36 protein-coding genes and 1 tRNA gene (2 of these 37 only partly in view) are annotated in these 57671 nt (G+C 64.6%); 18 read left to right on the forward strand and 19 right to left on the reverse strand.

The genetic code is table 11. The features are described 5' to 3' along the window. Together IPK69_01235 and IPK69_01240 are read right to left on the reverse strand one after the other, a co-directional pair. Positions 1–722: the 5' portion of an ABC transporter ATP-binding protein gene (locus IPK69_01235; protein ID QQS10383.1), read on the reverse strand. 262 nt of this gene lie to the left of the window's left edge; 722 of the gene's 984 nt are visible here — the first part of the coding sequence; its start codon is at positions 720–722; its stop codon lies off the left edge, out of view. Between the two features lie 49 nt (positions 723–771). Beyond that, complete coding sequence (locus IPK69_01240) at positions 772–3234, reverse strand: hypothetical protein (GenBank protein ID QQS09282.1); 2463 nt, start codon at positions 3232–3234, stop codon at positions 772–774. Between the two features lie 116 nt (positions 3235–3350). Between IPK69_01240 and IPK69_01245 the strand changes: the two genes are divergently transcribed. Next, the gene (locus IPK69_01245) at positions 3351–3575 is read left to right on the forward strand and encodes a hypothetical protein (protein ID QQS09283.1); all 225 of its coding nucleotides are present in this window, start codon (positions 3351–3353) and stop codon (positions 3573–3575) included. Positions 3576–3581: 6 nt separating this feature from the next. Here the strand turns inward: IPK69_01245 and IPK69_01250 are convergent, their stop codons facing one another. The 3 genes from IPK69_01250 to IPK69_01260 form a co-directional block, all read right to left on the reverse strand. Continuing rightward, on the reverse strand, positions 3582–5006 hold the full coding sequence (locus IPK69_01250) for a M20/M25/M40 family metallo-hydrolase (protein ID QQS10384.1): 1425 nt from the start codon (positions 5004–5006) through the stop codon (positions 3582–3584). 72 nt (positions 5007–5078) lie between these two features. Further along, complete coding sequence (dacB, locus tag IPK69_01255) at positions 5079–6551, reverse strand: D-alanyl-D-alanine carboxypeptidase/D-alanyl-D-alanine-endopeptidase (protein ID QQS09284.1); 1473 nt, start codon at positions 6549–6551, stop codon at positions 5079–5081. 203 nt (positions 6552–6754) lie between these two features. Beyond that, positions 6755–7201: a hypothetical protein gene (locus IPK69_01260; protein ID QQS09285.1), complete on the reverse strand. Its 447-nt coding sequence runs from the start codon at positions 7199–7201 to the stop codon at positions 6755–6757. A gap of 267 nt (positions 7202–7468) precedes the next feature. On the opposite strand from IPK69_01260, the gene IPK69_01265 reads away from it, so the two are divergent. Then, a complete protein-coding gene (locus IPK69_01265; protein ID QQS10385.1) occupies positions 7469–7939 on the forward strand; it encodes a response regulator in 471 nt (156 codons plus the stop codon). 81 nt (positions 7940–8020) lie between these two features. Here the strand turns inward: IPK69_01265 and IPK69_01270 are convergent, their stop codons facing one another. Then, complete coding sequence (locus IPK69_01270) at positions 8021–10249, reverse strand: hypothetical protein (protein QQS09286.1); 2229 nt, start codon at positions 10247–10249, stop codon at positions 8021–8023. 134 nt (positions 10250–10383) lie between these two features. Next, complete coding sequence (locus tag IPK69_01275; protein QQS09287.1) at positions 10384–11274, reverse strand: pseudouridine-5'-phosphate glycosidase; 891 nt, start codon at positions 11272–11274, stop codon at positions 10384–10386. Positions 11275–11354: 80 nt separating this feature from the next. On the opposite strand from IPK69_01275, the gene IPK69_01280 reads away from it, so the two are divergent. Beyond that, on the forward strand, positions 11355–12662 hold the full coding sequence (locus IPK69_01280) for a serine hydroxymethyltransferase (protein QQS09288.1): 1308 nt from the start codon (positions 11355–11357) through the stop codon (positions 12660–12662). 33 nt (positions 12663–12695) lie between these two features. On the opposite strand, the gene IPK69_01285 is transcribed toward IPK69_01280, so the two are convergent. From IPK69_01285 to IPK69_01295, 3 genes are read right to left on the reverse strand one after another with little or no spacing between them, the layout of a single operon-like run. Further along, positions 12696–13658: a hypothetical protein gene (locus tag IPK69_01285; GenBank protein ID QQS09289.1), complete on the reverse strand. Its 963-nt coding sequence runs from the start codon at positions 13656–13658 to the stop codon at positions 12696–12698. A 2-nt stretch (positions 13659–13660) separates the two neighbouring features. Next, on the reverse strand, positions 13661–14389 hold the full coding sequence (locus IPK69_01290; protein ID QQS09290.1) for a type 1 glutamine amidotransferase: 729 nt from the start codon (positions 14387–14389) through the stop codon (positions 13661–13663). Between the two features lie 33 nt (positions 14390–14422). Next, on the reverse strand, positions 14423–15136 hold the full coding sequence (locus IPK69_01295) for a nitroreductase family protein (GenBank protein ID QQS10386.1): 714 nt from the start codon (positions 15134–15136) through the stop codon (positions 14423–14425). Between the two features lie 52 nt (positions 15137–15188). Here IPK69_01295 and IPK69_01300 point away from each other — a divergent pair, with 52 nt between their 5' ends. Continuing rightward, a complete protein-coding gene (locus IPK69_01300; protein QQS09291.1) occupies positions 15189–15719 on the forward strand; it encodes a PilZ domain-containing protein in 531 nt (176 codons plus the stop codon). Positions 15720–15797: 78 nt separating this feature from the next. Here the strand turns inward: IPK69_01300 and IPK69_01305 are convergent, their stop codons facing one another. Continuing rightward, on the reverse strand, positions 15798–25277 hold the full coding sequence (locus IPK69_01305; GenBank protein QQS09292.1) for a hypothetical protein: 9480 nt from the start codon (positions 25275–25277) through the stop codon (positions 15798–15800). Between the two features lie 672 nt (positions 25278–25949). On the opposite strand from IPK69_01305, the gene IPK69_01310 reads away from it, so the two are divergent. Further along, positions 25950–26858 carry a hypothetical protein gene (locus IPK69_01310; protein ID QQS09293.1) on the forward strand — a complete coding sequence of 303 codons (909 nt, stop codon included), beginning with the start codon at positions 25950–25952 and terminating at the stop codon, positions 26856–26858. Between the two features lie 47 nt (positions 26859–26905). On the opposite strand, the gene IPK69_01315 is transcribed toward IPK69_01310, so the two are convergent. Continuing rightward, complete coding sequence (locus tag IPK69_01315) at positions 26906–27598, reverse strand: hypothetical protein (protein ID QQS09294.1); 693 nt, start codon at positions 27596–27598, stop codon at positions 26906–26908. Positions 27599–27857: 259 nt separating this feature from the next. Between IPK69_01315 and IPK69_01320 the strand changes: the two genes are divergently transcribed. From IPK69_01320 to IPK69_01330, 3 genes are all read left to right on the forward strand, one after another. Further along, entirely contained in the window at positions 27858–28586 is a 729-nt protein-coding gene (locus tag IPK69_01320) for a hypothetical protein (protein ID QQS09295.1), read from the forward strand. Between the two features lie 134 nt (positions 28587–28720). Further along, positions 28721–28794 (forward strand) — tRNA-Pro (locus tag IPK69_01325). A gap of 92 nt (positions 28795–28886) precedes the next feature. Beyond that, positions 28887–30503: a hypothetical protein gene (locus tag IPK69_01330; GenBank protein QQS09296.1), complete on the forward strand. Its 1617-nt coding sequence runs from the start codon at positions 28887–28889 to the stop codon at positions 30501–30503. A 226-nt stretch (positions 30504–30729) separates the two neighbouring features. Here IPK69_01330 and IPK69_01335 read toward each other — a convergent pair whose 3' ends face one another. Continuing rightward, positions 30730–31656, reverse strand: a complete 927-nt coding sequence (locus IPK69_01335) for a hypothetical protein (protein QQS09297.1) — start codon at positions 31654–31656, stop codon at positions 30730–30732. Positions 31657–32113: 457 nt separating this feature from the next. Here IPK69_01335 and IPK69_01340 point away from each other — a divergent pair, with 457 nt between their 5' ends. From IPK69_01340 to IPK69_01360, 5 genes are all read left to right on the forward strand, one after another. Next, positions 32114–33208: a PTS fructose transporter subunit IIC gene (locus tag IPK69_01340; GenBank protein QQS09298.1), complete on the forward strand. Its 1095-nt coding sequence runs from the start codon at positions 32114–32116 to the stop codon at positions 33206–33208. A 39-nt stretch (positions 33209–33247) separates the two neighbouring features. Continuing rightward, positions 33248–33553, forward strand: a complete 306-nt coding sequence (locus tag IPK69_01345) for a PTS fructose transporter subunit IIB (GenBank protein ID QQS09299.1) — start codon at positions 33248–33250, stop codon at positions 33551–33553. Beyond that, entirely contained in the window at positions 33550–36090 is a 2541-nt protein-coding gene (gene ptsP / locus IPK69_01350) for a phosphoenolpyruvate--protein phosphotransferase (GenBank protein ID QQS09300.1), read from the forward strand. The genes IPK69_01345 and ptsP overlap by 4 nt, the downstream gene beginning before the upstream one ends. A gap of 153 nt (positions 36091–36243) precedes the next feature. Continuing rightward, positions 36244–40554, forward strand: a complete 4311-nt coding sequence (locus IPK69_01355) for a chitobiase/beta-hexosaminidase C-terminal domain-containing protein (protein ID QQS09301.1) — start codon at positions 36244–36246, stop codon at positions 40552–40554. Beyond that, positions 40551–41759 carry a HupE/UreJ family protein gene (locus IPK69_01360; GenBank protein QQS09302.1) on the forward strand — a complete coding sequence of 403 codons (1209 nt, stop codon included), beginning with the start codon at positions 40551–40553 and terminating at the stop codon, positions 41757–41759. Before IPK69_01355 ends, IPK69_01360 begins: the two co-directional genes overlap by 4 nt. 25 nt (positions 41760–41784) lie before the next feature. Here IPK69_01360 and lptD read toward each other — a convergent pair whose 3' ends face one another. Further along, on the reverse strand, positions 41785–45129 hold the full coding sequence (gene lptD, locus IPK69_01365) for an LPS assembly protein LptD (GenBank protein QQS09303.1): 3345 nt from the start codon (positions 45127–45129) through the stop codon (positions 41785–41787). A 69-nt stretch (positions 45130–45198) separates the two neighbouring features. Between lptD and IPK69_01370 the strand changes: the two genes are divergently transcribed. After that, positions 45199–46059, forward strand: coding sequence for an SDR family oxidoreductase (locus IPK69_01370; protein ID QQS09304.1), 861 nt, complete (start codon positions 45199–45201; stop codon positions 46057–46059). 194 nt (positions 46060–46253) lie between these two features. Here the strand turns inward: IPK69_01370 and IPK69_01375 are convergent, their stop codons facing one another. Next, a complete protein-coding gene (locus IPK69_01375) occupies positions 46254–46583 on the reverse strand; it encodes a hypothetical protein (GenBank protein QQS09305.1) in 330 nt (109 codons plus the stop codon). 197 nt (positions 46584–46780) lie between these two features. Then, a complete protein-coding gene (locus tag IPK69_01380; GenBank protein ID QQS09306.1) occupies positions 46781–47449 on the reverse strand; it encodes a DUF2959 domain-containing protein in 669 nt (222 codons plus the stop codon). Between the two features lie 207 nt (positions 47450–47656). Here IPK69_01380 and mutL point away from each other — a divergent pair, with 207 nt between their 5' ends. Next, positions 47657–49687 (forward strand): DNA mismatch repair endonuclease MutL, encoded by a 2031-nt coding sequence (mutL, locus tag IPK69_01385; protein QQS09307.1) that lies wholly within the window; start codon positions 47657–47659, stop codon positions 49685–49687. Between the two features lie 76 nt (positions 49688–49763). Here the strand turns inward: mutL and IPK69_01390 are convergent, their stop codons facing one another. Further along, complete coding sequence (locus IPK69_01390; protein QQS09308.1) at positions 49764–50105, reverse strand: multidrug efflux SMR transporter; 342 nt, start codon at positions 50103–50105, stop codon at positions 49764–49766. Then, positions 50105–51457 carry a hypothetical protein gene (locus tag IPK69_01395; protein QQS09309.1) on the reverse strand — a complete coding sequence of 451 codons (1353 nt, stop codon included), beginning with the start codon at positions 51455–51457 and terminating at the stop codon, positions 50105–50107. Before IPK69_01395 ends, IPK69_01390 begins: the two co-directional genes overlap by 1 nt. 135 nt (positions 51458–51592) lie before the next feature. Between IPK69_01395 and IPK69_01400 the strand changes: the two genes are divergently transcribed. After that, complete coding sequence (locus IPK69_01400) at positions 51593–54052, forward strand: DNA topoisomerase VI subunit B (GenBank protein ID QQS09310.1); 2460 nt, start codon at positions 51593–51595, stop codon at positions 54050–54052. 27 nt (positions 54053–54079) lie between these two features. Here IPK69_01400 and IPK69_01405 read toward each other — a convergent pair whose 3' ends face one another. Beyond that, complete coding sequence (locus tag IPK69_01405) at positions 54080–54685, reverse strand: hypothetical protein (protein QQS09311.1); 606 nt, start codon at positions 54683–54685, stop codon at positions 54080–54082. A 175-nt stretch (positions 54686–54860) separates the two neighbouring features. Between IPK69_01405 and IPK69_01410 the strand changes: the two genes are divergently transcribed. Both IPK69_01410 and fliD read left to right on the forward strand, forming a co-directional pair. After that, a complete protein-coding gene (locus tag IPK69_01410) occupies positions 54861–55199 on the forward strand; it encodes a hypothetical protein (protein ID QQS09312.1) in 339 nt (112 codons plus the stop codon). Between the two features lie 24 nt (positions 55200–55223). Next, a protein-coding gene (gene fliD, locus IPK69_01415) for a flagellar filament capping protein FliD (GenBank protein QQS09313.1) crosses the window boundary here: on the forward strand, positions 55224–57671 show its 5' portion. It continues 438 nt past the right edge of the window; the window shows 2448 of its 2886 coding nt (coding positions 1–2448); its start codon is at positions 55224–55226; its stop codon lies off the right edge, out of view.

The following is a 57671-nucleotide window of genomic DNA, read 5'->3' on the forward strand; positions in this document are numbered from 1 at the left end:
GCCGCCTGCTCGACACGATCGGACACGCCGATGTGGAGCACGTGCCCCATCCGCGCACGCTTCACGATCTCCTCCACCGTCCCCGAGAAGAGCAACGTGCCTCGCTCGATGATCCCGACCACGTTGCACAACTCCGCGAGTTCCGGAAGGATGTGGCTGGAGATCAGGATCGTCTTCCCCATCCGCCGCAGTTCCTTCAGGAGTTCACGCATCTCGATGCGTGCACGCGGGTCCAGCCCGCTCGCCGGCTCGTCCATCAGCAGCACCTTCGGGTCGTGCAGGAGCACCCGCGCCACACTCAATCGCTGCTGCATCCCGCGCGAAAGGCTGTTGACCTCCGCCGTCGCCTTGTACGTCAGGTCCGTCAACTCCAGCACGTCACGCACGACCTTGCGACGCTGCTGCCCGTGGATGTTGTACGCCGCGGCAAAGAACTCCAGATACTCCGTCACCACCATGTCCTCGTACGCCCCCATGAAGTCGGGGACATAGCCGATGAGCGGGCGAATGAGCCGGTTCTGGTACCCGATCGTGTACCCCGCAATGTTCGCCTGTCCCGAACTGGGGCGCAAGAGCGTCGCGAGGATCTTGATCGTCGTCGTCTTCCCCGCGCCGTTGGGACCGATGAACCCGAAGCAGTCGCCATCCTGGATCGTGAGATTCAGGTTGTTGAGGGCGACCAGTTCGCCATAGTTCTTGGTCAGGTTGATCGTCTCGATCATCGCCACGCGTCGGTCTCCTTCACGAGTCACAGAACACTCACGCGATCCATCACGGCGTCGTCGTCTCGCCCGGCTGCGACGACGTGCCCATGTCACGAAAATCGGGGAGCGTCCCGGGCATCGGATACATCCATCGCACCAGCGTCACTCCCGCGCTCCGCACCGCCTCGCCATCCACGCGAACCGGCGTCGGGAGCACGGCCTTGTCCGCGGGCGTCAGATCTCGATCCTCGAGCAGCCCGATTACGATCACGCAGGGCTGCGTGAACCAGCGTGCGATGTCATAACCGTGTGTTGCACGACGCACCAACGCCGCCGAAGGCTGGGATGTGGTCGACCGGAGGTCCGGCGGATCCAACATAGGCTCGACGGAGAGCGCCAGCAGGCGGTCCCATTCATCACCGCCGGCCGTGCTCGAGATCATCATGCCCGAGGAGGCACCCAGTTTGCCGGTCAGAGTATCGAGCCATGCAGAAAGGTCGTTGGTCGAGGCACCCCCACTCTCCTTGAACTTCAACTCCAAATCAACCACTTCGTCCGCCGGCCACTCCGAAACGGAATACGCCGACCCGTTCGCCCACATCTCCACACTCGTCGGATAGTCGCGCTGACCGCGGACCACGATCACCATCGCCGGTTGCAGCAACCCGGGGAGTTTGTGTATCAACTTCCCCTTCACGATCGTCCGCCCGCGATCATCCTTCCCCCACTCCAGCGACCCCACCGACCCATCGACGTTCACTGGCTGGAACATGCTCCACACCGGCGGGCCCGACCAGTCCGCGACGAACTCCTTCATCGTCCCGCGCGTCGGCACGCTCATCGCGCGAGGCCGGAGCGCATCGACGACGTACGCCGCCGAGTCGGTGAAGGTCATGCCCATCGAGGTACTCGGCGCCTCCCACGGCGCGAGGATGTCGCTGCTCATTCCCCCATCGCCACCGGGCCTCTCGTCACCGAGCGAAACCTGCGTCCGCCCATACCCCGGCAGCATCACGCCGAACCACGTCCGGGCGCGATCGACTGGCTGCCCGTAGACGTGATCGAGGAACGTCGCGTGCCGGATCAACGGCGTCTTCGGGCGCAGTGCCGTCGCCCCCGTCCACGCGAGTAGCGTGAACACCCCGGCCAAACCGAAAAACGCCAGCCACGCGTGATGGTGCAGCGAGCGGCGTTTCAACATGATGTACGCCATCGGTCCCGCCAGCAGCCAGTACACACCAAAGAGCACAATCGCGAGCAGCAGCCCCGACCCCGTGCGCCCGGACGCCGAGACCCACCGCCCCAGATCTTCATCGAGCACGAGTTGCGAACGACCGAAGACTCCGGGCGATTGCCCCTCGATCGGCTGCCCTCGCTTGCCGAGGATTCGATTCCAGAATCGCTCGACTTGGATGGCGCGCCCGCTCACGAACGCCGGCGCGTTGAGGTCGAACCCCACCACTGTTACCGCCCCGAGACCCACCAGCCGACGCACGATCACCGGCTCGCCGTCGGGCGTCGCCGCGACCGGCCAGGCCTCCGCCATCGGAGCCCCCTGGATCGGCGTCAGCGTCTGCACCACCGACTTGTTGGGCATGACGATCTTCGGGTCCTTGCTCGTGTCGCGATCGGTCCGCCCGCGAGCCTCAGGGCGCTCGCGATAGAAGATGTCGCGCAACGGCTCCAGGTCCACGTCCTCGCGTCGTCCGATGGTGACCGCCGGCATCAGATCGTACAACTCGTTCGTGGATGGATTCGACCACGTCTGCCCCACGCTCGGGAGCACGATCACCAGATGCCCGCCGCGCGTGATCCACTCGCGCATCGCCTTTGCGCGCTCGCCCCGCAAGGCTCCGGGCTCGCCGCGCCCCCACACGATCACATCAAACACCGAGAGCCCCTGCCATCGATCGGGCAGGTCGTCCACGCTCATCCCCGAGACCACCTCATTCACTTCCTGAGCAAACGTTGAGACTCCGGGCCCGCCCCCCTGCATCTGGTCTCGATAGTCCGCCAGTCCGAAGTGCCCCGGCCCAAGCACGCCGATGAGACCCGCCGTCGAGGGGATCGGCGAACCAGCGGCTCCTTGCGTGCCAGTCGTCGAGAACAGGTTCACTCGCCCAAGGAGGCGACCGCCCCGGAACCCGATCGGCGAGGCACGATCCTCCTCGGCCTCCAGCACCGAGACTATCCAATCGTTCGACGAGGCGAACGGCAGCCGCATGTACAGCCACACCGGGATGTCGGAGTTCGGATTCAGCGCGACGACTCGCTCGTACTCCGGGTGATCGCCATCGGCGTCCGGCCCGGACAGCCGCACGACCACGTCCCTCGGCTTGCTCGCGGCGTCACGCATTCGAACCCGAACGCCGCACCAATCCCCGATCCGGGCCCGTTTCCCGACGCCGAGTTGGTCGATGGTGACCGTGACCTCGCTCTGGGCGCGCGTTAGGGGCGCGAGCACCGCCAGCACGAGTGCCGCGACGAGGCCAACCAGTGTCCGAGAACGCGTGGTCTTCGAATCCGGCATTCGCACTCCGGCGGATCCCCTGTGGACAAGTGAGCAGACTGTTCGTACCAACATTCTACAGACGAACGCCCCCGGGGTTCGTCAAGTCAGCCCGGATTCCGTTCGATTCATGGGTCATGGAACCCGGGACACTTACTTGGATTCTGGTCGGCTTCATCTCCGCCCTCAGTGCGCTGGCCTTCCTGTTTCCGCTCGCCATGTATGTCCGCAACGAGGCCTACTCGCGCGACCTGAAGGCCCGGATCGCCGAGTTGCAGGAGGCCCGCAACAAGCGGCTGCGGGAACTCGCCAAGATGAGCACCCGTCCGCCGCTTGGGGTTAGCGCCAAAAAGGCGGCGTAAGGACTTTCAGGCTCCCGTGATCTCGGCGACAAAGAGGGCGTGCGCGCGCGTCCCCTTGCGAAGACATTCCAACTCGAACTTCTCGTTGGGCGAATGGACCCGGTCGTCGTCCAGACCAAAGCCCATGAAGATCGTGTCGATGCCGAGTTGGCTCTTGAGCATGCCGGCGACGGGGATGCTGCCGCCGGATTTGATCATGGCTGGCTCGTTCCCAAATGCGCGCGCGACGGCGCGGCTGGCGGCCTTCAACTCCGCCGAATCGACCGGAACCGTGACGCCGAAACCGCCGTGCATGTCGGTCAGTTCCCAGCGGCATCCCGGCGGGGTTCGCCCCTTGAGCCAGTCGAAGAACTTCTCGGAGATATCCGTCGGCTTCTGATCGGCGACGAGGCGGAAGGAGACCTTGGCGCTGGCGTGGGAGGGGATGACGGTTTTCGCGCCGGGGCCGGTGTATCCGCCCCAGATGCCGTTGATCTCGGCGGTGGGCCTCCCCCACTCTCGTTCGAGAGCGGTGAAACCCTTTTCGCCGACGTCGGCTTCTTTGGGGAGACCGATCTTCTTGAGGGCGTCGATCTGATTAAAGGGGATCTTCGCCCAGGCGGCCCGTTCTTCCGGCGCAATGGCGCGCACGTCGTCATAGAACCCGGGGATGGTGACGCGGCGGTCGGTGTCCCACAAGCCGGCAAGGACTTTACAGAGTTCGGTGATGGGGTTGGGGCAACGTCCGCCCCACATGCCGGAGTGGAGATCCTGATTGCTGGCGTGCAGGGTGACCTCGGTGTAGGCGAGGCCGCGGACGCCATAGGTGATCGCGGGGACGTCGCGCGAGACCATGCCGGTGTCGGAGATGAGGCAGACGTCGGCCTTCTCGAGTCGTGTCTTGTGGGCCTGGACGAAGGCCTCGAGATTCTCAGAGCCGGACTCTTCTTCGCCCTCGAGGAGGACGGTGAAGCGTGCGCCGTTGGTGGCATGGCCGGCGGTCGCGTGCCATGCCCTGCAGGACTCGAGGAACGTCATCACCTGGCCCTTGTCGTCAACGGCACCGCGTGCGACGACGCGTTCTCCGACGCCGTCGCTGGTCGCGGGCTTGATGACGGGGTCGAAGGGGGGGCTTTCCCAGAGATTCAGCGGGTCGGCGGGCTGGACGTCGTAGTGCCCGTAAAACAGGACGTGCGGGCCGTTGTAACCGGGCTTCGCGTCGATCTCGGCGAGGACGACGGGACGGCCCGGCTCGTCCTTGGTGCCCGTGGGCAGTATCTCGACCTTGAAGCCGCATTCATTTAGACGATCGCCAGCCCAGCGGGCGGCCTTCTCGCAATCGGCGGCGTGCTTGGGATCGGTGCTGACGCTAGGAATGCGGAGCCACTCGACAAGCCGACCGACGGCACCCTTGCGCTCATTCTCGATCGCCTTGAGCACGCTCTCGACCACGGCATAACTGTTGGGCACGCGACGTCCTCCAAGAGTGTGGAAAACGCAGCGTAGGCCCGAGGAGAGATGCGTTTAGCCGCTGATCTTGACCTTTTCCTCGTGCTGTCTGGCAAGCCAGTCGTCGATCACTTTGACGATATCTTCCTGAACGTCCTTGCTCACGCGATTCTCGACGTCGGTATTGGCGTCGTTGATGAGGATGCTGAAGGCGACGGCATGATCGTTCTCGCGGTTGTAGACATAGCCCGAGAGCGTGCGGACGCCGGTGATGTAGCCGCTCTTGGCGTGGACCTCGTTGTGCAGGTTGGCGTTTCGGAATCGTTTCTCGAGTGTGCCCTCGCCACCGGGTTCTGCCAGGGACTGGCGGTACATCTCGGCGTGGGTGCCGGTCGCCATGGCCTTGAGCCAACGGGCGAAGACCGATGGCGCCACGCGGTTGTCATGGCTGAGACCCGAGCCATCGACGACGGTGGTCATGGCGGAGGCCTCGGGCCCCAGGACCTCGGAGAGGACCATGCGCATGACGGCGGGTCCGTTGGTCCAACTGCCCGGCTCACCCGTGACCTCGTGGCCCATGCGCTTCATGAGGCTCTCGGCGTAGAGATTCTCGGAGTCGCGGTTGCAGCGACGCAGGACTTCCTCGATGGGTGTCGAGACGATGCCGACGACGGTGCCCCCGGAGAGATCCTCGGCGAGATCGGCGAGCCTGGCCTTCCTGGCGACGGTGACGCCACGCGTCGAGAGGCGGTCGGCCACGAGAAGCCCAAAGACATCTCCCGGCGCATGAACGCTGACGCCGTCTTCGAACGAGGATCCGAGTTCGCCGACAAAGGAGAGACGGCGGCCATCGTTGGAACGGGCGATGCGGAGCGTGTTCTTGCCCATGGCGCCGCTGCGGGCGCGGTTGTCGAGGTCGATAAAAGGCATCGCCGGGTCGAGGGTGATGGTGGGCGGGGCGCCGTCGAAACTGCCGCGCCGCGGCGCAAGGAGGACGCGGACGAAGTTTGCGTGGAAGTTGACGCCTGAGACTTCGGCGCTGTATGGACGTGTGAGATTCGCCGCAGGCCAGGTAGGATGGACGTACTCGCGATCGAAGACGCGATCATCGACGACGACCTCGTCCACGCCGGTGATGTTGGCTTTCCTGACGGTCTCGACGATGACGCTCAGGAGATCCTCGGCGTTCATGGGGGGTTGCATGCCCTTGAGGACCTCGGGGTCACCCAGGGCCGGGTCGCCGCCGCCGCGGATGACGAGGCGATCGCCGATGGAAACGATCTCGGTCTTAAAGGAGAACGAGTCGCCGAGGACACGGAGAGCCGCGCCGGAGGTCAGGAGTTTCATGTTGGAGGCGGGCTTGAAGGCCTCGTCCTCCTTGAACGCGGCGAGAGATCGACCATCGGCGCAATCGATGATCTGGACTCCGATGCGTGTTCCCGAGAGACGCGGATCGGCGACGAGGCGGCGGACCGAGGAGGTGAGGGCCTGGCCTAATGTGGCGGCGGTGAGGGCGAGAGCGAGGACGCAGGCCGCGATTCGCGGCATGACCCGCGCCACTGCCGCGTTGTGGGTCCCCCGTTGGTGTGTGCGCCTCAACTGTGGCATCGTCAACTCGACCTCCGTGATTGGCGTGTGCGTGAGTCGTGGTTCGATCGTGTGCACCAGACATCGGCCGAAAGGGCGCTCGCGCTCCATCTTGGCGAGGCTATGCACCGTGTGTGAGGCTCGTGTATCCCGCCCCGAGTCGACTATGGGGCGATGCAGGCCCGAATCGCGGCGACGATCTCGTCCAATTCGCTCGGGTTGGTGGGCGCCCATTGGCACCAACGATTGGGACCAACGGGCGTGGAACCAGCGACGGCATCGCGGACGTGGCGTGGGGCCTTCTTGCCGTTCGCCTTCTCGAGGGAGGCCGCGTCGAGTTCGACGATGAGAAGGATGGCGGCGGGGTCGGGAACGATCCACACGCGTCCGCCTTGCTTCCCGGGTAGGGTGCAGAGCCAGGACCAGCGCCAGGCGGGGCCGGTCCACTCGAGAGATTCTTTGGAGCCGGTGAGGGCGTTGAAGGCCTCACGGGCGTGGGTGATGACGCCCCTTGCGTCCGCCGGCAATGGAGCGAGGAGCGCTTCGGCGGAGGGCTTCTGGAATCGGTTTTTCCAGGGGAGTGAAACTCGGGATTCTGGGGGCGTGGACATGGCGAGGCATTCGACGCGTGGGACAAACTGCGGGGATGAACCGCAGGGGTCGGCGGTCGCGGAACGTGCACGCCGGACTCGTGGACCGCATAGTCTTAGTCGGCGTCCTATGCCCGGTCCATCGGGTGGGGCGGATCGAGTCGCTCTTCTCTTTTTTGTCCTTGAAGTGCGAGACGTGGGCGAGACGCCTTGCCATGAGAACGAAGGGCGATACGCCAAAGATACCGAGGGAGCCTGATGCCCGATCCAAATACACACACCGACGCGATGGCGCTCAACGATGAGGACTACTCGTCGTGCTCGGTGCTGCTCGTGGACGACAACGAGCAGAACCTGGAGTTGCTGCTGGCGTATCTCGATGACCTCAAGTGCGAGTTACGGACGGCGAAGGACGGGCTGGAGGCGTTGGACGCTGTGAAGGCCAAGTTGCCGGATCTGGTGCTGATGGACGTGATGATGCCTCGAATGTCGGGATTCCAGGCGTGCGCGCGGATCAAGAAGGACGCTGGGACGCGGCACATTCCGGTGCTGATGGTGACGGCGCTCAACGAGGTGGGCGATGTCGAACGGGCGGTGGACTCGGGGGCGGACGACTTCCTGACCAAGCCGGTGAATCGGCTGGAACTGTTGACAAGGGTGCGGTCGATGCTGCGCGTGGGGCTGCTTCAGCGGCAACTGCGCGAGACGCTGGAGAAGTTGCGGGAATCGGGGAGCGACGCGACGACCGGGAGGGCGTGAGACGATCACGTGCGGGATGCGCCTGTTCGGCGGTCACGCTTGATCGTTATGCGTCGCGACCGTTCGTGGACTTCGGACGTCTCAGCAGCCAAGGCCGAAGCGGAACAGGTAATAGAGAAGATCGTCGATGGTGACGCCGGCGTCGGGGATACCCAGGCCGCTGCCGTCGTCTACATCGGCGGAGAGGTCGCCAGCGTTGAAGTTGTCGATGTAGTAGAGCAGGTCGTCGATGGTGACGCCGCCGTCGGGGACGCCCGAGCCAGAGCCGTTGTCCACGTCGGCGACGCAGGCAACAGCACCGGTGGTGTTGGCGAGGAGAAGGGCGACGTTGTAGGCCTGATCGACGCTCGCGGCGTTGCCGCCGGGAAGAGTGGGATCCTCGAACAGTCCGTTGGCGTCAGTGTCGTAAAGAATGCGTGCAGAGAGGACGAGGCCACCGAGGGTTTGCGGGTCTTTGGGCTCGAGGCCGCCGAGGGGGATCGCATTCCATGCACCGGCCGAGATGCTATTGGCCCATGGGGCGTTGGAGGCGATGGAGTCGCCATCAGCGAGACCCAGGGCCGCGATGCGGTAGGGTGTGGCAGAGTTGGCGCCCATGACAGTCGTGCCCTCGCGGAGCACGAGTTCGAGGGCGTAGCAGAACGTCGCGGGGTTATAGACCGCGCGGAAGAGGCCGATGCCGAAGTCGTCTTGGACGACCGATGGGCCCGAGACTCGCTTCTGCACGAACGAGGCGACGAAGTAGATGTTGCCGACCGAGTCGAACATCGGCGAGGAGATCGAAGGCCCCGCCTTTCCGATGGCGAGTTCGGACATCGAGGCGAGTCGCCCTATGGGGGCGTCGAGGGCCGAGATAAGCCCATCGCCCTCCCCAGCGTCGGCGGTACCGAAGACGCCGTCGGCGCCCGCATCGCCTCGAATGACCTTGCCGTCGAGAACATCGCTGCGGACCCACGCGGCGAGGGACCAGTCCGGAGACGTCTGCATTCCGGGGACATCGAGGCGGCCGACAGCGATGGCATCAAAGGGGTTGGCGGGTGTGCCGCCGCCGGCGCCGGTGTACGAGCCTCGGTAGACGGTGGCGGCAACGAGCCACTGGGCGAACTGGTCTTTGCCGACGGCGACCTGGGACGAGCCGCCGCGGAAGGCGACCTGGCTGTCGTAGCCGCGGAAACTCCCGCCGAGGAGGGGCCAGGAGAGGCTGTCGCAGGCGTCGGTGAGCACGCCAGGAAGTGTGAAGACGGTTGGTGTGCCCGGTGTGCCGCCGGAGGTGATGCCGAAGACGTGGATGGCGTTGACCGATCCGTTGGGCGTGGTTTGCGCGAGTGCGGCGCCGGTTCCGATGGTTCCCATGAAGAACGTGGTCGGTGAGAACGTGATGCCGCCACGATGGTCGGCGGCGGCGGCGAGGTGGGCGGAGGAGGTTGAGAGCACGTTCGGTGCCGATTCAAAGACGTAGTGGCGAGCAAAATCGGCAGCAAGGAGGATCGATCGGCCCTCGATCTCGCTGGGGATCAAGTTGGGCGTGGCGTGGATCACGCTGCTGTTGTTGAGGAGGCGCGTGGAGGCGCCGGTGTCGGAGGCGCCGGCGGTGTCGATGGAGTTGGTGCTCGTGGTACGGCTGGCAAGGGTGACGCGGAAGAGGTTGTCGCCCTGGATGAGATTGGTGGTGCCGAGGGCGGTCGTGGAATCGGCACGGAAGACGATGTTGCCGTCGGCATCGACGCCGCCGTAGCCGAACTGGCTGCGGTCGAGTTGCGAGGCGGCGGGCGAGTTGTTCGCGGCGAGGACGCGCGTCACATAGAAGCGTGTGGGATTTGCGGGATCAAAGGCGACCTGCGCACCAACGACCTGGTTGATGAATCCCAGATTCGTGAGGATCTGCACGTCGCAGAAATCGAGGAAGCCGATCGAGAAGACCGAGGCCGTGCCCGTGGGCGTGACGGTGGAGACGAGGGCTGTGTTGTTGCGCGAGGTGTTGACGCCGCCGCCCGCCTGGGTCCAGAGGCTGTACGACGCGCTGGGGAAAGGGCGCCCACGGCGTATGGTCTGGCTGATGGACGACGCGCCGTTGAGCATCGTGAAGCGCGTGGTGTTGCCGGCGCCGGGGAGGCTCGACTTGGCGATTGGTGCGAGGCCGAACGTCGTGCCCCATGAGGTCGTGATGGGCGCGGTGTCCACGATGTACGACGCGCGCTGCGGAATGCCAGATGACCAGGGATAGAGCGCGTCACCGGGAAGACCGTTGCCGCCCTCGCCATTGGTCGAAACGCTGTCCTGGGCGCACACGATCGGCGCGGCGACCACCAAGGCGACAGCCGATACCCATAGCCCACGGCACGTTTTCGAGGCTCCGTCTCGCATCCGTCGCTCCTTCACGCCGAAAGTCATCGGCGTGTAGTCTCCATGAGTCTATCAGACCGGCGTGCAACTCAACCCTAACATTACCCGATTCGGGAATGTCTGCTCGCGAGTCGCGCGGCGAGTCGTGCGTTGGACTTCACTAGGGCGATGTTGGCGGCCAGGGTCTTGCCGCCGGAGAGGCGATGGAGATGTCCGAGAATCGCCGGGGTGGCGTCGCGGCCCGTCGCGGTGTCACCGGCCGCCTCGACCGCCTGGGCTAACCAGCGGGACCACTGGGCCTCGGGAATCGCATCCTGCTCGGCGATCGGATTTGCAATGACGAGGCCGCGGCCGGTCCGATTGAGTTCAAAGGCGATGAATCGAGCGAGATCATCGACGTCATCGAATCGGGCGTCGACGCTGGTGCCGCCGTCGCGGACGTAGAAGGCGGGGAAGCGGTCGGTTTGGAAGCCGACAACAGGGATGCCGAGGGTCTCGAGGGCCTCGCGGGTGGCGTGGACATCGAGGAGTCCCTTCACACCCGCCGAGACAACCGCGACGGGGAACCGCACCAGAGCCTGCAGATCGCCCGAGATATCGAGATGCTGGGCGAAGTTTCGGTGGACGCCGCCGAGCGCGCCCGTGGCGAAGAGTCGCACACCGGCCTGAGCGGCGAGTTCCATGGTGGTGGCGACGGTCGTGGCGGCATGAGACTCGCGGAAGAGGCACGCGCCGAGATTGGCCGTGTTGGCCTTGGGCACGCTCGTCGCTTCGAGGAGGTCACGTACCTGGGCGTCGGTCATGCCGACGATCGGGCGTCCCGCGTGCACCCCCACCACCGCCGGCACGGCACCCTCCTCGCGGACGATCGCCGAGAGTTCCGTGGCAAGAACCGGGGCGGACTCTTTGGGGACGCCATGGACAAGAAGCGTCGTCTCCAAGGCGACAGCCCGGGCACGAGCGGCAGGATCGAGGGGGCAGTGGACGAGCATGAATCAGTGTAACACTTCGTCTCAAATCGCGGAGACATCTTGACACACTGAAGTCTGCCTGAAACCCATATCATTCTCATATGCCCACCCACCACGATCCTATCTCCGCGTCCGTCATCGACTTCCTCGCCTCGCACGACCCGCAGGTCGGCGCACTGATCGCGAAGGAGCGTGCCCGCCAGCACTCGACGCTGGAACTCATCGCGAGCGAGAACCACGTCTCGCCGGCCGTCATGCACGCGATGGGGACATGCCTCACAAACAAGTATGCCGAGGGATATCCCGGCGCGCGCTACTACGGCGGGTGCGAGTTCCACGACGCGGTCGAGTCGCTCGCGATCGAGCGGGCAAAGCAGATGTTCGGGTGCAGGTTCGCGAACGTGCAGCCGCACTCGGGGGCGCAGGCCAACGCCGCCGCGTTCATGGCGCTGATGCAGCCCGGCGACACGTTCGCGAGCCTCGTGCTCAAGGACGGCGGGCACCTCTCGCACGGGATGAAGATCAACTTCTCGGGCGTCTACTTCAAGCCCGTGCACTATCCGCTGCACTATGACGCGTCTCACAAGGACTTCGAACGGATCGACTATGACGCGGTGCGGAGCGTGTGCTTGGAGCACAAGCCCAAGGTGCTGCTCTGTGGATATTCGGCGTACCCACGGGCGATCGACTTCGCACGCTTCCGGGCGATTGCCGACGAGTGCGGAGCGTTGCTATTGGCGGATGTCGCGCACATCGCCGGGCTGATCGTGGGCGGGTCTCACCAAAGCCCCTTCCCGCACGCGCACGTCGTCACGACCACGACGCACAAGACGCTCCGCGGGCCGCGCGGCGGGCTGATCCTCACGAACGACGAGGAACTCGCGAAGAAGATCGATAAGTCTGTCTTTCCGGGGATGCAGGGCGGCCCCTTGATGCACGTCATCGCGGCCAAGGCGATCGCGTTCGGCGAGTGCCTGAAGCCCGAGTTCAAGACGTATTCGGCTCAGGTCGTGTCGAACGCCAGGACGCTCGCGACGGCGCTCACGAAGCGCGGCTTCCGGATCACCACGGGCGGGACCGACAATCACCTCATGCTCGTCGACCTTCGGCCCAAGGGCGAGGCGCTCACCGGGAGCGACGCGGAGAAGTGGCTCGAGATGGCGGGCCTGGTGTGCAACAAGAACGGCATCCCCAACGACCCGCGCCCGCCCCGCGTGACGAGCGGCGTGCGCCTGGGCACGCCCGCAACCACGACGCGTGGCCTGCGCGAGGCGGACATGGAGTCGATCGCCGAGATGATCGACACGGTGCTGAGCGCGGGGCTCAAGGGTGAGGCGGCGCTCAAAGCCGCCGTCGAGTCGACACGGGCGCGTGTGGCGAGTATCGTGGAGAAGTATCCGCTCAAGTAGATCGCGTGGATCACGCGGAACTCGCCAGGCAGATCAGGTCTTCAGTTGTGCCGCGGTGAACGTCCGGCCCGTGGTCTCTCTCGCCCACGTCCACGCCGGGCCTCGTTTAGCCTCGTAGAACTCCCACAACTCGAACCAGTAACTGCGGAAGGCGTGCGTGCCGAAGGGCGAGTAGTGGTTGTGAAGGCGTTTGAGGATGGCGCGATCGGGGCCCTTCATGCCCAGGACCGTTTTCGCGTGGCGGATGGACTCGGTATCGAGGGGGAGCGTTGAGTATCGGCCCATCAACTGCATGATGTTGGCGGCGGCGTAGGGGCCTATGCCGGGGAGTTCGATGAGGCGTTCGCGGACGACATCATCTGGCGTCGCGGGATCTTCGAGGGCGTCCACGTCGAGATCACGCTTCGACGTGAAGAGGCGGGCGAGTTCGACGATCCTCGCGTCTCGATACCCGGTTCGGCAGCGGGCGCGGAGCGTTTGCACGCGCGTCTTGGCGAGTTGGGCCGGCGTGGGGAAGGCGTGCTCGGGGTCGCAGGCCTTGCCCACGACCTCGCAGAGGCGCAGGTTCATGACGACGGTGCTGGGCCATTGCACGTTGCAACTGGTCACGGTTTTGATGACGTCTTCGAAGAGTGAGGGGGAGCGGAAGAGGCGCCCGCGGCCGGATTTCTTCCAGCGAGGATCGACGCGGTGGAACTCGCGCATCGTCGCGTGGTCCTCGTCGAGGCGGAGCATGCGCGAGATCTGGCCCTCGGCGTCAGCGCGCTCGCGGGTGGTGAGCGTTCGTGACGCGCGGACGACGAGCGGCTCGCCACGCCTGGGCTTGGGCTGCGTGATCGAGACGCGGGCCGGCGTGCTCGCGAGGGTCAGCGTGCGGTGGAAGGTCTGGCTCTCAGGCTCCCAGTAGTTGGGCGCGAGGAGGAAGTAGCCATACGAGCACGCGTCGCGCTTGAGGAGGAAATCCGACGGGACCTTGAGCGATAGACGCGAGCCCATCGCTATGCCCGCATCCGGCGCTGGAGCGGGAAGCAGGTCTGGGCGATGTTGAGGCAATGGCGATCGCTGAGGCGGGCGAAGCCGGAATAGGCATGGTCTACCTGTGAGGCGAGGTCGGTGGTGTGGAGCCCCATCTTGCTCGCGAGGCCGGCGCTGGAGTTCAGGATCGCGTCCACGCCCGGGCGGTCGCACTCGAAGTGGTAGATGAAACCGAAGGTGCGCAGGCCGACCTTGTACGCCGCGTTCTTGGTGCCCTTGGAACTCGCGAGGAGTGTCGCGCCGGGGGGCAGCGCGGTGATCTCCTGCTCGCAGGCGTAGAACTGCTGCGAGTTCCAAGCGATTCCGGCGAGGATGGTCTCGGTCTGGCCTGGGATGGTGATCGAGGTGGCGCGGAAGCCGACCTCGGGGGTGGCCTTGGGGGCGACCGTGCCGCCGAGCGAGTGGGCGATGAGTTGGGCCCCGAGGCAGATGCCGATGACGGGCAACTGGGCCTCGTGGCATCGTTTGATGAACTCGGCCTCGGCCTGCATCCACGCGAGCGAGGCGATGTCGGTGACGTTCATCGGGCCGCCGAGGATGATCAGGCCATCGACGTCGTCGAGATCGTGGGGAACAGCTCCCGAGACCTTGTCGAGCCTGCGGATGTCGAGTGTGAGGCCGTGGTCACGGAGCGTGAGCCCGAGGCGGCCCGGGGTCGAGATGTCCGAGTGCTGGAAGACGATGATGGGCATGGGCCGATGGTATGGGTGTTGGATTGAGTGTGTTCAAGGCGTCGAGCGATGCCACACGGCGATCTCGCTCACCGGTTTCCGGTGGATGTCGGGCACGCGGCAGCCTTCGGCGGGATATCCCACGGGGATCAGGAGATACGCCCGCTCGTTCGAAGGGCGATTAAGAATCGAGGCGAGGAAGCCCATGGGGCTGGGCGTGTGCGTGAGCGTGCTCAGCCCGGCGAAGTGGCACGCGGCGAGGAAGAAGCCGACGGCGATGCCGACGGACTCGTTCACGTAGTAGACCTGGCCCTGCGTGCCCTGGTCGTTGGGATCGTCCTTGGCGAGTTTGAAAACGGCGACGAGCCAGGGTGCGGTCTCGAGGAAGGGCTTTCGCCAGTCGGTGCCCAGGGGGGCGAGGTCCTGGAGCCACTCTTGCGGGGCGCGACGTGAGTAGAACTCGCGTTCCTCGGCTTCGGCGGCCTCGCGGATACGGGACTTCATCGCTGGATTGGCGATGGCGACGAAGCGCCAGGGCTGCTTGTTGGCGCCGCTGGGGGCGCTCCCGGCGGCCTCAATGCAGGCAGCGATGGCGGCCTCGGAGACGGGACGATCCGAGAACTCGCGAATGGAACGGCGCTGGCGGATCACGTCACGAAACTGGCGAGCGCACGCCTCGGGAGCGTTTCCTGGAACAAACGGCGTGAAGGGAATCGAACTCGGCGGCGTGGAGGGCTGATCCATGGTCAAGCCTATAGCCCGTCCCATAAACGGGTGGTGGGATTGTGCTGATTGGGGCGGCATACTGATCGCACGCGGCATGAAGGACCACGCGGATCTCGACGATATCGAGGGCACTATGAGCGCTGGACCCACTCCATCGAACGGCCCTGAGAAGACCCCACCCCAATCGGCGGAGGCGCCCGCCTCCAGTCCGCCAGTGGTTCGCGTCACCATCAAGGCGTCGGGCATCACGAGCACGGGCGGGAACGACAAGTACTCGAACCTGATCAACCAGCGCCGTCACGGGCGCGTGCGGTGCCAGAACGTGCACTGCAATCTCGGCGATGTGCAGGACATCTCGGCGAGCGGGATGCGGATCATCACGCGCTGGAAACCGCCTGGCCCGAACCACGTCTTCCCGATCGAGATCGACAGCATCGACGGGCTGATCGTGCTCGAGGCTCGGGCGATGTGGTCCAAGCGCGTCGGCTGGTTCAAGCGCGAGATCGGGCTTCGCTTCGAGAGCGTGCCGCGTGACGCGTCGGAGGCCCTGGCCCGGCTGGCGCGGGCGGCGGCATACAACGAGACCATCCGCCCGGACATCGACAAGTTCCGTCACGCGTCCTGAGGTCTTGAGGCTCCACCACGGAAACAAGAAAGCCCGCGGGACGGCCCGCGGGCTTTTTCATGGCGTGAGCGACGCGTCTTAGATCTGTCCGAGCACTCGATCGAGCAGCGAGACCGAGTCCTGGCGTCCGAGGTAGAAACTGGTGTTGGTGATGGTGTCGAAGCGGTCGGATAGATCTCGATTGTTCGTGGGCACGGTGTAGGCCTGGCCGGCGCCGGGGCGATTGGCCACCGAGTCGGCGGCGAAGGGGTCGAAGGTGCCGCCGACGCCGTTGTCGGACGTGATCCGCAGGCCGAGGAGTTCTCCCGCGCGGCGGGCCGTCGCCGCGGTGAGGGCCTGGACGAAGTTGTCGAGATCGGCCTGGCTTGGGGTCAACCCCAGGGAGCCGAAGGACGGGGCAAAGATGACGGCCTCGTCCTCGGGGTCGGCATTGAAGGGATCGGAGTGCTCAGAGAAGCCGAACGGCTGGGTGAGCGACGGACCCTCAAAGATGAGCGTCATGGGATCGGACGACGACGTGAGGAAGATGGTGGAGAAGGGCTGGAACTCGAAATCGGCGGCGTTGGTGGAGAAGTTCGCGTCGAAACCGGCGTTCTGACCCAGAGCGCCCTGGAAAAGGGCGTTGAGCGAGGCGACGAGTTGCTGGCGGATGTAGTCGTCGGCGGACTGCGTCCCCACGACGACGCCGTTGAACCCGAGAGTCGAGGCGGAGAAGGGGATGAGTGAGGTCGCGAGACCCGCGGGCTCGAGCCAGTTGATCGTGCCGCCGTTGGTCTCGATGAGGAAGTTCTGGGTGCCGCGGGTGATTTGGCCCTGGCCCTGGGTGACGATCTCGACGGTGTAGTCGGTGTTGTTGACGCCCTGGATATAGAGGGCGAAGGTGCCGGCCTGTCCCGGCGTGTCGAACCGCTCGGGGACGATGAAATCGATGAAGAAGTCGCCCGAGGCGTCGTAGCCATAAGTCGTCGATGAACTGGAGGCGATCGTGCGCGGGCCGTCGGCGGCGATCGGAGTGAAGTCGCTCGGCGAGAAGACCATCACCGCGTCGTCGATGGACGAGGAGGCGGAGGTGTCGAAGAGGCCGAACTGGACCTCGCCTGAGGTGAGGAAGCCGAGATCGGCACCGGTGCGCGCCAGGCGGAGGGTGATCCGCATGCGTGTGCCCGGGACGATCGGGTCGCGGTTGTTGAGGTGGTAGACATCGACGTCGGCGACGGGGAGATTCGGGACGCCCGCGCGGCCGGCCGGGCCGATCGAGGAGTTGATCACTGTGGACTGCGACCCGGCGGAACTCGAGGTGGTGATGCCGTGCCCGTTGGTCCCGGTGACAACGTCGTCGGCGGTCCCCAGGATAGCATCGGCGCCCGCGGCCACGGTAAAGGTGGTATCGCCAACCACGATGGAGCCGAGGTCGTCGGCGGTGCCGAAGTTGCCGTCGGGCCCGGCGAAGAGCGTGGAACCCGGAGCGGTGGCGATGGACTGGCCATCGGCGGAATCGGTGGTGCTGGTGAAGCCCGTGTTGTGGTCGTCGAAGACATCGATGGTGAAGGAGTAGTCCCCGACGCCGCCGGGGATCGGATCGAGTGTCTGGAGGTCGCCCTGGCCGGGTAGGGAATCGAGATTGGTCACCACGATGGTGTAGAGGCCTGTTCTCTTCACGAGCAGGGCGCGCGTCTCGGTGCCGACGGGAAGATCGACCGCGTCGGCGGGGGTCACCGCGACGCCATCGGGATCGAGGACAAGGAAGTTGGCCAGGTTGGCCGAGCCGGTGAGAGGCGAGATCCGGAGGATCTGGCCTTCGATGAGCGTGATGGTGTAGGCATCGGTGTCGGCGGAGGTCGAGAAAAGCGGGTTGTGGTCGGGATTGTCGCCGATGAATCCGCGGATGGTGATGGGCGTGTTGACTTCGGGGAGACCGTCGGGGTCGCTGGGATTATCGAGGAGGAGATCGAGCGAGATTGGTGCGTAGAGATCGACGCGACCGAGCGCGGTGTTGAAGACCTCGGCCTGGGCGCGATCGCCGGCGTCTCCGACGATGCCGTGTCCGCGGTAGTTGTCGCCGGGGAGGGAGACGCCGTCGCCGTTGCCATCGACACGAGCGGCGAGGGATCGGCCACGGAGGATCTCGCGGTCGAGTTCGAAGCGGTAGACGCCGGGGCCTGGGATTCCGGGCACGGAAGGAAGATTCGCGGAGGTCACGTCGCGACTGAAAGTAATGACCGCGGCGTTGGTTGTGTTGTTGTAGGAGACGTTGAAGTCGATCGATTCGATCAGGCGGATCGTCTGGGCGCCATTGCCACGGACCTCGAGGACCGAGAGGGCGCTGGAGATCGTGCTGGCGTTGACGGGCTGATTGAACTGGAGCGTGGCGGTGAAGGTCGTGCCGCTTGTGCCCCAGACGATATCGGTGACCTGGAGATCGGCGGGGGCGAGTTTGCCCTTCTGGGCGTCGGTCGCGAAGTTGCCGATGGGGTTGGTGACGTTCTGGCCGGCGAGGCGGACGGTGCCCAGCGTGCCGCTGGAGGCGATGCGGTAGGACTCGCCCAAGCGGGTGGAGCCGACCTGGTTGCCGGAGATGTTGACGCTCCCGATCGTGGAGAGACCGCCAGCGACGGAGTCGTCGGCCGTCCCGAAGAACCCATCGGGCCCGCGGAGGAAGCCCGCGATGATGTCGGACTCCTGGAAGTTGCCGTTGATCGTGACGTTGCCGATGGAGCCGGCGCCGGCGCGATCGGCGGCGAGACCCGTGCCGCCATAGAAGCCGTCGGTTCCCAGATCAACACCGCCGAGGATGGCCGAGTCGAAGAACGAGCCGTTGACCGTGGCGGTGGTGAGGGACTTGCCAACCGAGACGACAGTTGTGCGGACCTCGCCCGAGGTGAAGGAGCCGAGTGAGCCGCCGACGCGGAAGGTCGAGCGTTCGGCCGTGCCGGTGATGTTGATGGCCGCAGCGTCGCGATCGATAGAGATCGCGCCGCGGGCGCCGTTACGAAGGGCGATGGTCCCCGCGGAGAGAGCGAAGACATTGACATCGTTGACGACGGCGGGATTCACGTTGCCGAACGCCCCGTTGACGGTGAAGGTCTGGATGGTGCGTGCGGAAATCTGGGCGGCGGTCAGATCGTCGAAGGTGAAGGCGTTGACGTTGCCGCCGATGGAGATCCTGCCGGTCGTGGCGACCGAGGTGAAGCGGGCGTTGTTGACGTTGCCGTCGATCACAACGTCGGACCCGCCGGCGAGTCCGGGGTTCACGGTGAGCGTGCCCAGTGAAGCGTCGTCGTTCGAGACGATGTCGAAGTTGGTCAGTGAGGCAAGAGTCGAGGAGACGGTGAGCGACGAGGCCGTGGTCGTGCTGCGGAGCGTGACCTTGAGGATGTTGGAATCGAAGAAGGCCTGGCCGGGGCCGGAGAATGTGAGCGTGACCGTGCCGCCACCGATGTTGAAAGTCTGCGTGCCGCTGAACTGGGTGCCGGGGATACCGATGCCCGAGTCGATGGCGGGATCGCTGGTGGCGATGCCCGCGGCGGCGACGCTGAGTTTCGCGTTGTTCGCGACAGCGGAAGAGATCGTGTCGCCATAGGCCGTGACGTTAGTCGCGGTCCCGGCGATGTTGATCGCGTTGATGAAGGAGAGGCCCGGGGCGACGCGGTCGTCGACGGTGTTGTACACGCCGTCGGCGCCGGCGAGGATGCCCGCGGAGAAGGAGGTGTTGGAGGCCGAGCCCGAGATGGAGACGGTCGCGATGTCGCCAGACTTGATGAGGTCCGCCGCGCTCCCGACGCCGCCCAGGCGGTTGTCTGACCCGAAGTTCACGACGCCGGCGACGAAGGCGGCGTTGGCGACCGAGCCGGTGATCGAGATGTTGGTGATCGTGTCGCCCGCGGCGAAGACCGTGCCCACGCCAGGGGTCGCAAAATCGTTCGCGACGCTGCCGTTGATGGCGATCGCGTCGATGGACCGGCCGGCGAAGAAGGTCGCCTCGAACACGCTGCCGCCGGTGACGCTGAGATTGACAATTTTCTCACCCGCAGAGATCGTCGGGCCTTGCACGTCTGAAGAGATCGCGATGCCCGGCGGGAGTTGATTGCGCAGCGCGTCGTAGGCGGCGAACTGGCTCAGGTTGGGATTGATGCCGATATCGCCGAAGACGCCATCGGCGCCCGCCGCGACGCGGAGGAGCGTGATGTTTACGTCGGCGTGGACGTTGCCGTAGAGGTTGCCGTTGGTGATGACAAGGCTGGCGATGGAGGCGGAGTAGGCCGCGATGGTCCGGCCCGGGAGGAAGGAGCCGTCGGTGATCGTGACGGAGTTGATCCCGCCCGAGTAGCTGATGATGTCGCCGCCGAAGTCGCCGCGGATCGCAACATTGTTGATAGCGCCAAAGGCGATGATGGAGCCTTCGCCGGCCTCGGCCTTGCCGATCTTACTGGACGACGAGTTCATCGAGACGGTGCCGATCGTCCCACCGACGCGGAGGTCGGCGTACAGCCGCCCGGTCGAGGCCGTCGCCGTGGAGAGATCGCCTCGAACGACGATCGCGGATCGATTCTCCAGGTCGCCGATATGGCGCCCCGCCGTGAGTTCGGAGACATTGCCCGAGATCGTGCCCGAGATCTTGAGATCCCGGCCTGCGGTGAGGCGGGTGACGTTGCCGAAGGTTCCGGTCGTGTCGATCGCCGCTTCGAGGTCGCCCTGCGTGACACGGATCGAGGTGATCGGGCCGGAGACGGCGACAGAGCCCGAGAAGAGGTCGCGTGTGGTGATGGAATCGATGCGCCCGTCGGGCCCGGAGACCTCGATGCGGGTGTTGGCGATGCGCTCGCCCGTGGTGAAGTTCTGGATCGGACCCGAGACGATGAACTCGGAACTCTCCACGCTGATTCCCGCGTTGAGCGTGGGGAGACGGCCGAGGACGAAGGAACTGGACTTGATCCGCTCGGCGACCTGCACGTTCTGCAGCGTGTTGGCGACTCCGACGATCGAGCGCGAGATGTTGCGGGCCTGGATGCGCCCGGTGACCGAGCCGACGACGTTGATCGTCAGGTCGTTCATGTTCTGGGCGATGGTGAGATTCTCGAGATTCTCCGGCGTGGAGATGAGATTGTCCCGCACCTTGAGGATCGGGCCCTCGAGCGTGCTGTTCCGCGTGCCCAGGAAGCTGATATTGCGGATTCGCCCGAAGATCCGCGTCGTCGAGGCGTCGTAGTAGCCGTTGTTGAGCGAGAAGTTGTTGAGCGTTCTCCCTCGCATGTTCGAGCGATAGAAGTTGGTGTTGGTCCCGATGACCTCGTTGATGTCACCCGTCGGGAGGGCCGGCTGGGTGAAGAGGTACGACTGCCACCACGTGTCGATGCCCGCGGCGTTGATGTCCGCGTCGATGATCGAGCCGTTGCTGATCTCGATGCGGCCGATGCCTTGCGTCTCGCCATCGACCTGCGGGTCGTTGGCGTTGGACGCGACGATCGGGCCGGAGAGGATGACGCCGCTGGGTCGTGAGGAATAGATGCGGCCGATATCGTCGATGGCGAAGATGCCGGCGCTGGCGAAGGGCGAATCGACCGTGTTGCGCAGGCCATCGCCGATGTTGATCTGGCTGATATCGCCCGCGTAGATGGAGCCAACGACACCGTCGAACGCGCCGAAGGGCGTCACGCCATCGGAGTTCGCGTTGATGGAAGCGATCTCGCCGTCGCGCGCGGTGGTCCCGGGCACATCGGAGGGCGCGGTCTGGAGGATCACGTCGCCGACCGAGCGAGCGACGTTGATCGCGGCGATCCCGCCGTTGCGAACGACCAGCCCATTGAGGAACTCGTCGAAGGGAACGCCGAGGTCCTCGAGGTAGGCATTGCCCGTGGCAATGGAGTCGTCGTCGAGCGGGCGATAGATGTTCCCGTTGTAGTTCGTGACGATGGAGTCGGTGTTGACGCCCAATGGACCGCCGACGCCACCCTGAAGGCCGTCCACCACGCCGAGTTCCACGCCAATGCGGCGCGGTCCCCAGGCGGGCATCTGGGTCGAGCCGAGGCTGCCGCGCGTGATATCGAGCGCGTTGAGCGTGTCGGCATCGATGGTCACCATGTCGCCGCCGGGCGTGGAGTTCCCGATGTGCGCAAACGTCGCCCCTCCGGCGTTGATCTCGGTGCGATACACGTCGATCTCAACATTCCCGGAGATCTCGACCGCCGAGTTGAAATCGTGGTTGGCGATGATGATTCGCCCGATCCCGACCGAGCCGGGCGATGCGCCCCCGCCCGCCGAGACGCCGGTCACGCGAAGGATCGCGCCCCCGGTCAGATCCGCGATGATCGACGCGATGGTCACACCCTGCGACCCGTCGATGGGGAGCACCGTGATGACCGCGGCGGGGTTCTGCTGCAGCCCCCCCTCGATCGTGATCTGCACGCGCGCGCCCGCGTCGTCCACGAACTCGATCGACTGGTTCGGCTGGAGGAGGAACGACGTCTGCGGTCCGGCGTCGAGGTCCACCTTGGGCGTGTCGAAGAAACGGACATCAGACCCGAAACCCGAGGTGATCGGGAGGCCCAGCGTGCCGCCATAGATGCCCCAACGGTCCTGGTCGGTCGTCGGCCCATAGGAATCCTGGCTGACCAGGAACGCGCCGATGGTGGAGCCTGGCGAGGTCTGGATATTCCAGGTGTCACCGGCAACGTGGAAGCCGGTGCGGATGTATCCGATATCGCCCCGCCCGCCGCTGGTGCCGGTGACGAAGGTGATGGTGTCGGGGTCGGCGGGCGCGAGCGGATCCTGGGCGTCCTGGTTCATCCCGACGCCGCCGGAGATGTTGACGTACCCGATCGAGCCGCCGACGCGGAGGTTGAACGAGTTGAGATCGCCCTCGGCGGGGCCGCCGCCGACCACCGGATGGAGTCCCGTGTACATCTGTCCGACATTGCCGCCGACGTTCAGCGTAATCGCGGAAGTGAGTTGTGCGGCACCGCCGATGTCCGACCCGGCGATGAGGCTGAAGAGCGTCCCACCGAGCGTGTACGTCCCGCCGTGCCACGACATGAGTTCGTCGATCGCAAGCCCGTCATAGTTGTTGACGAAACTCTCGATCGTGGCGTCGGCGTCGCCGTCGAACACGCCGGTACCGACACGCATGACACCGATGCTTCCGGTTGGCACGTTCAGCACGTTCGACGCCGCACCCCGGCCCATCGAACCGCCCGTGCGAATCAGGCCGGCCGCGACCGGCGAGAGCCCTGTGAGCGCGATCGAGTATGAGGCATTGCCGAAGTTGTTGTCGGGCTCGCCGAAGTTGCCATCGGTCACAACGAGGTAGTACACGCCGGGTCCGTCGGGACGGAAGCGGAACTGCCCGGCAAATGGCGTCCCCGCACCGGTGACATCCTCGGGCGCCGCCAGGCGATGCCCCTGGGCGTCCATGATGCGGATATACCCCACGCCGTCGCCGATCGCCTCGATCACGATGTCCTGGGTCCCATCAACCGCGAAGCTGTACACGTCGGACTTGTCCTCGGCGTCGAAGGGGCTTTGCCCGGAGATGTCGCCGATGATGCGGACACCCGTCGAGACCGATCCGACGAACTCGGCAGAGATGAGCGAGTCGTTGCGGAGGAAGCCGGCACCGAACGGAATAGGCTGATCGACCGCGCGGAAGAGATCCGAGGGCTGCCGCGCGGTGAAGTTCGTGTTGTTCACCAGCTGTCGCATCACGTTGATCGGGTCCGTGTTCGGATTGATGCCCAGAACGAACTCGCTCTCGTAATACGTGAAGGTGTCTCGCGCGGGGATCGTGAGCGGCGAGTTGAGGTCGCCGGTCACGGTCACGTCCAAATCCGAACGTCCGGCGACGATGAACTGACCCAGTGTGCGGCCGACGACGAGTTGACCATTGGTCTTCAAGACGCCATCACGGCCGCCTTGGTTGCCCTCGTCCGGCGAGACCGTCCCCGCCTCGCCACCCACGATCAGCGACCCGAGATCGCCGTTGACACGGATGCTGCCGTATTGATTGACCACCGCGATGCGATCGACAGCGCCGGTGTAGACCGACGACCCGAAGACCGTGCCGTGGACGAGCACCGAACCCATGGGCATGCCGCCATCGACAAAAATACCCTGGGTGGGGTTGGTGAAGTTGCCACCGCCCTCACCGTTCGCGCCTGGGGCAATCGCCCGCGGATTCGAGCCCGACGTATTCACGAAGGGGGAGCCGACCATCACCGAACCGGCAACCGGCGGAAGACCGTGGACGACGAAGTTGCCCTGGCCCTGCGGGTCGCGGTAGAACCCGAATCCCGCGTCCTCGAACTCGTCCGCGAATCCGGCCAGGTCGGCCGTGATCGTGAAGAAGGACGTGCCCTCGGACTGATCCGCGTCCGCCACGGGTGTGTCGGACTCCTCGATCACGCCGCCGACGAGCGAGAACGCCGTGCGAGAGTCGGTCCCGGTGAAACGAATGGCGCCGATGCCGTTGAATCCGGCGTCGGGAATGCCGTCGTCGTTGAGATCTGCAAGCGCCAGCGTGCCGTTCGGGCGAATGTGTCCGGCGAGGCTCGCCGCAACATCGGCCCCGAGGAGATCGGTGATCGTCACCGTCGCTCCGACCGGTCCGGAAAGCACCGCGAGCGCGCCGAAGACGCGACCGTCGATGAATCCCGCGAACTGGGGTGTGGGGATGGTGAAGGCGAGATCATCCACTCGGAACGCGGGGTTGATGCCAGCCCCCGGCGCCGTGAGCGTCTCGATGCGGACCTCGTCAAAGGACGGATCGTCCACAGGACCGTCGATCACGAAGTTGCCCACGCCATTGGCGACCGGGCCCTGCGCATTCTGGATCAGCGCGTCGATCTGCGGCCCGGTAAACGTGGCGATCACAACGTTCGCCCTGCGGAGCGTGATGCGCATCCGCGCGGTATCGAGCCCCGTGTTGTCGAGCCCGCCATCGCCCGTCACCGTGAACTGCACGCGTGTGGCCCCGGCCGGTCCAGTGGGATTATCCGGATCGTCGAACACCTTGAACGAGATGAAGTCCCCGGCATTGGCGAGCGATCCGCGGAGGTATCGCTCGGTGTTGTCCGCGCCCGGCGGCTCGATGCGGATGCTGCCCGCGGGGACCACGTTGTGAAGGATCTGGATGCCAGAATCGGTGAAGAACGTCCCGCTGCCGGCCGCACCCGGATTGTCGTCGTTGAAGTCTTCGGTCCGGTCCTCGGTCTGTTGCTGCTGCTGCTCGATGGCGGCCGGTGGAATCAGCGAGGGAAGGACATAGGCAAAGGCCTGGCGAACCGTGCCGATGCCCGTCGCGGGATCGATGTCGGCTGGTGTGATCGTCAGCGAGAAGAGCAACTGCCGCTTCTCGAGTTGATCCACACTCGGGCGATCCAGCCCGCCGGCAAGAGACGCGAGGCGTGCCGTCCCGTTCATCGCCGGCGATCCTGCCGCGCGAGCACGAACATACGGACGACGCGCACGACGAGAGTTCACGCCCGGGTTCTTGAAGCCCATCATCGACTCCTCATTGGTCGCCCGCATGTGGCGACGCGTGCTGGTCCAGGCTCCGCCTGGATCCAAGGTGACCCATTATCGCGGCCTTGGGCACCCACGTCTCATGGAATCTCCCGGTGCAAAACCGGTCAGTTCCCGCGCGCGCCGCACGATCCGCGAACTCCACGAGCCATTTCGCTCCGTGATTCGCGAGCCTGTCTCACGCCGCACCGTGCGTTACCGCCGTTGCCGCATGACCTTCGGGCTGACTCAGGTTCGAGGCGCGACCCACGATTCTCGCGGGCCGTGTCGATCGAGTCGCCGTGCCGGCACGCCATGGCGCACCAACCGGCTCGCTCGTCTCCAGGCGTCGATCTCCAGAACTTCCGTCCCAAAGTCGGCCCGGTGACTCTAGTAGCGTACCGCAAACCGTACCGCCGCACAACCGAGGTTCACCCGAAGTGTGCGGCCTCCGATCAGGACGCCAAGGAGCATGAACAGCGAATCGGCTCCGCTTGCCTGCTCCTCAAGCGAATCCATACGCCTTGTGACACACGTTGGATCCGACGCCGAAACCCGTACTTGAACCAAACGCAACGCCCCGTCAAACACAGCCCAATCGCGCAAACTTCGCCATTCCCCAGAAACCCGACCCCGATCGGGCCGAAGAAATCGATAGCGCGACCGTTTCGACCTTACCTCGGATTCGGCCCGGGGGACCACTCGACCGCGTCGCTCCGGAGGCAAACGATCACCCAGATGGGCATGCAGGACGCGACATTCACCGCCCTGGCGATCGCGCAGTCCGCAGAAGGCGGATTCGATCAGGTCATGGTCGCGCGCGCGGCAGCGCTCCTCGCCATCATCGTCGGGCTGATCCTTTGGTCGGTCGGCTCGAAGATCCTCAAGCCCGCGACCGTCACCATCGGTGCCTTTCTCGGTGGACTCCTCGGCTGGACCGTCGCCGGTCCGATGCTCCCAGCACAGGTCGGCCCCCTGACCGGAGGCCATATCGGCGCAGGTGTCGGCGGGCTTGTGGGTTTGGCTCTCGCGCTCGCCACGTTCCGCCTCGCGCTTTCGGTCGTTACGGCCGCGACCTTCGCCTCGATCGGCGCCCTCGGTGCCGCGGTCTACATCGCCTCGACGCCGCCTCAAGATACGAGCGCCACCACTGCCGCCGTCGCGACACACGAAACACAAAGCCCTTCGATCTCGCTCGCAGGGTTTGGACTTTCGAGCCACACCGACGACTCGCTCCCGATCGGGGCATCGCTCGCGTCCAAGCAGGCTCTGGCCGAGGTCGCCGAGCGGGTGCCGCAGGAAGTCTCGGAACTCGCGAGCAGCGTCGTTGCGGACGCGTCGAATGCGTGGTCAGCACTGCCAGCACCATCGCGTGCGATCTTCGCGGGGACGATCCTCACGACCGCGATCCTCGGGCTTGTCGTCGGCGGCCTCTCGCCGAGACGTGCTTCGGTTCTCGTCACGGCCGCGGCCGGATCGGCGCTCTGGCTCTGGGGCCTGATCTCGCTTGCGGGAGATTTCCAACTCCCCGGCGTGCAACCGCTCCGCGAGTCGCACGCGTTGGCGCTCGCCATCTGGGCCGCACTCGCCGCACTCGGATTGATCATCCAGCGCACTCGCCACCAGCCCGAGCCGGCGGAAGACTGAATCGAGCGACTTCGAGTTCGTTCGCTACGGTCACTCTCGCGCGAACCTCACACCTCGATCGTCTGCCCCTGCGCCACCATCTCGTCGTGCCGTTCCTTGAGCAGGTACTTCCTCGCTCGGCTATGCGTGTCACGCGGTGGAATCGTTGAGCCATCCGAGCGGAACCGGATCAGGTGTCCGGCCCGGCAGAGTTTCGCGATCGCCTGGTTCACGGACGATCGCAAGGACGTCGGGGCCGCGTTGGTCACGTACCCAACAGCCGAAAGACCGTCGGCGATCTCCTCGCTGGTCAACGTGCCTCGCTCAATCTCCCAGATTGCCAGGATGGCCTCCGAGATGTTCTTGTGCCGGGACATGGACAGAGTGTCCGTGGTTTCTTCCGGCTCAGTATTTCGCAGGATCCCGTCGAACGACGATACCTTGCGCCGCTGCGCATTCATGAGTTCCTGGGCTCGTTCGCGTATCTGTGCGATTCGCGACTCTACCTTGGAGGCCACGGCCTCGTATTGCTTGCGCGCCTCACGCTCCACGGCCCGTTCGGACTCAATCTCGGCCGTAACCCGCTCCAGACGCTCCGCAATCTCGACTAGGCTCAACTCGGAAACCGGCTTTCCGAGCGTGCCCAGTCCATTTCGGCTTGAAGTAGGGATTCCAGTCATCAGTGTGCTCACGTTCTTCTCCCGACGGTTCTGCACAGAACCATGCTTCGCGTAGATGTCCTCGCAACCCTCAAGGCTCATGGCTGTACATGCACTTGTGGAACGCGGATCTTGTACCGTGTGTACCCATACACCGTCAATAGGGAGAAACCCTCGATGTAAACATTTTCTATGACTTGCCGTGCTTCACCCCAGTGTATTTGCTGGTATGCCAATCATTTTCCGAACGCATTCTGATCACGAGCGAGGCTAATTGGACGAAAATTCACTGGCATCCCGAGCGGAGGCCGTGTCGAATAACCTGTATATGGATCGATCGAACGCGAACGAGGATTTCCCCATGCTGAACCACGCCCGACGGATTGCACGCCCCGCCTTCTCGGTTGTCGAGTTACTGGTGGTGGTGTTCATCATCGGAATCCTGATCGCCCTGTCCTTTGCCGTGGGCACGCGCGTGCTCGAGGCGGGGAAGTCGAGCACGACGAAGGACATCCTGTCGTCACTGGATCAGGCGCTCGGGGCGTACACCGCCGAGCACGACGGCAAGTTCCCGCCGGCAACGGTCTCGTTGCAGCAGACGGGGTCGAACGAGTTCAACCTCTGGCCGGTCGCCGACGCGATGGGCGATGGGGCGATGCTGAACTCCACCGGCATGGCGCTCAAACAACTCAAGTCCGTCCCCGCCGCCGAGGAGATCGTCAAGAAGATCCCGGCGAAGTTCCTCTCGAACACCATCGGAAACCCGGCGTTGCAGACCGTCGTCGATGCCTGGGGAAACCCGATCCGCTACGTCCACCCGACATTCGAGGGATTGATCGTGGACAACCAGAACTCGGCCGTGGGCAACGTTGCGGCGTATCGCGACCTCGCCCAAATTCTCGGCCCGGCGACGGCGGACAAGCCGTACAAGATTCGACAGATCCGTCGCAACGGAGGCGAGTCCGACGCGGGACTCTGTCCCAACTCCAGGCCGTATTTCTACTCGTCGGGCCCCGATGGGAACGCCTCGACGACCGAGGACAACGTGTACGTGACGCGGCCCGAGAAGGTGGCGGCAAAGAACCAGTGAGAGAGTGGGTGGACCCTCTGGCAAGACTGGCCACGTACCGGATACACCACGCTTGAGCCAGTGGTCAACGGCACAGGGGCGTTTGGCGAGGTTCTTGGTAGCGGCTGATCGAGGCCGCCTACACTGGTCACCTGCGGGGTGTAGCGCAGCTTGGTAGCGCGTCTCGTTCGGGACGAGAAGGTCGTAGGTTCAAATCCTATCACCCCGATTGACGATTGAAACGCCTGCGAGTCACTGGCTCGCGGGCGTTGTCGTTTTCGATGCGCAATCGAATCGGGGCGTGGCCGATACGATCTATTCATGCTGAAATGGCTTCTCAACCGCGGTGGCGAACCTCCATTCGATCCCGCGTCTCTCGGCACTCCGTGGGGCGATCGGCCGTCGGTATACTCCTACGTAGAAAGTCGCTTGGATCCTTCCAGTGGGCGTCTGTTTGCGCCGCACGCCGAGCTCCCTGATGAACCTTCAATCGCAGACAACGAACTACGGTTCTCCGGGGGGGCCCTTGATGGCATCTCAAGGCACGGGCTTGGCAATACCAGCGCGCAAGACGCGGCGCGGGTGGTATACACGCAACTCTTGCGCACGGTAGAGCGACGAGACCAGCGTACTTTCAATGTTCTGCACAGTTACGTTCTGGAACATTCAGCGTTGAGCTATGTCGATGAGTTGAATCCTCTGCTTGCTGGCTCGGTCGAGGAACTCGGAGGCGACCTTGCGGCGCTTGGGAGGCATCTCCTGAAATACGCCGCCGATCGGGAAGTGGTCAAGTTCGCGATCAATCTTGTCGGTGTCTGCGGAGGCGTTGAAGATCACTCGGTCTTATTGACGATTGGCGCTCATGACGAGTTCACCTTGTTCGCGGTGGTCGCGCTCGGTCACACAGGTGGCGGACAGCGGTCCGTATGGGAGATGGCCAAACGAGTCGACGGTTGGGGGCGAATCCAGTGCGTTGAACGGCTCGACAAGGAAACGGTCGATTTCGACGTCCGCACTTGGTTACTTACGGAAGGTTACAAGAACTCTGTGATGACCTCGTACACGGCAGCGATTTGCGCCCGACGCGGCTGTCTGAAAGAGGCACTGGATTCTGGGGTACTCGATCGGACGCTGATCGACGGTGCGGCCGAGATCCTGGCTGCTTTGGCGCGAGGCAATCCGGGAGAGGGAATGGAGGGGTACACCGAGAGCGCTCTCGCAACCGAGCGATTCCTCGCCATCGTCGAGCAGGACGAGTCTCCGAGTGCTCATTGGCTCCTGGCTGCACGTGACATCGAGCGGTATGTACAAGGCGCCTCCGGCAAGGAGGTATCTGGGCAATGGACACAGGAAGCTCTCGAACGATGCGCTAGGGGGATTGACCGCATCCGCGCCCGATCAGTATGGCGTCAGGTTGTCGCGGAGTGGCTCGAAAGCAACGACGATTTCCGATTCAACGTCGCTGCCGAAGCAGCACAGTACATTGGGATTGACACTTGGGAGCACCGGTTCAGCAGATTGGTTGCTGGTAAAGAGCAGTGGTACTGGCTTCTCGAAACGACCGACTCGCGTCGATTGGATCGAGTTCTTGAGTTTGCTAGTACGGCAATCGATCTGAAAGCCGTCACAACCGGATACGGAGATGCGTTGGGTTTCGGCCCGTCGTTCGTGGAGCACCGGAAGCTCGACTGGATTCTGCAAGCCCTTCAGCGATGGCCTGGGCGCGGCAGGGAATTCATCAGTGCGGGCTTTCGGAGCCCTGTAGTACGAAACCGCTGGGGTGCCGTTCGTGCGGCGCTTCGGTGGGCCCCGGAGCACCGACAACCGTTTCTCGAGGTCGTGCGACGTCTCCATCGGGATGAGCAGAAGGCCGAACTGCAGGCCGCGCTTGCAAGGCTACTCTCTGGAGAGGTCGATTCGCTCGAGTCCAGCGGGTGATGATGTGCGGAACGACTTTGCACTCATCGGCCATCGAACGGCGAGGTGCGCCGAAAAGCTCATGATTGGCTCGGTGCCAGAAGTCCGCGGACTGCAGGCCCGAACACTCTAACGCCCTCCAAGAAAAGTTCTATTGGTGTACTGTCACCCCGATTTTGCTGACCGCAGTCCACGAATGGTGGATGTATGAGACTGCGAGTTGCACAACCGCACGTTCCTTGTGTCTTCATCGGGCTTCGGGCATGAACTCGAATCGCCTTGGGGTGCCGCCTTTGGTAAATCCGATCGTGGCCGTCAGTGCGCCCTCGGGTGAGAGTTCGTAGGTGATGCGTTTGGGATAGTCGTGGCGAGGGTTGTCGAAGACGGCGTGCGTGGCTGTTAGTTCGGTGAGGACGAACTCGGTGGGCGTCCCGCCGTTGGGCTGGGCGATGTAGACGAGACCGTCGTCACGTTCGATGACGCGGAGATACTCGAAGGCGGACAGTTTTCCGCGCGACACGGTGCGTGATGTGGCGAGCATGGATCCACCCAACGGCGGGCTCCATCGCTCTTCAAAGGAGATCTGCCCCTGGGAGCCTCTCGTTCCGGTCCACGCGCCGGCGAGCCAGGCGAGATCGGCGATCGTGGCCTTTGCGGGCGTGGGCATCGGGATGTCTTCGGCGTGCCGATAGAGGCCCTGGGACTGCGGCCTGGAGGCGCTCACGAGGAGGCCGTCGGGCGACATGCGGAACTCCCTTCGGATGAGGCCCTGCGGCTCGTCGCCTGGCTTCCGGATGTAATCGATCTCGTAGGAGAGAGTGGCGTCTTTCCATTGAGCCCGGTATCGTGCGACCTCGGAGTTTTCCTTGGTCTGAACTTCGGTGATCGACCCATCGAGCGCCACTCGTACATTGCCGCGGCCGCCGCCGTGGCCCCACACCAGGATGACGGCATCATCCTCGATTCGAAACGTGAACTTTGAACTCATGGGAGGTCCGAGTTGTTCGAGTGTTCGGCCTTCGGTGCGGTCCTCGACATAGATCCACTCGCCGTCCAGCGCGCGCAGGCCATCGTCGGCGTGTGTGGAGCGTGAGGCATGGCTCGGCGTTGGCATGAGTGCCAACAAAATGGCGAGCGATACGAAGACAGGGACGAGCCATGTGTACCATCGCATTGGGGACTCTCCTTTGAACGGTCGAGACGATCGCACGCGGGCATAGTTTCCGAGGACTACCGCAATCGACATCGGCATCGTAGAGGACCATGCAAAGAGTTCGGTGTAACAAGGAAATCATGCGCGTGCGAGTGAGATACGGACCGGGGACTTTGGCCGGCTCTGCCCCTGCCTCCGATTCCGACCAGGCGTCAGCAGTGTGGCTGCGATCATGATCTCCCCCGGTGAGGCCCGCCCCACGCCCCCACCACACCCGACTCGATCATCGCGGAGACTGGACGGCCGCAGCGATGAATGCGGAAGGGGGGACCGAGGAGTGTCTTGTGAGTCGTGCCACGACTGACGGGCTGAGGTATAGCGTGGCCGGTCGGGAAGGCGTGGTTTGTGGTGGGACTACTACCATCGCCCGATCGTCACCCGTTCCGAGGACTCGCACACTCCATCTTCCCGAGGACCCATGGAAGCCTTCAAGCAACTCCGCCAACATCTGCTCACGGGCGTGTCGTACTCGATCCCGTTCATCGCGTGTGGCGGGATCCTGATCGCCTTGTCGCTGGCGTTCGCGCCGATGGGGGAGCATGGGCCAGACATGGGCGCGATTCAGCCCGAGTCGTGGCAACACGTGCTGCGACTCACGCTGAAGGTGGGCGAGACGTCGTTCGCGTTGATGCTCCCGATCCTGGCGGGGTACATCGCGTACTCGATCGCTGGGCGACCCGGGCTGGTCGCGGGGATGATCGGCGGGCTTCTGTGTGCCGATCTGCGTCTACCGTGGTCGATCGTTGAGGATGAGAAGGCGCTGAGCGCGGGATTCCTCGGGGCGCTCGTGGCGGGACTTGCCGCGGGATATCTCGTCCAAGCGATCAAGAAGATCCCGGCGCCAAAGTTGGTAAAGCCGCTCATGCCGATCCTGGTGATCCCGGTGGTGTCCTCGGTGGCGATCGCGGCGTTGATGATGCTGGTGGTCGGGCCACCGATCGCGCACGCCTATGCCTGGATGGGCGAGGCGCTGCGAAACATGCAAACGGGAAACGCCGTGGCACTGGCGATGCTCCTCGGCGCGATGATCGCGTTTGACATGGGCGGACCGGTGAACAAGGCGGCGTTCTTCTTCGCGTCGGGCCTGATCACGCAGGGGAACTACACGATGATGGGGGCGGTGGCGGCGGCGATCTGCACCCCGCCTTTGGGCATGGGGCTCGCGACGGTGCTCGGGCGGAAGATGTGGAGCGAGGAGCAGCGAGAATCCGGCTATGCCGCGCTTGGGATGGGAATGATTGGGATCACCGAGGGCGCGATCCCCTTCGCGGCGGCGGATCCATTCCGCGTGATACCCTGCATCATGCTCGGCTCGATGGTCGCGAGCACGATCGCGATGCTCGCGGGCGTGGGCGATCACGCGCCGCATGGCGGGCCGATTGTGATCTTCGTGGTCGACAACAAACTGATGTACGTCGTCGCGATCGCCGCGGGCATGCTGGTCACGGGGCTCGCGATCAACACGGTCAAGCGGATCTGGCCCTCGGCCCTCGATCCCAAGGAATCGGCGTAACCGTGTGTGGATCGAGACCACGATGAGGAGAGCACACCGATGAGGATCGTTGCCGTCACCGCGTGCCCCACGGGGATCGCGCACACCTACATGGCCGCCGAGCAACTCGAGAAGGCCGCGAAGGCCGCGGGGCACACGATCCGCGTGGAGACGCAAGGGTCGATGGGAATCGAGAACGAGTTGTCGTCGCGCGACATCACCGAGGCGGAAGTGGCGATCTTCGCGGTGGACATCGAGGTCGAGAACAAGGATCGATTCGAGGGAAAACGCATCGTCAAGGTGGGCGTGGCCGAGGCGATCAAGAACCCCGCGGCGGTGCTCGCCCGGGCCGTGAGCGGCACGTGAGCGGAGCCACCCCACGCGCCCAGTTCCGATTCGTGTGCCCGCTTCCGAATGGCATGCACGCGAGGCCGGCGAGTCTGCTCGCGGATGCGGCGAGGGGATTTCAATCGGTCGTTCGGCTCACGATCGATGATTCGGCGGGCGTCGATGTCACGAGCGTGCTGTCGGTGGTGGCGTTGGACGTTCGTCATGCTCAGGAGTGCACGCTGATAGCGGAGGGCGACGACGCGAGCGTGGCGATCCATGCGCTGGCTCGGTTCGTCACGGAGACTCTGCCGAGTGTTGACACGCCGACGATCCATGGTCGCGGGCCTGAGAGCGAGCGGGCCGTCTGGCTTTCACCTGTGTTGATGTCGCCGGAGTCGAAGACCTTCGTGGGTGTGCCAGCGGTTGGTGGGATCGGCTTTGGCGAGGCGGTTCATGTCGCGGGATTCACGCTGAGTGCAGAGGCGTTGCGGGCCGTTCCGTGCAGCGTGGCGGACGAGTTGGGAGCCTTGCATGCCGCAGTAGAGGCGACACGCGAATCGCTGACGACGCGGGCGCGTGGAGCGCGGGGAGTCGAGGCCGAGTTGCTGAGGGCGCATATGGCGATTGCCACGGACACAGCGCTCTCGGCCGCGATGGAAACGCATGTCCGAGGCGGCGCGACGGCGATCCGCGCGGTCTTCGAGGCGTGCGAAGGATTCGCGCAGCGGCTGCGATCGGCCGAGAGCGAGTACATCCGAGAACGGGCGAGCGACGTGGGAGAGGTCGGGATGCTTCTCATGTCACGGCTCCCTGGAGGAAGCGGGCGCGACGATGGCCCTGGCGTTCGACTCGGCTCGCCGAGCGTGATCCTGGGCGAGACGCTGACCTCGCACCAGTTGATGTCGCTGGACCGCGAGCATCTGCATGGCCTGGTGCTCGGCGGTGTCGGGCGGACATCGCACGTCGTGATCCTCGCTCGATCCTTTGGCATCCCCACGGTTGTTGGGATGCGCGAGCCGCGATCGATCGCGAGGGCCGGCGAAGAGGTGATCGTCGATGGTGAGGAGGGGCGGGTGTTCGTGTCGCCGGCGGCGGGCGTGCGAGGCTATTTCGAGCGCGAGAGGAACGCGATCATTCACGGCGCAGAACGGACTCGCGATACGGCACGGGGTCGTGTGTGCACGATCGATGGGCAGTCGATCGAGGTCGGTGTCAATGCCGCTTCAGAGGCGGAGGTTCATGAGGGCGTGCGGAACGGTGCGGACGGCGTCGGGCTTGTACGAACCGAGTTTCTCTTTCTGGATCGGAACGCGCCTCCCAACGAGAATGAGCAGTTCGAGACATACTCGTCGATCGTGCGTGCGGCGGAGGGGCGACCGGTCCTCTTTCGCACGATCGATATCGGCGGCGACAAGCCCGTGGCGTACATGCGTCTGCCGCGGGAGGAGAACCCGTTCCTCGGTGTCCGCGGCTTGCGGTTGTACGCGACCCACGAGGAACTGCTGCGGACGCAACTGCGGGCGATGCTCCGGGCGGCGACACTCGGATCCGTCAAGATCATGGCCCCAATGGTCTCGACGCCCACGGAAGCGAGTTGGTTTCGCGATCGGGTTGACGACGCTCAGCGGTCGCTCGAGCGCGATGGGGTGCACGTCGGCGAGGTATCGATCGGCATGATGATCGAGGTGCCCTCGGCCACCACGGTGATGGACCAGTTCTGCCGCGTGATGGATTTTTTCAGCATCGGCACGAACGACCTGTGCCAGTACTGGTCGGCGGCGGATCGGGGGAACGCGGGCGTGGCCTCGCTTGGCGATGCACGGCAGCCGTCGTTCGTGCGGCTGCTCCGTGGGATCGTGCGGGAGGCGCGCCGACATGGGCGATGGATCGGCGTGTGCGGCGAGATGGCCGGGGATGCGGCGATTCTGCCGCTCATGGTGGGGCTTGGGGTGGATGAAATCAGCGTCGCTCCCACGAGCGTCGGCGTGCTCAAATCGATGGTGCTGCAGGCCTCGGGCGAGAACTGTCAGAGTGTGCTCGAGGAGGCGTGTGGGTGTGAGAAGGTGTCGGAGGTCGCCGAGTTGTTGGCGCGGCCGGGCTGGCGCGGAGGTTCGAGCATGCCGATTGTTGATCCTTCGCTTGTGGCGATGAGATCCGAAGCGACGACCAAGGCCGAGGCGATCCACGAGGCGGCGTGTGTGCTTCGGGCCACGGGACGCCTCTCAAGCACACGCCCGGTCGAGCAAGCGGCGTGGGCGCGAGAAGAAACGTATTCGACCGGACTGGGGCATGGCTTCGCGATCCCACATTGCAAGTCCGAAGCGGTGGTCCACCCGTCACTCGCGATCGTGCGGCTCGCCACACCGATCGAGTGGGGCTCGCTCGATGAGCAACCCGTCTCGATCGTGATGCTGCTCGTCGTGCCGAGCAGCGACTCCGCGGGGAGCCATATGAAGATCTTCGCCAGACTCGCCCGCAGGCTGATGCACGAGTCCTTCCGCGATCGTTTGCGAGCCGCTGAGAGTGCCGAGGGTCTGGTTGGTGTGCTTCGCGAGGAGTTGGAGTTGTCGTGATCTGTCGGAGTCGGAACGGCCACCCGCTCCGTCTACGATCGAGTCGAGCGGGCGTGATGCGTCTCTGACGCGGCGTGCACGATGAAAACATCGACCTCGTCGAGACTCGACGAGAACACGGTTCTGGGAGTTTCATTCATGACGAATCAAGACATGCGACGAGTGTTGGCTGCCCTTGCGATGACAACCCTCTGTGGTATCGCCCTCGCCGTCGAGCCGCCCCGTGAAGCGCCCCAGTCGACAGCACTCCCCAGCGACATCCCCAACCTCGGCACAACGCCCACGCTCTTTGTCGTTGGCTACGCCCACCTCGACACACAATGGCGATGGACGTACGTCGACACCATCCGCGAGTTCCTCCCCTCCACCCTCCACGACAACTTCAAACTCTTCGAGAAGTACCCCGACTACGTCTTCAACTTCAGCGGCTCGCGTCGGTACCGCATGATGGAGGAGTACTACCCCGAGTCGTTCGCGAGACTCCACGATTTCGTGGCCGCGGGACGCTGGTTCCCCTGCGGCTCCTCCGTGGACGAGAACGACGCCAACGTGCCCTCGAGCGAGTCGCTCATCCGCCACGTGCTCTACGGCAACAACTACTTCCGCAATGAGTTCGGCGTCGCGAGCGAGGAGTACATGCTCCCCGACTGCTTCGGCTTTCCCGCGGCCCTCCCCAGCGTGCTCGCGCACTGCGGCATCAAGGGTTTTTCCACGCAGAAACTCACGTGGGGCGGCGTCGTTCCGATCCCCTTCAAGGTTGGGACGTGGACAGGGCCTGATGGCCGAGGCGTGATCGCCGCCCTCGATCCAGGCGCCTACGTCGGCGAGGTGAAGGAGAATCTCGCCAAGAGCAACGGCTGGCTCACGCGAATCAACACGAGCGCCAAGACATCCGGGTTCTTCGGCGATTACCACTACTTCGGCACGGGCGATCAGGGCGGCGCGCCACGCGAGCCGTCGGTCCGCATGGTTGAGGAGAGCGTGACGACGCAGGGGCCGATCAGGGTCATCTCCGGGCCCGCCGACTGGCTCTTCCGATCCGTGACCAGCGAGCAGCGTGCGAAACTCCCGACATACCAGGGCGAGTTGATGCTCACCGAGCACTCGGCCGGCTCGATCTCGTCGCAAGCGTACATGAAGCGGTGGAATCGCAAGAACGAGATCCTCGCGGACGCCGCCGAGCGAGCCTCGATCGCCGCGTGGTGGATGGGCGGACGCCCGTATCCGTCTTCGAAACTGGAGGACGCGTGGTACCTCGTGCTCGGGTCACAGATGCACGACATCCTGCCGGGGACGAGCACACCCAAGGCCTACGAGTTCTCGTGGAACGACGAGGTGCTCGCAGCGAACCAGTTCTCCTCAATCATCACCGATGCGTCCGATGCTGTTATCTCGGCAATGGACACGAAGGTGCAAGGACAGGCCGTCGTGGTCTTCAACCCGCTGTCGTTCGCACGCGAGGACGTGGTCGAGGCGAGCGTGCCGACCGTGCGCGGTGCGAAGAGCGTGCGCGTGATCGCTCCCGATGGGCACACGGTTCCCGCCCAGATCCTCACGACCAACGACACGTCCACCCGTGTCGCGTTCGTCGCCCCGATGGAATCGGTGTCATTCGGCGTCTTCACCGTACAACTCGGCGACGATCCGGCCCCAGCAATATCCTCCCTCTCGGTCACCGACCACACGCTCGAGAACGAGCACCTGCGGGTCACAATCAACGCCGGCGGCGACATCGCTTCGGTCATCGACAAAGCCTTGGGACGCGAGGTGCTCTCCGCGCCGGCGACACTCTCCACGCACTATGAGAACCCCAAAGCCTGGCCGGCATGGAACCAGGATTGGACGGATCGCCAGAAGCCCGCGGCGGCGATGGCCGGTGCACCCACGAGTATCCGGGTCGTCGAACGCGGGCCCGCGCGCGTGGCTATCGAAGTCGTGCGCGAGATCGAAGGTTCGGCCGTCACCCAGGTCATCTCACTGGCCGCCGGTGACACCGGACGCCGCGTGGAGTGCGACGCGACTATCAACTGGCGAGGCAAGGAGCGGAGCCTCCGGGCGGCGTTCCCGCTCGCCGCGAGCAACCCGATCGCCACGTTCGACATCCAGACCGGCGTCGTCGAGCGGCCCAACTCCCACGCCAAGCAGTACGAGTACTCCTTCCATCGCTGGCTCGATCTCACCGACACCGACGGCACGCACGGCGCCTCGATCCTCTGCGACAGCAAGTACGCCTCGGACAAGCCCGACGACCACACGCTCCGACTCACGCTCCTCTACACGCCCGGCACCCAAGGCGGTTATCCCGACCAGGGCACGCAGGACATCGGACAACATCGTGTAAAGTACGCTCTCTATCCGCATTCCCAGGACTGGCGTGCGGCACGGTCATACCAGCACGCCGATCGATTGAACACCCCACCGATCTCATACGTGGCCACTCCGCACGTTGGCGCGCTCGGGCGATCGTTCTCGCTGGCTCGTTGCGACGATCCGTCCGTCACGATCAGCGCGATCAAGAAGGCCGAGGCCTCGGACGAGATCATCGTGCGCCTTCGAGAGCAAGACGGCAAACCCGCGAGTGACGTGCCCATCTCATTCACACGCCCCATCCTCTCCGCACGCGAGGTCGATGGCCAGGAGCGTGAGATCGGACCCGTGACGATCGTCAACGGCGTGCTCCATGCCAATCTGAGCAGTTTCGAACTTCGCGCCTACGCCATTCGGCTCGGCGAACAACCCGCGGCGATCGCGCCCGTGGTCTCCGCGCCGGTGCCATTGCCTTGCAACGTGGACGTCGTAAGCACCAACGCGAATCGCGCTGATGGATCGATGGATACCACGCACGGCGCATACCCCGCCGAGCAGTTCCCATCTTCAATAACCGACGCCGGTGTGACCTACGCCTTCCGATCCACAACCGACGGCTCGATGAACGCGGTCGCGTGCCAGGGCCAGACCATCGAGTTGCCCGCGCGAGATGCGGATCGAGTCTACATCCTCGCTGCCGCGAACGAGGATGTCCGATCGATGATCCGTGTAGGCAATGTCGAGCACGCGTGGAACGTGCCCTCGTGGACGGGGTACATCGGTCAATGGGACAACCGCGTTTGGCCTGGAAATACCGACGACCCGTCCTATCGCTGGAACGACGCCCCAATCGGTCTGGTGCCGGGTTACATCAAGACCGACGCGGACGTCGCGTGGTTCGCCTCGCATCGGCACACCGCGAACGGCGACGCGTTCTATCAGTACTCATACATCTTCCGCACCTCCTTCGAGTTGCCCGAGGGCGCATCCCACGTGACCCTGCCCGATGATCCAAGGATCAAAGTCTTCGCCATGAGCCTCGCGAAGCATGGCAAGTCGAGCATCGCCCTTGCGCACCCGCTCTTCGACACGCTCGATGGCCATCAGCAGGATGCCCCCGTAATCGTGGGCGATCGCCACGCCACCGACACCACTTCCGTGACCATCGAGCCGGGCCTGTACTGGAGCCGAGGCTCGATCCGCTACACGACCGATGGCTCAGCACCGTCGGCCACATCGCCTGTCTTCGACTCCCCTCTGGAAATCGACGCGCCGATGACCATCACAGCGGCCGTCTTCGACGACGCCGGGCGTGCCGGACCCATGGCCAAGGCGACGTTCGATGTCCACGATTCCACACCACCCAGCGTGACGCGAGTCATCTCGTCATACCAGTCCAAAGTGGTGACAATCCTCTTCTCAGAACGCGTGGGCACGGTGACGAAGGACCACTTCAGTATTGAGCCGCACATCGATGTGACAAGCGTCGAGTCTTCACCCGATCGTCTCGCAATACGTCTTGTTCTGGCCTCGCCGCCAACGGAGGGCACCCCATACACGCTCTCCATCCGCGACATCCCGGACGCGTCGGCAGGCGCGAACCGGCTCGTCTCGACGTCCGCGATCATTCAGGTCACCGGCCCAGTCTTCACGCTCGAACAGATCACTCCCAAGGACCAGGGACGAGTCCTGTCCAACATCCCAGGCCTGCCCGTCGGCGCCAAGGACCCATGGACGATCAACGCGTTCATAAAGATGGCCAAGCAGCCCGACAACCGAACGATCATCGCGGGATTCGGGCGCTGCGCCGACGATGTCGATGGCGGCGCCCGGTACCTCGCCAAGTTCGCCGGAGGCGTCCACTTCTGGAGTCGCCTGCGCGATGTGTCCACGCGGTCGCCGTACACACTCAATGCCTGGCAGATGGTCACCGCGACATACGACGGCGAGACGCTCCGCGTTTATCGCGACGCAACCCTCGTCGGCGAGCGACGCCTGACGCTCTCGGACGACATGAACACCATCGAACTCCTCCCTAAAGACCCATGGGAGCAGACACGCGTCTTCGAAGGCGAGATCTCGAGATTCACAATTTGGAACTCGGCCCTCTCCGTGGAGTCGCTCCAATCGATCATGGCCACCAAGCCAGGGACATGAGCAGAACATCACCATGTCGCGAAACTCGATGGCGTGCCCTCTGGTCGCGAATCGTTCCGATCGTCGCATGTCTCACGCTCGTCGCACCGACGGCCTTCGCTCACCCGCCACTCGCGACTGTCGCCACGCTGCGCATCGACACCGATGGACACGTCGACCTCACGGTCCACTATGACGCCCTCGCCTTCGCCCTCAACGATGTCTCGGCCAATATCCCCGACGAGCCGATGTTCGAGTTGCTCCACGCCGGCGACGATGCGATCGCTCAATCACTCGCGGCATGCGGCCCTCGCTTCGAGCAACTCTGCATCCTCGAGGCCGACAGCAATCGGATTCCACTCTCGGTGGCGACCCTGCCGACCGTGGCCGACGTGCGCGCCGAAGAGGCGCGACGTCCCACATATCCGCTTCCCATCAAGTCCACACTCGAGTCCCATGCCCAACTCACGGCAAGCACGTCGAGCATCACGATCCGCTTTCCCGAAATCCTCGGCATCGTGGTCGTCACCATCGATCGACCGGGCTTCGAGCCGGTGGCCATCCCGCTCGGCGTGAACGAACGATCGCCCGCCTTCAAGATCATCCCCATTTACGAGTCCGGCTCGACAACACAGCCAGAACCTCCAGCAGCCGGCGACTCGAACTCCTCACGCTGGCAAGCGTTCCTTCGCTTCGTCTCCCTCGGCTTTCGTCACATCGTGCCCGAGGGCCAGGATCACATGCTCTTCGTGCTCGGCCTATTCCTCCTCACGCCAAAGGCCAGGCCCGTGCTCCTCCAGATCTCCGCGTTCACGCTCGCCCACACCGTAACCCTCGCGCTCACATCGCTCCGAATCATCGGCCTGCCCGCATCAATCGTCGAACCCGCCATCGCCGCCTCGATCGCCTTCGCCGGCATCGAAAACCTGGTCATCACCCGAGTCACACCCTGGCGAACCCTGGCCGCGTTCATTTTCGGCCTGGTCCACGGCATGGGCGTCGCCACTTCGTTCAACGAAGCGGGATTTCCCGAAGGAACACTCGTCTCCAGCCTCGTCGCGTTCACCCTGGGCGTCGAGGGCGGGCACCTCGCCGTGCTCCTCGCGGCATTCGTACTTCTCGGCTGGACACGAAATCGAGCGTGGTACCGTCCACGCATCGCCATTCCACTCTCACTGGTGATCTCGGCCATCGCGATCGTGTGGTTCGTCCAACGCCTTCGTTGAATCCCACACGTCCGCGCCAGTATGCCTACTCCCATCCGCCGATCGTGGTCCGTCCGCTGCTCCCGAACGAGGCCGACCCACGCGCGCCATACGGCTGGAACAGGATACCAAAACTGGTATCCCCCGAGACCTCGTCATACCCGATGTTCGCCCCGAGCACCATCGACTCGAATCGCCGCACGAGTTGGATCGAGGCCCCCTGGAACCCCGTGTTCGAGGCATCGTAACTCCCCGAGAGCGAGAGCGAGTACTTCGACGCGAACTCGTACCGCGAGCCCGCCGTCACCACCGTCGCGTCCTGAGAGTTGATGAACCGCACGTCGGCGTACGTCGAGAAACTCGGGTTGTGCCGGAGCAGCACGCCCGCCGTCGAGACGGCCATCTGATCAATATCAAAGTCGAACACACCACCGCCCGTGATCGCGAGTGTGTCCGAGGCCTGCCACACGGCATCGGCGATGAACGCGTCCCCCGCCGTGCTGAGTTCCGGGCGCGGCTCATAGAACCGCGTGATCGGCCCATCCGTCACGCGTCCTTCACGCTTCGCGTCGGACGTGGACACGACCACGTCGGTGCTCAGTGTGAAGAGATCGACCGAGTGCCACCGCCCTGGCCCGCCGCGCTGGGTCTGGAACCGCTGCGTCACGCCCGCACGCACGATCCCGCCCGTCAGGAGCGACTCAACCGAATCGTCGAAGACGGGAAGGCTCGTCGAGGGCACGTTCGTCCCGGAGTACATCACGGTGACGCTCGGCTCCACGATGTGCCGAAGGCGATGCACGTCAAAGAACCGCGAATCGACGTCGTCGTGCACACGCTGGATGGTGGTGCCGAGGCGGACCCCATACGCGCCCCACGTCCGTGTCTCGTCGTTCTCTCGGCCCGTGCCGAATCCAGAGAGTTGGTTGTACTCGCCAAAGCCGTTGTCATAGAAACTTGCACGCCCGATGACGAACGGCTGGATATTCACAGGCCCCTCGCGGAATTGCGAGGAGATCTCGTGGCGAGTATCCAGACGTGTCACGCCATCCTCGTCCAGACCGATCGACCGGAGTTGATCCGCAATCCTCTGATCGGCATCAAGCCCGAAAAGCCGCTGCGCCCCGGTGTTGTTGAGCCCACGCGTCGAGAGTGCTTCCTCGTCAAACGACAGGCTCACCCGCCCCGCCCGATACTCGCTCCAATACGTCACGGCCCCAGGCGCAAAGTCGTCGAACACATCATCCGCAAGCCGCGTGTACGTCGCCTCGGGGAGTTTCTGAACGCTGTACCCCTGCGACTCGAGCAGGTAGTCGTTCGCCACGAAGTCGTTCACATTCCCAGAGACCTCGAGCGAGAAGAGCGACTGGTCGCTCCGCCGCTGGACGCGGGCCCGGCTGATGAACTCACGCCGCTCGGTCGCGAGATCCGGGAAGAACGCCCCCACGAACGACGCGTCGCTTGCGTACGCCCCCTCGACCATCGCCGACCAGTGCTCGTCCAGGCGCCAGCGATGCTCGCCGAGCGCCAGCAATCGCCCGTTGTCGTCGGGCGCTCGCTCAAGCCCGGTCCTGAAGGCGTCGGTCCCCGAATCGCCGGGGAGTCCATAGACATACAGCCCGCCGGCGCTCGTCTCTCGCGTCCACCCCAGCCGCGCGCCCAGGCCCACGCCACGCTCGTCGTAGTAATCCACCAGTGCGTCGGCGGTGTACCAGTCCGGCTGGTCCATGCCCAGAAGCCCAAAGACATTCAGCCGCGTCTTCACCGCAAACCCGCTGTTCCGCGAGTTCTCGAAGCGAAGATCCTTGAGCGGCACCGCCGCCGGATCGCCCGTGAATCGAGGCCAATAAAAAACTGGGAACCCTGCGGCCCGCAGAGTGATATTCCTCGCGTCGATCGTCGTCCGAACGCGGCCGCCATCCGACCCCACCCCACCGCTCTCGGTGCCCGCATCACCACCAGTCGACGAGACCTGCGTCGCCCGCCGCGAGATCGTCACGCTCGTCGCGCCGATCGAGAACTCCGGCTCAAAGAATGCGCTGTTCGCAAACGTCGCTCCCGTCGCCTTGAACTCGTCGGCCGCCTCCTGCCGGATCGTCTTCGCCCGCACATACAGCGGCAGCCCACGTCGCTCGTCGTACGTCCAGAAGACGCCATCGAGCACCACCGCCTTGTTCCGCGCCACGTCGTACATCATCTGTGGCCCGCGCAGTGTGTACTTTCCGTCGCTCGCGACCACGTCCCCCTCGAGATAGATCGCCTCGACGTCCCCCTGCCTCATCCGCGTCGCGTCGAACGCACCGACGCGCCCGCCCTTGAGGAAGACCACCGCACGCTGCGCCGTCATCTCCAGACGACGGTCCACTCGCACGTCTGTGTACTGCACCGTCACCCCGCCCGTCGCAACGACGGTGCGTTCATCCTCACCCGTCCCGCCCGGCACGAGCGAGAGACTCCCGAAACCCAGGCTGATGATCCCATTTCTCGCGAAGATCGGCTCGCTGATCTCTCCGATCGCGGTGTCGGCGAGGATGCTCCGAGCGCTCTCGTCAGCGGCCGTCCGGCGCGACGGCTCGAAGGGCCGCCCCGTGCCCGGTATCCCAGGCTCACGGGCCGCTTCACTCACGCTCGTCGCCACGCCCGCCTCGACGCCCTCGCGCACATACGCGGGCGGCGTAGGCACAAGATCCGGTCCCCTGGGTAACCCCGCGAGCGGATCGGGTATCTCCTCGACAAACCCAGGCACCAGCCGCCGCAAGGACCGCGCAAGTTCCCCCTCCGACTCGGTCACGAACGCGCCGTCCGAACCCGACGGCCGCTCGCGAACGACCAGATCCGCCTTGAGTTTCACGCCCTCACCCTGCGGCGGCCGCAGCACGCCACGAACCAGCAACCGATCACCCGCGACGCGAATCGCACTGGATGAACCCACCGCGTCCGACGCCGTCCCCACGCGATCAAAGTTGATCGCCACCTGGAAGACACCATCTTCCAGAGGCTCGATCCACACACACGCCCTCGCCGCCTGCAAATCAAACGGCCCCAACCTCACGCGAACATCACCCACAAGCAGCAGCCGCCGCGTCGCGCCGGGGATCGAGTCGCCAAAGACGTACACCTTCCGGGCCGCAAGATCGATCGGCCCGTCTTGCGTGGCCAACGGCAGTCGCATGCCCGCAAAGTCACGACCATTGATCCGCGCCACATCGATGCTCGTGACCGGTCCGCCCGTCGCGGCCGAAGGCGTCTGCACGATCGGCTGGGCGAACGCCGGATCACCACCATGGCACGCGAGCCCCGCGAGCGACGCGATCATCGCGGCGCGTGCGGATCCACGGACCAGGAATGGAGTCGAGAGTCGGGCGGCGATCCGTGCGCTCCGGCAGTTCATGGGTCCATGCTAGGGTGCGTCCCCGCGTCGTAGAATGCCCGTTCGCTCCTCATCCAGGAATCCACAACCATGAGCACACCCACCTCCCAATCTCTCCTCGCCGGCAAGGTCGGCCTCATCGTCGGCATCGCCAACGAGCGCTCCTACGCCTGGCACATCGCCAAGGCCCTCCTGGAGCACGGCGCCACCTGCGCCTTCACCCACCTCCCCGGCGAACGCAACGAGCACCGCACCCGCCGCTCCATCGACGCCCTGCCCAACGCCGGCGCCGCGATCGCGGGCCCCGCTGCGGGCAAGAAGCCCTGGGTCGCCGCCATGGACGCCTCGAACGACGCCGAACTCGACGCGACCTTCGCGAAGCTTGTGGAAGGCCACGACCGCCTCGACTTCCTCATCCACTCCATCGCCTTCGCCGAGCGCGACATCCTCCAACCCGGCAAGTTCGTCACCACCACGCGCCAGCAATACCTCCAGGCGATCGACATCTCCGCCTACACACTCCTCGCGATGGCGACCCGCGCCCGCCCGCTCATGGCCAGACCCAAGCCCGGCTCACCCGGCGGCAAGGGCGGCGGCAGCATCCTCGGCATGTCCTACTACGGCGCCGAGAAAGTCCTCCCCGGCTACAACGTCATGGGCGTCGCCAAGGCCGCCCTCGAGTGCACAGGCCGATACCTCGCCAGCGAACTCGGCGAGGACGGCATCCGCGTCAACCTCATCTCCGGCGGCTACCTCAAGACCCTCGCCAGCAGCGCCGTCGGCGGCACCGACGCCATGAGCGACGCCGTCGAGAAGCACGCCCCGCTCCGCCGAAACGTCGAAGGCGCCGACGTCGGCGGCACCGCCGTCTGGCTCTGCTCCGACCTCTCCGCAGGCGTCACCGGCGAGACCATCTACGTCGACTGCGGCGTGAACATCGTGGCGGGGTGAGTTCCCACTCGACGATCGGTCATTTCAATGCTCAACGTCGAATGCACACACCTGAACTTCAATACGCCTTTGTTGAAAACATCACCCTACCGAACAGAGTCTGGGTCATCCCAGTCGCAGGGCCGCAGTTCTCCGCCGGAGTGTGGCTGTCAAGAACCGTTCAATACGATCTCAGAGCGGCACGTCGCCGGTCCTTAGCCGGAGCGATGGAATTCTGTGATTCTGAACTTCCCGGCTGGGAGTTGTGGCTCATCTATTGCTCCGTGGCTCCACAGCCGGACAACAGAATCAACAGATACAATGGTGTCCAGTCGTACTTTGCTCAGTACGAGCACCTCGGGTTCGAGCAGCGGCATCAACGGCGCATCGTGGAGAGTGTTGACGGATTGTGGTTTGTTGGCGCCTGTCAATGGGATCATGAGCATCTCGAATCTGTTGATCGAATCATGATTCGAGAGCACGCCGTTTCTCTCTGTGTCCCTCCTGCACGCGCAGAGACTGTCGTAGAGATGTTTCTTGGACATCAAGGCCGACTCGGCACAGATATTCGAGCCGTCGCATTCGAAATCGCAATCGTCGATCCTATCGCACTAATACTAAATCACGGTGATTTCGATGATCCAGAAGGTGCGGCATGTGTCACCATGCCCGCATCGTCAGTACACACCCATCGACTTCGGCGGTACCAAATTCAGTAACTGTATTGAACTCAAGACACCGCCTACTTCGCCATCTCCTTCAGGAACGCGTCCGCCTCGGCGATCGACTTCTCCATCTCCGCGATCAGAGCTCGGATGTCGCTCTGGACCTCCTCGGCCGTCCCCTGCATCGCGGCGATCGCATCGGCGTTGAGTGCGTGCTTGAGGCTCAGCACCTGATCGCGGAAGGCCACGAGCACCGGGTCCATGCTCGACGAGGCCTTCTTCATCGCCGCCAGCATCGTGTCGAACTTCGCCCGCGTCGCCTCCATCTGCCTGCGGCTGTTCTCGCGCAGCGCCTCGCTCGAGTACTGCTTGAGTTCCGCCTTCCACTCCGTGAAGAGGTCGTCGCCCACGCTCTCGACCGACGAGATCCGCGATCGCACGGCATCGGCTCGATCCTCACACGATTCCATGGACGACTTGGCCTTGTCGTACGCCGCCTTAAGGTCGCCACTCTTGTAGTTGACAAGGGCCGAGAAGCGGTCGAGGGCGCTCTGGAACTCCTGCTTGGCCTCGTTCTGGTCCTCGCGTGCCGTCTTCACCCTCGAGACGAGGATGTCGCGCTTCTCCTTGCCGAACACCTCCATCGTGGAGTAGTACGCCTTCGAGCACCCGCCAAGACCACTGGCGAGACCGCCCAGCACAAGGGCAAGCACGAGCACAACTCCACCGCAACGCGAACCACTCATCGATAACTCCTCGATCTTCCAGTCTTATGGCCCATGCGTCCCGCCTGGGCCTCCGAACAGCGCATGGCCAGAGCGAGCCGTACAGCCTCCGCTCTGGTCGATCGTACCCATCGAATCCACGAATCCCACGCTGCATCGGTAGTTTCCGTATCGCACAGGCCGCCTTCCACCGCCCCCCACCGTCCCCCCGCCCACTACACTCCCAGCATGAGCACGGAGGCGCTCGCCGACCAACGCATTCTGATCCTGCCCACGCTCGTCGCGAACCAGATCGCCGCGGGCGAGGTGGTTGAGCGCCCCGCGAGCGTCGTCAAGGAGACCGTCGAGAACGCCATCGACGCCGGGGCCACGCGCATCACCGTCGAGATCGAGCAGGGGGGAATCGAACTCATCCGCGTCACCGACGACGGCGGCGGCATCCTCCCCGACGATCTCCCCCTCGCCCTCGCCCCGCACGCGACCAGCAAGATCAGGACCGCCGAGGATCTGGAGCACGTCGAGACGTTGGGCTTCCGCGGTGAGGCGCTCGCGTCGATCTCCAGCGTCGCTCGCGTCTCGATCCGATCGCGCCACACGAGCGAATCCGCCGCCAGCGTGATTGAAGCCGCGGGTGATGAGATCTCCGCGGTCAGGCCCGACGCGGGTAGCGTCGGCACAGTCCTCACCGTCCGCAATCTCTTCTTCAACACCCCGGCCCGCCGCAAGTTCCTCCGCACGCCCACGACCGAACAGGGCCGCTGCGCCGAGATCGTCGAGGACCTCGCGATGGCCCACCCCGCCATCGGTTTCACGTTCATCACCGATGGGCGAAAGACCATCGACCTCCCGCCAGGCCAAACGCTCCGCCAGCGTGTGATCGATGTCCTCGGCAAGGAACTCGAGCCCGAACTCCTGGAGGCCCAGGCCGACACCTTCGACGACTCCCGCGGAATCGCGCTCTGGGGCCTCGTCGGCACGCCCGCCATCGCCCGAGCGAACCGCAACAAGCAGCGCGTCTTCGTGCGAGGCCGCAGCGTCCGCGACAAGACCATCCAGCACGCCCTCAGCGAGGCGTACCGCGGTCTCATCGAGCCGTCCCGCCACCCCACCGCCGTCCTCGTCCTCGACATGGCGGCCAGTGCCGTCGACGTCAACGTCCACCCCGCCAAGAGCGAGGTGCGATTCCGCGACTCGTCGCTGGTGCACTCGGTGGTGCTGCGGGCCGTACGCGAGGCGCTGCGCCGAGCCGACCTCACGCCGAGCGTCTTCTCCATCCGCCCGCAACTCGGCGGCGTGGGCCGATCTGGAATGAACGGCGGCGCGACCGGCGGCCCGAATGGCCTCCCCGGCTCCTCGGGGAGCAACGGCGGGTACGACTCAACCTCGGCGTACGCACCACCGTCACCCCGCGCCTTCGCCGACTTCGTCCAGCGATGGACGCCAAGACCCACGACCAATGACGGATTCTCGAGCCGTGGCTCCACGCCGAGCGTTGACTCCATCCGCGAAGCAATCCGTGGCACGGACGCGCCCGCAACTGGAGCGTCCTCCGATTCATCGCACGCGCCGTACACCACCGATACGACACACGACGCACCAACCGACACGCACGCGATTCCCCAGCCCACGCCCGCCGAGCGCGTGCTGCAGGTGCACAAGAGTTACCTCGTCACCGAGGACGAGCAGGGCGTCGTCATCATCGACCAGCACGCCCTGCATGAGCGCGTCATGTTCGAGTACCTCTGTGCTCGCGTGCTGGGGGACGGAGCAGGTGCAGAGAACGATGCTGCCGCTCCAACTCCTCTCGAATCACAACGCCTCCTGATGCCCGAGGTCGTCGAGGTCCCACGCTCAATTGCCTCAGGCGGCCTCGACCAACTCACGCCCATCCTCACGCGCCTGGGCATCGAGGCCAGCGTCCTCGGCCCCACCACCCTCGGCGTCAGCGCCTTTCCTACCTTCCTCTTCGATCGAAACGTCGACGCCCAGGACTTCCTCAAGGAGTTCTTCGACAAGGCCGAGCAGTTGGGCCTCTCCGACTCGGGCAAGAACGCCGGCGAAGAAGCCCTTCGCGAGGTCCTCGACATGATGGCGTGCAAGGCCGCGGTCAAGGCCGGCGACCGCCTCACGCCGACAGAACTCATCGAACTCGTGAAACTCCGCGGAGCCGTCGAACGCAGCAGCAACTGCCCGCATGGCCGCCCCACAAGCATCCGCCTCACCATCCGCGATCTCGAGAAACTCTTCGGGCGGAGTTAGCGGGAATCGGCATTCGAGTTTCGTGATTCGGCATTCGTGTCGGGCAACGAACGACACATCTGTCATTACCTATTGCCTATTCCCCATTTCCCGCTCTCACCTCCTTCGACGCCAACTTCAGACCCACGATCGCCACCACGAGCAGCCCGAGGAATACCAGCCTCGCGGGCGTCACGCCTTCCTTGAAGTGGACGACGCCCACGATCGCCGTGCCGAGCGCCCCGATGCCGACCCACACGGCGTAACCGGTCCCGATCGGGATCGTCCGCACCGCCATCGCGAGCAACGCCATGCTCGCCGCCAGGGCCACGATCGTCAGCACCGTCGGCCAAGGCCGCGTCAGCCCGTTCGACTGCTTGAGCCCCACGGCCCACGCGACCTCGAACAGCCCGGCGAGCACGAGTAGCACCCACGCCATCACGCACGCTCCGAGGGCGTCGCCACACGCGGCAGCGCCAGCCCCACCAACCCCGGCACGAGCAGCACGATCGCCGAGCCATAGATGAGCGAATCGGGCTGCTTAAGGATGAACCCGTCGAAATAGAAGTACCCCGCCGCCGCGCTCGTGAGCAGCGCGAGCCCGACACGATTCGACGCGTGTGACCGAGGATTCACCAGCGACGCGATCACAAACGCCGGCACAAAGACCGCATAGAACGACAGGAACCCCATGTACATCCGCTCGGAGTTCAATCCCAGCGGCGTGCGGATCGCCACGAGCATCGTGCAGAAATACAGCACCACGCCCAGCAACATCGCCCCCGTCCCCGCGCCCGAGATCGGCGGATCGTCCATCCGGAGCGGATCACGCGACGAGCCCACGCTCACGCCATGCGACAGAGATCCGCCCGTCGGCCACGAACGCTCGTGCAAAGTGATCGTGATCGCCAACTGGATCGCGACGTGGAAGACCAGGAACGTGGGCAACGACGACGGCCCGGGGAGTCCCGTCCCCGCATCCTTCAGGATCAGCGGCGCATAGAGCAGCGTGATCCCCAGCATCATCGAGAAGAGAATCCCAAAGCCGCCAATGAACGCCATCGTCCCCGTCGTGCCCGGCAGATCCTGGCGAACGCGGTGGAACGTCGGATCCAGGAGCGGCGAGCACAGAAACCCCAGCACGCACGCCGGCACCAACGACATCGCGTCCGACACGCCAAACGTCGTAGGCCCGAGATACTCGATGCGATCCTTGATCTTCAACATCGACGGATCGTGCACGATCCAGGCGAACGCGAGCAAGATCGAGACGAGCGTCACCGTGCTCGCGACCGCGTACACACCGCTGATCCCCGCGACACGCTTCGTATTGGTCCACGACGCGAGAGGTATCAGCACCAGGATCGCCACAAGCGCGAATCCACCCACGCCAAGGATCGCCGGGCCGCCCATGATCCCGCTGCTATACGCGAGCCACACCACAAAGAACCATTGGAACGCCAGCGTCACGAACGAGAACAGCCGCATCGCCGGGGCACACCGAGCCACAAACCGCCGGCTCGACTCCGGCGTCGGGAAGAAGAACGCGAACGCCATTGCCCCGATCACGTTCGGGACGGCGAACGCCAGAATCCCGGGCACGCCATAGTCCCGCAGCAGATACACCGGCAGGAACATCCCGATACACCACGTCCAACTCGCCGCCAGGAACCCGCCGCCGAGCACAGCCCGCGCCGGCGAGAAGCCCTCGGACCCCAACCCGGACCCTCCAGCCGTTCCAGTTGTGGAACCAGACGCCGTATGTGTTGTCGAAGACGCCATCTCGGTCATGATGCATTGATCGGTTCGCGCCGGGCATCGTCGGCAAAAACACAGCGAATTCCGAACGCCCATCGCCACGCAGACCCCGTGACGCACGCCCCCGACCCTCTATCATCCACCCTTTGCGAGCCAGGGAGGGCTGCCATGGACGCCGTGCTCGAGCGGACAACAACCAAGAAGGATGGATCGATGGCGAAGCGCGCGGCGGGTCGTGGCACAAAGTCGAAATCTCGGGATCTGGACACAGACTCGCCATCCCCGGACGCGGGCCAGCGCAAGCCCTCCCGCGGCTCCACCGCCGAGCAGATGGCGCTCAAGCAGCGCGACATCTCCGTCAGCGAGTTCTTCGCCAAGAACCGCCACCTCCTCGGCTTCGACAACCCGCGAAAGGCCCTCCTCACCACCGTCAAGGAAGCCGTCGACAACTCTCTCGACGCCTGTGAGGAGGCGGGAATCCTCCCCCACATTACCGTCGTCATTGAGGATCTCGAGGACGCCCCAGCCACATCCAACGACGCCACATCGAAGAAGAAAACCGGCCCCAGCAAGAGCGGGCGTTACCGCGTCACCATCGTGGACAACGGGCCAGGCATCGTCCGAAAGCAGGTCGAGAACATCTTCGGGCGTCTCCTCTATGGCTCAAAGTTCCATCGTCTCAAGATGAGCCGCGGACAGCAGGGCATCGGCATCTCCGCCGCAGGGATGTACGGCCTGATCACCACCGGCAAGCCGATGGTCATCCATACCAAGCCGAAGAAATCCGCCGCCGCCCACCACATCGAACTCGCGATGAACACCAAGACCAACCGCGCCGAGGTCACGGTGGACGTCGAGACCGACGATTTCCCGCCTAGGCGCCTCCGCTCGCTCACCAAGGGGACCAAGGAACTCGCCGCTCTCGGCGAGATGCTCGGCGACGACGACCACGAGACCGGCACCAGCGTCAGCCTCGAACTCGAGGGCAAGTACCAGAAAGGCCGCGGCAGCGTCGACGAGTTCCTCGAACTCACCGCCATCGCCAACCCCCACGCCCGCATCGTCTTCGTCCCTCCAAGCAAGGAGTCAGCCCCGGACGAGGAGGACGAGCTCATCACACGCTCCTCGGCGAAGAAGGATGACTCGGAGCCCGATGCCGATTCTCCCGTCACCGCCTCGATCCCCACCACCATCGAAACGACCGAGACCGGCGGCGTCACCGTCTTCCCCCGCGCCATCCACGAACTCCCCCCGGAAACCAAAGAGATCCAGCCCCATCCCAAGGGCGTGGAACTCGGCATCCTCATCCAGATGCTCCGCGAGGCCGAGATCGAAAAACCGGGCACCACGCTCTACACCGTCCTGCAGGACAAGTTCAGCCGCGTGAGTCCCGCCGCCGCCGGCTCACTCTGCAAAGCCATTGGCGTCACGAGCCGCACCAAAGTCGGCGACATCGACTCCGCCCTCGCCGAGAAACTCTACCGCGAGTTCCAGGACGCCAAGTTCCCGCCGCCGCCGACCGACTGCCTCGCGCCGATCGGCGTCCGCCAACTCCTCGCCGGGCTGCTCAAAGGAGTCAAGGCCGAGTTCTACGCGGCGTCGTCGCGCGAGGCGGCGATCTATCGCGGGCGTCCCTTCCTCATCGAGGCCGCCATCGGCTTCGGTGGCGACCTCCTCGCCGACGACTCGGCCCGCGTCATCCGCTTCGCCAACCGCGTGCCCCTGCTCTACCAGCAGTCGGCGTGCTCGTCATTCAAGGCCGTCGTCGAGACCAACTGGAAAAACTACGACCTCCAGCAGCCCCGCACCGCCGCCCCCGTCGGCCCGCTCGTCGTCATGGTCCACATGGCCAGCGTCTGGGTCCCCTTCACCAGCGAGTCCAAGGAGGCCATCGCCGACTACGACGAGATCCGAAAGGAGATGAAACTCGCCCTCATGGAATGCGGGCGAAAACTCGGCACCTATCTCAAGAAGCGCGCGAAGATGAAACGCGAGTCCATGCGACGCGACGTCTTCGAGCGATACATCGGCGAGATCGCCAAGGCCGTCGAGGCGATCAACGGCACCGACGCCAAGAACCTCTACGACGCCCTCCTCGCCCAGGCCAAGAAGCACACCGCCATCGCCGACCAGGAACTCGACGACGAGGGCCGAATCGTCAAGGCCAGGATGGACGACGCCCCCGACGACGACGGCGTCATCATCGTCGATCGCGGCGAGTACAAAGACTCCCAGAACCAACGCCGCGTCGTTGACTCGGACTCCACGCCCTCCAATCCGCTCGAGTCCTCCAAAGCCGAGCGTGCCCGCCTCAAGGTCGCCTCGCTCGCCAAGGCCGACGACGACGAACTCTTCGAGACCAAGCCGAGCCGTGGTGCATCACCCTCCGGGCGTGCCGAAAAGCCCACACGCAACTCCAAGTCGACTCCTCCAAGCACAGATCCCAAGTCCAAGTCCGCTTCAAAGCCAGGGCCCACGACCGTGAAATCCACGACAAAGGCCGCACCCGCCTCGCCGACCTCGAAGAGCGAGCCAAAGCCAAAGGCCGGATCGGGCAACAAACTCCGCATGCGACTCGTCAACGGCAAACTCGTCCGCGTCGACAACGACGGCCCGGCGCTCTTCTAAAAACATTTTCAACGCCAATCGCTCGTCTTAGGCCCGTCCGTCCGGGATCGCCTTCTCGCTCGCGAGTTCGAAGGCCTTGAGCACACAGTGTCCACAGACCGTGAGGCACACGATTCCCACAAGGCCAAGCACGCCATACAGGCCGACGCTCGCCCAGCCCGGCCAGGAGTCCAACGCCGACGAGATCGACACGCCCTTGAGTTTCCACACGATGCCGCCGATCGCAAGGGGCGCGCCCCACACCGCCGCACGCATGAGCAGCGAAATCGACGAGGGCATTCGTGAGACCGTGATCCACGCGGAGACAACCAGGAAAATCACGCCGATCGCGAGCCGAGCCAGGAGATACGGCCGAAGCGAGATCCCCTGATCCCGTCCCGCGACCTCGATCTGCCCGAGTGCTCCCAGATTCGCGAAGTACGCGCCGGCCACGATCGTCGCTCCCAGGCACATCAGCGTCATCGCCGGCCCGGTCCGCAATCGTCCGAACCCCCACAACACTCCGATCACCCCCGCGAGGAACGACACGGCCTCAAACCCAAGCAGTTGCCACGCCGGAGTCGTGCTGAGCGTGAACGCCGCTGCCCATGCCGCGACCGACGAGAGAAACACGATCGCGCTGAACCCTCCCACCAAATTCCGGAAACCCCGGCTTGTGGACGTTGAGTCGGTCTGTGATGGGGGATGTGACATGGCCAAGACTGCGCTTATCGGCACTCCAACTGGGCATTCTTCGCCTCAGACGAGCGCAAAGTTCGTTTGCCGGGGTCAGGTCTTTGTACGCGTCCGACAACCCCCCGGATCTCTCTTGAGCGACCCACCAATTTCTGCCGATCCAATCGAGGCGGATGGCTCCACGCTTGCGGAGCGTTCCCATCCGGCGGAGGACGCGGTCGAGATGGAATCGGGGCATCAGATCGAGCAGGAGGCCAAGCGGCTCTTCGACCGCGTGCTGTCGCAGTGGGCCATGGACGTCCTGCGGCTACGCGGCAACGGCCTCGATCTCCCCTGCGCGCGCGACGCCGACGAGTCAACATGTCCCTTCCCGGCCTCGAGGAGTCGAGGAAAGCAGGATCGTCGCCGGTGGGTGCTTGCGGCACGTCCCACCTTTATCCCACAACGCATCCCGCAGAAGCGCGCGGCCTGATCAAGTGTCGGACACGGAGGTTCTATGAGCGGCATCACCACGGGCGTCGGATTGTTCAGCGGTATCAACTCCGCCGACCTGATCAGCCAACTCCTTGCCGTGGACGGCAGGCCCAAGGTCCTGGCCCAGCGTCGCATCGCCCAACTCCAGCAGACCTCCGCAGCCTACCTCGACCTCAACTCACGCCTCTCGGCGATGCAAACCGCCATCTCCTCGTTCCGCACCGACAAGATCTTCCAGTCCAAGAGCGTCAGCACGTCCAACCCCGACGCCCTGAGCGCCACCGCCGACGCCACCGCCGCCGCCGGCAGTTACCCGCTCCTGGTCGATCGCCTCGTTTCGACCCAGCAGCGTCTCTCGCGCGGGTTCGTGACCTCAAACTCGACCGCAGTCGGCGCCTCGTCGATCACCTTCGAGTCCGCCCGCGCCCGCCTCGATCGCGACATCGCCCTCGCCGACCTCAATGGCGGCGCCGGCATCGCCCGCGGCAAGATCAACATCACCGACTCCGCCAATCGGGCCGCCACCGTCGATCTCTCGCGAGCCGTCACCGTCAACGACGTCCTCGAAGCCATCAACGCCAACGGCACGGCCCAGGTCACCGCGAGCGTCGAGGGCGGACGCTTCGTCATCCGCGACAACGCCAACGGCTCCCTCACCATCGCCAATGGCCTGAACTCCACCACCGCCGCCAGCCTCGGCATCGCCGGAACCGCCACAGCCACCATCACCGGCTCCGAGGTCTACTCCCTCGGCGCCAACACCGCCCTCACCCAGATCAATGACGGCAACGGCGTCCGCATCCGCAACACCGTCGGCGTCGGCGCGGGATCGGTCTACGACTTCAAGATCAACCTCAACGACGGTGGATCCACCACCAGTGTCCTCATCAACCTCGGCGACATCTACGAGACCATCGACGATGTCCTCACCAAGACCGAGGGCCAGGTCTCGACCGTTGGTGGCGTCATTGATCGCATCAACGAGGCCCTCCAGGCCGCCGCCGTCGAGAACGGCTTTGGCGATCAGGTCGTCGCCTCCATCAACGCCACTACGGGCGGCATCGACATCACCGACTCCAGCGGCACGCTCACCCTTTCCTTCGAGGACTACGTCGGACAGAACACGACAGAGGACCTGGGCCTCGTCTCGCCCACAGCCCCCTCCACCACCGTCTCTGGCCGTCGCATCCTCGCGGGTCTCAACTCCACCCTCACACGAAACCTCGGCGGCGGCACAGGCGTCGGAGGTGACGGGACTCTCAACATCACCGCTCGCGACGGCTTCGCCTTCAGCGTGAATCTCGATGACGAAGGCTCGGTCTCCGACGTCATCGCCGCCATCCAGAGCGCCTCGGGTGGACGACTCCGTGTCGCCCTCGACTCCAACGGCACCGGCCTCATCGTCAACGACCTCACCGGCTCCACCGCAAGCAACCTCATCATCGAGGGCACGCCCGGCGACGACTCTGCCGAGTCCCTGGGCCTTTCCACCGACGCCACAGGCGTCGCCGCCAGCACGCTCAACTCCTCCAATCTCCAGCACCGCTACATCACGCGATCGTCCTCGCTCCTCTTCACGCCCACCGGCCAGGCCATCGGCACCGGCGCCATCCGCATCACCGACTCCCAGGGCGCCAACGCCGAGTTCACCATCGACAACGCAACCTCCACCTACGGGCAACTCATCGACAAGATCAACGCCGCCAACCTCACCGTCTCCGCCCGCATCAACGCGCGAGGCGACGGGCTGGAACTCTTCGAGAACGTCGCCCCAGGAGCCGAGGGAACCGTCAAGATCAAGGTCGAAGACGTCACGGGTACCGTCGCCCGCCGCCTCAACATCCTCGGCGAGGCCACGGGCACCAACGCCGACAACCACATCGATGGCTCCTTCGAGCAGACCGTCACCCTCAGCGCCGCCGACAATCTCGAGACCGTCGCCCAGAAGATCAACGCCGCCAACCCCGGCGTTCGCGCCGCGGTCATTCGCGACGGCTCCTCCTCAGCCCCCTTCCGCCTCTCGCTCGCGAGCACCCAGGAAGGCCGCGCGGGACGCATGATCATCTCCTCCGCCTTCGACTTTGGCTTCCAAACCCTCGACGAGGGCGAGGACGCCCGCGTCTTCTTCGGCGCGAGCGACCCCGCGAGGGGCATCGCCGTCACCAGTTCCTCCAATCGCATCGACTCGCTGCTCCCAGGCGTGAAGATCGACCTTCGCGCCCCCACGGCCCAGGCCGAGACCGTCAACGTCGTCAGCGACTCCGACGCCGTCCGCGAAGGCGTCCAGTCCTTCGTCAATGCCTTCAACGACGTCGTCTCCAGAATCACCGAACTCACCAAGTACGACCAGGAGACCGAGCAGAAGGGCGCGCTCCTCGGCGACGGCACCACGCTCAATCTCCGAAACGATCTCTACCGCACCGTCCAGTCCGCCATCGTCGGCGCCTCGGGCACCTTCCGCCGACTCGAG

The organism is Phycisphaerales bacterium, from assembly GCA_016699835.1.
Lineage (GTDB): Bacteria > Planctomycetota > Phycisphaerae > Phycisphaerales > UBA1924.

What these genes read in the sequence shown, in the direction of transcription:
- IPK69_01240 (QQS09282.1), bottom strand. Translation starts at nt 3,234, where the DNA reads ATGCCGGATTCGAAGACCACGCGTTCTCGGACACTGGTTGGCCTCGTC.
- IPK69_01245 (QQS09283.1), top strand. Translation starts at nt 3,351, where the DNA reads ATGGAACCCGGGACACTTACTTGGATTCTGGTCGGCTTCATCTCCGCC.
- dacB (QQS09284.1), bottom strand. Translation starts at nt 6,551, where the DNA reads ATGCCGCGAATCGCGGCCTGCGTCCTCGCTCTCGCCCTCACCGCCGCC.
- IPK69_01260 (QQS09285.1), bottom strand. Translation starts at nt 7,201, where the DNA reads ATGTCCACGCCCCCAGAATCCCGAGTTTCACTCCCCTGGAAAAACCGA.
- IPK69_01265 (QQS10385.1), top strand. Translation starts at nt 7,469, where the DNA reads ATGGCGCTCAACGATGAGGACTACTCGTCGTGCTCGGTGCTGCTCGTG.
- IPK69_01275 (QQS09287.1), bottom strand. Translation starts at nt 11,274, where the DNA reads ATGCTCGTCCACTGCCCCCTCGATCCTGCCGCTCGTGCCCGGGCTGTC.
- IPK69_01280 (QQS09288.1), top strand. Translation starts at nt 11,355, where the DNA reads ATGCCCACCCACCACGATCCTATCTCCGCGTCCGTCATCGACTTCCTC.
- IPK69_01285 (QQS09289.1), bottom strand. Translation starts at nt 13,658, where the DNA reads ATGGGCTCGCGTCTATCGCTCAAGGTCCCGTCGGATTTCCTCCTCAAG.
- IPK69_01290 (QQS09290.1), bottom strand. Translation starts at nt 14,389, where the DNA reads ATGCCCATCATCGTCTTCCAGCACTCGGACATCTCGACCCCGGGCCGC.
- IPK69_01295 (QQS10386.1), bottom strand. Translation starts at nt 15,136, where the DNA reads ATGGGACGGGCTATAGGCTTGACCATGGATCAGCCCTCCACGCCGCCG.
- IPK69_01300 (QQS09291.1), top strand. Translation starts at nt 15,189, where the DNA reads ATGAAGGACCACGCGGATCTCGACGATATCGAGGGCACTATGAGCGCT.
- IPK69_01310 (QQS09293.1), top strand. Translation starts at nt 25,950, where the DNA reads ATGGGCATGCAGGACGCGACATTCACCGCCCTGGCGATCGCGCAGTCC.
- IPK69_01315 (QQS09294.1), bottom strand. Translation starts at nt 27,598, where the DNA reads ATGAGCCTTGAGGGTTGCGAGGACATCTACGCGAAGCATGGTTCTGTG.
- IPK69_01320 (QQS09295.1), top strand. Translation starts at nt 27,858, where the DNA reads ATGCTGAACCACGCCCGACGGATTGCACGCCCCGCCTTCTCGGTTGTC.
- IPK69_01330 (QQS09296.1), top strand. Translation starts at nt 28,887, where the DNA reads ATGCTGAAATGGCTTCTCAACCGCGGTGGCGAACCTCCATTCGATCCC.
- IPK69_01335 (QQS09297.1), bottom strand. Translation starts at nt 31,656, where the DNA reads ATGCGATGGTACACATGGCTCGTCCCTGTCTTCGTATCGCTCGCCATT.
- IPK69_01340 (QQS09298.1), top strand. Translation starts at nt 32,114, where the DNA reads ATGGAAGCCTTCAAGCAACTCCGCCAACATCTGCTCACGGGCGTGTCG.
- IPK69_01345 (QQS09299.1), top strand. Translation starts at nt 33,248, where the DNA reads ATGAGGATCGTTGCCGTCACCGCGTGCCCCACGGGGATCGCGCACACC.
- IPK69_01355 (QQS09301.1), top strand. Translation starts at nt 36,244, where the DNA reads ATGCGACGAGTGTTGGCTGCCCTTGCGATGACAACCCTCTGTGGTATC.
- IPK69_01360 (QQS09302.1), top strand. Translation starts at nt 40,551, where the DNA reads ATGAGCAGAACATCACCATGTCGCGAAACTCGATGGCGTGCCCTCTGG.
- lptD (QQS09303.1), bottom strand. Translation starts at nt 45,129, where the DNA reads ATGAACTGCCGGAGCGCACGGATCGCCGCCCGACTCTCGACTCCATTC.
- IPK69_01370 (QQS09304.1), top strand. Translation starts at nt 45,199, where the DNA reads ATGAGCACACCCACCTCCCAATCTCTCCTCGCCGGCAAGGTCGGCCTC.
- IPK69_01375 (QQS09305.1), bottom strand. Translation starts at nt 46,583, where the DNA reads ATGTCCAAGAAACATCTCTACGACAGTCTCTGCGCGTGCAGGAGGGAC.
- IPK69_01380 (QQS09306.1), bottom strand. Translation starts at nt 47,449, where the DNA reads ATGAGTGGTTCGCGTTGCGGTGGAGTTGTGCTCGTGCTTGCCCTTGTG.
- mutL (QQS09307.1), top strand. Translation starts at nt 47,657, where the DNA reads ATGAGCACGGAGGCGCTCGCCGACCAACGCATTCTGATCCTGCCCACG.
- IPK69_01390 (QQS09308.1), bottom strand. Translation starts at nt 50,105, where the DNA reads ATGGCGTGGGTGCTACTCGTGCTCGCCGGGCTGTTCGAGGTCGCGTGG.
- IPK69_01395 (QQS09309.1), bottom strand. Translation starts at nt 51,457, where the DNA reads ATGACCGAGATGGCGTCTTCGACAACACATACGGCGTCTGGTTCCACA.
- IPK69_01400 (QQS09310.1), top strand. Translation starts at nt 51,593, where the DNA reads ATGGACGCCGTGCTCGAGCGGACAACAACCAAGAAGGATGGATCGATG.